The following is a 45,168-nucleotide window of genomic DNA, read 5'->3' as shown; positions in this document are numbered from 1 at the left end:
TCGAACAACCCCTCCTGATCACGCATACCAGGATCATCTCGTACGAATGATCACAAGCCACACGCGGGTTGCCGCTTACTGACCCACGCTCCTAGCTGGTCTGGCCCGGAGGTGACGGTTCGGTGACGGTGGCTGGCGTCAGCATGGTGGCGAGTCGGTCGACGCCGAATCCGCTGATCAGGAGGCGTTCCTTGCGGCTTCCGGTGAGGCGCTGGGTCCAGTCGACGAACCCGCCGTCCGCGATCTCCAGTTGCTGACCGTGGACGGTTGCGTAGATCTTGTAGCACAGGCCGGTGTAGTAGCCGCGTCCGGTCACCCGGTCGGGATCGTCGATGATGTCAACGCCCGGTGTTCCGGCCAGCTCCGTACGTGTGCGGGCCAGGATCGGAGCGGCGGACTCGTCGAGGCAGGTGATGCGGATCTCCGTCCGGCGCACTCCAGCACGTGCCATCGCCTGGACGGCGAAATGGAGGTGCTCGACCAGGTGCTGTTGCTCGAAGGTCCGGCTGCCGGTGTCCCGGCCGGCGGTCACCAGGGCGAACAGTTGGAAGTGGGCGAGCATGCCGGGAGCGTCGAAGTGCTGGGCACGTACGACTCGTTGGGTGGCGGCCAACCGGACCGGCACGGCCGAACGGGGATCGGCGGCCAGGGCCTGGGATCTCCGCTGGGCTGCCTCCAGGGCCAGGGCATTGGTCGGGTCGGCTGCGACCTCGCTGCCCCGAACGGTGGCGACGACCTTGCGCGGGTCGACGGTCGCGACCGCCGTATGTGCTGCCAGGGGGACGAGCGGAGCCAAGGTGAGCATCTGGAAGTCATCCGGCAGCGCCGAGAGCAGGAAGTCTTCGGCTCGTCGTATCTGCGCGAAGCCGGTCGGGGCCGGGGTCACGAACCGGTCGGTGCGATAGCGCCGCATCACCTCGGCCGGGGTGAGCCGATCGGCGCGGCGTCGGAAGACTTCCAGGAGCAGCGTGGTCAGATCCGTCCCGGTCAGCCCCTCGGCCAGCAGGTCCAGCAGTTCCGGTCCGCCTGCCTTGGCCAGAACCCGGCGCAACGCCGGATCGGCCGAGTATTCATCGCTCGTCATGGCGGGCCAGTATCGCCTGGCCGGCGGCGGAGAGACCACCGATTTCCGCGCATCGTGGCCATTGTGCCGCCGCTGGACCGGCGGTTGGGTCGCGCAGCTCGCGGCGCCCTCGGCCGAACGCCTGGGGGCGGGAGCGGAACAGGTCCTCTGGGACGTGTCCACCGGTTCACAGGCACGGACGGCGCCCAACCCCGATGGAGAGTGGACCGTCGTGCAGCGCGGTCCCGCCCGTCTGTGGGACCGGGACGAGCAGGCGGTGCAGCGCTGGCAGGCCGCCGGCGAACCCCACCAGGAGGAATTCGGTATCACGGTCTCGGCCGCCGGCCAGCGCGTCTGGCTGCGCAGCGAGGACGGGCCCGGCTGGGACCTGCCGATCTGACGCACGCCGTCGTCCCGCCCGAAGGGGGCGCGGGACCAGCCGGCCCCGCAGCTCCACCTGATCCGAAGTCACCGCGCGGCGAACGCGGCAGGCAGAATGACCAACGCGGCAAGTGCCGCCACGGCATCAGGGAGACCGCATGGCTGACTACTTTCCGTACCACATCGTGACCAGGAGAGGGGACTTGACGCTCATCTGGCGGCCCGGAGAAGGCGATGCCCCCGATGAGTTCGTCGTTGACGAACTCGGAAGACTCCTCGCGTTCCGTGAGCTCACACCGCTGCAGGAAGGCTGCGATCGCAACGGCTGGGAGCTCACCTGGGAGGGTGAAGGCACGCTCGATCTGGGTGTCGTACGGCGGTGGGTCGAGCACCCTGACCTCGGCCCGGTCCCGGCGGTATTGCTGCTGGATGCGTGGAACTTCTTCGAAGACCTCTCCCGCAGCGTGAAGACCGGCCCACCCCTTCCCTCCCAGGGACCGATCCACGACAACGCCTACGAAAAGATCTTCGGCGGCGAAGCTCTCGAACCGACCGCGGGCGACGGAGCCTGGACGGACGAGGAGACCGCGGCCGTGCGCGAACTCCTGCGCGTGGGGCTGGACCTCTGGGAACAGGCCGTACACGGGTCCGGCACCGGCTGATCGCGGCGGGCGAACTGGCGCTCCTCTCAGTGGCGGTGGTGGTTGTCGGGCTGGCCGGGGTCTCCGGGGTGTTCCAACCCCTCGACCAGGGTGAGGCGTTGGGCGCGTTCGTGGTCGAGCCAGCGGACGAAGGCAGCTCGACGGGCGGCTTCGCGGAAGACGGGGGTGGGGTCATGGTTCTGCGGGATGGTGAGGGTGGCGAGGAGGGCGGCCTTCCAGGGGCCCACGGTGACCCACTCCCCCGGTTGGGCGGCGCGGAGGGCCTCCGCGAGGGCCACAGGGAGGGTGTCCGGGTCGGCCTCGAAGGCGCCGTCGGGGAGAGCGAGGTGCCAGCGGGTGGCCGGCGGGCGACTGGTCAGGGTGCGGTAGTGGGCGATGTCATCGGGTGAGGGCTCGACCTCGGCGGTGACCGCCTCGTAGACAGCCCGCACGACTGCGCTGCCCTCGTAGGCGGCGGCTGTGATGGAGCCGAGTTCGACGGCGGCCTGTTGGTCGAGGCGGGCGGGGCCGGATTCGCTGCCGGGCAGCTCGCGTTCCGCGGCGACCACCTCGCAGAGGGCTTCGGTGAGGAGTACCTGCGCGACCCACCGGACGAGCTGACGGTCCTCCGAGCTGCCCGGCCGGGGCAGCGCGGTGGAGCGTGGGCCGCTCCGGAGGGCGGCGAGGCGCTCGGAGAGAGCGGTACGAGGGAGCGGGTGTCCGTCGAGCAGGCCGAGAGTCATGCCTCCACCACCAGGGCGACGGTCGGGGCGTACTGGCAGCGGCCGAACCACATGACCTTGGCCAGCGCCCAGTACGCGCCGGGGTCGGTGGACTCGGGGGCGGCGATGTCGAAGTCGACGGTCACGGAGGAGTCGGCCGGGACGGTGAAGCCGCGTACCGGGTCGGCGATGGCCTCCCAGGTGCCCCACGGGGAGACCAGTTGGAGTTCGCCTCGGATCTCGCCGCGCGTGCGGTTGGTGAGGGTGAGGCCGAGGGTGGTGCGGCCGCCGGGGGCCAGGTGCAGGGACTCGTGGGAGACGTCGACGGACAGGCCGGTGTCCCGACCGGTCGCGGCCTTGGTGCCCTGGGCCGCCGTCCAGTCCTCGGGGGTGTCCCCGGGGACGGGCAGCAGCTCGGGCAGGTCGCCGACGGCGATCGTGACCACGTCCTCGATCTGCTGGCCGTCGTGCTCGATCCGGACGGCGGCGAAGTGCAGCCCGGGTTCGGCGTCCGCCGGCGGGGTCAGGGTGACCGGGAAGCGCAGGTGCCCGCCCGCCTCCAGCCGGTACGGGCGGCTGCCGAGGCTCGACGCCCAGCCCTCCGGCGGCAGGACGACGGCCGCGCCCTCGACGGCGGCGTCCCGCAGCTGCGAGGAGAGCGCGGCCGAGAACGTCACCGCCTCCCCCGCCGTCCGCAGCAGCCCCGGCGAGGCGCCGACCGACACCGGCAGGTACCCGAGCGGTGCCGGGCCCCGGTTGTGCAGCCAGTAGCGGGCGTGGACGGGCTGGGCGGGCTCGGCGACCGGGCCGAGCACGGGGCCGCCGCCCTCCGCCGTCACCGCAGGAGCCGCGAGCAGGGTGGCGATCTGTGAACCGGCCAGGTCGAGGACGTCGGCCGGCTCCCCGAGCGGGCGTTCCAGCAGGTCGGCGGGCCGCACCTCGTCCAGGCCGAGCGCGCCGCCGAGCTGCGCCGTCCGCCCGAGGCCGGTGGACTCGACCAGCCGGACGGTGAGGTCCCGCCCGCCCTCCGCAGAAGCCGAACCGTGGGCGATCGGGTTGCCGGCGGGCTTGAGCGCGCCGAGCAGCACCTCGCGCTGCGGTTCGACCCGCAGCCAGGACAGCGTGGCCGGTAGCGGCCCCTCCTGCGCGTCCACGACCCGCGCGTACAGCGGGTGGTTGAACTCCTGCCCCCGGGCGGGCAGCGTCTGCGCCCGCCAGTCGCCGTCGCCGCCGACCAGCGCATAGGTGAACTCGTGCGTCCAGTGCTGGAGCTGGAAGGAGACGCCGTCCGGCAGGGTGCGCCGGGGCGGGTCGATCCACACTCCCGACGGCCAGCCGGTGCACGAGCGCATCAGCGACAGGTGCAGCGCGCCGGTGGCGTCCACCGCGAAGCCGGGCAGGCCGAAGCTGAGCAACGCCACGGTGCGGTCGGCGAGTTGGTCCAAAACCACAGAAGGGCAGACGGCGGTGATCCGCGCGTCCGCGAGGTCGTCCACCAGCGCCGCCACGTCCGATACGACCAAGGCGGGAAGGGAACGCAGGTCGCGCAGGTCGGCGTCCGGCCGCCACACCTCGGTGAGCGGCGTCAGCGCCGGTACCCACACCGCGCCGTGCGCCTTCAGTACCGCCGCGTACTCCTCCCCCGACCGCTCGATCAACTCCCGTGCAGCATCGTTGACTTCCGGGCCGCCGACGACGATCCGGAAGTCCGGCAGGTTGGAGTCCACGTCCAGCCACCCGTACCGCGCCCAGTCCGACCCCGCGGTGGTGGTGGTGACCCCGACCCGGGCGAGGGCGACCACCAGTGGCCGGGCGTCCGCCGCGTCGTCCAGCGTCGGCACGACCACCTCCGCCACGCCCAGCGCCCGCGAGCCGACCACCGTCCCTATCGGATCGGTGAGCTCCACCCGCGCCGTAGCGCCCAGCCCGAACCAGGTGTTGGCCGGGTTGTCCAGCGTCCACGGCGCCTCCGCCGAGTCCACGTCCGGCATCGCGAAGCCGCGCCCGATGACCGCTCCCGCGACCTCGCTGACCGGGAGCCCGCCGGGCACCTCCACCGGGAAGCGCAGCCGCAGCAGCCGGTCGGCGCCGGAGTAGTCCACGACCCTGGTCCGGCAGTCCACCCGATCGAGGTCCCGCCACAGCGTGACCGTTTGCTCGTAGCGGAGCCCGTCGACCGTCCCTGCGATCACCAGCCGCTCGCCGAGCGGGCCGGTCTCCCGCCGGACCGAGGCCCCGGCGGTCCCGGAGCCGACCACCGGCCCGCTCGGCACCAGGTGCCACGGGCCCTCGCCGAAGTCGGGGTGCTGCGGGTACTCCTCGTACACCCGCAGCTCGTTGCCGATCCGGCCGTCCTGGATCAACTCCCGTTCGTGCAGCAGGTCGTAGACCGAGGAGAGCCCGCCGCCGCGCGCCGGGTCGGCGGTCACCCGGTACCGCTCGTTGGTAATCACCGCGCCTTCGGCGGCCGTCCAGGCGGAGACGGCGGCGCCCTCCACCAGCCGCCAGGTCCGCCAGCCGAGCGCGGGAACGTCCTCGGCCAGGAAGCGCAGCCTCCCCCGGTCGACGACGCTCGGCACCGGCGAACCCGCCTCGTCCAGTACCCGCACCGACCGCACACCGTCGGGGAGTTCGACCACCACCAGGTCCGTCCGGTCGAAGGACAGCGTGTTGGTCACCACCACCGCCGCCCCGGCCCCGACTGCCGCCCCGACGCCCACCGTCGAGATCCGCGCCGTCAGCGCGTCCAGCGCCGCGTCCCGCACGGCCGACGCCAGGTCGTACGCCTCCCGCCAGCCGCCCAGCAGATCCAGGTACACCTGGTCCGACTCCGAGCCGGTGATCGCGTCGTGGTGTGCGCCGTAGGCGAGTTGGCGCCACACCTTGTCGAGCGCGGCGGCCGGGTAGCGTCCGAGCCCGTGGACGGCGGCCAGCGTAGCGAGCTTCTCCGCGTCCACCGCCGCGACCTCACCCGCCCGCTGGGCCTGCTTGGTGTCGATGTACGAGACGTCCTTGCCGGTGTACACGGGATTCATGTCGCGGGTCTGCGGGCTGAGTCGGCGGCCGCTCACAGACAATTCGGCCCGGACGGCGTCCAGGAAGTCGCGCGGGGTGGCGCAGACGAAGCGCGGCCACAGGTACTTGGCGGCCCAGGAGCGGTGGATCTCGGTGACCCACTTGTTCGGCGGGGTGTAGTCCGTCCCCACCGGCAGCAACAGGTTCTTCGTGGCGCCAACCGGCTTGAGCTTCCGGTAGAGCTCGTACACGGCCTGCTCGGCGGTGGCGAGGTCGGGCGAGGAGTCCATCCACCAGCCGGCCGAGTAGTGGTGGGGCATGTAGTGGGTGAGCACGCCCTCCCCGCCGGGCGCGATCCATTCGAACTCGCTCGGGAACTGCATCACCCGGGCGTCGTCCTTGCCCTCGCGGAAGTTCTTCTGGATCGGGCCCCACTGGTGGAACGGCCCGCGGGCCCAGGCGCTGCCGGTGAGGCCGGCCGCGGCGAGATGGCCGGGGAACTGCGGGTCGTGCCCGAACACGTCGAGTTGCCAGGCGGTTTGCGGGTCGCCGCCGAGGATGTCGCGCTGGTAGCCGATGCCGTAGACGATGTTGCGGATGGTCGTCTCGGCACCGGTCAGGTTGGTGTTCGGCTCGTTGTAGGTGCCGCCGACGAGTTCGACCTGCCCGCGCTCCAGCAGCAGGCGCAGGGTCTCGCGGCGCTCCGGGTGCTGGTCGAAGTACGGCTTCAGATAGTCGACTTCGGCGAGCACGAACTTGTACACCGGATCCCGCAGCGCGAGGTCCAGATGGGCGTCCACGAGGGCGAAGCCGTTGCGCTCCCACAGCGGCCGGGTGGTGGCGTCGGCCGAGAGCAGCTCCCAGGGGGAGGTGTAGGCGGCCTGGGTGTTCCACCAGACCGGGTCGAAGTGGAAGTGGGAGACCAGGAACATCGTCCACCCGGGCTCGGCGACCTCCACGAGCGCCTCGGTCGCCGCCGACCCCGCCCGTACGGTAACGGGCAGTTGGGCGCCGACCTCCGCGCCGGTGATCTCCAGCGGGACGTCGACCAGCCCCGTACCGGTCGCCTCGCCGTGGACGCCCGGCCCGCGGACGGTGATCCGGGTGGCCGGGCCGTCGATCGTCACCCACAGGATCTGGCGCGGGGCGTCCTCGTGGCCGACGAACAGGTCGGTGCTCTCGACGGCGGTGATGGTGGTGACCGGCACGGGGGTGGTTCCTTTCCGGAGATCCGAAGAAGCGGGCGGGTCTAGGCTCCCCAGGCCTCGAACTCGTAGATGCGGGCGGCCGGATCGGTGGTCTGGGTGGGCTTGGTGACGACCAGCCGTACGTAGCGGGCGGTGGTGTTCACCGGGTGGGTGGTGGTCCCGGCCGTGTTGCCGGTCACGGTGGCGACGGTCGTCCAGGGGTCGGTCGTGTTGGACCGGATCTGGACGGAGAAGTCCCGGGTGTTGTACGAGGCGCTCTCGCCGCCCGCCTGGGCGTGCTTGACCACGAACCTGTTCAGCTTCTTCGCCGAACCGAGGTCCACCTCAAGCCACTTGGACGAGGTCAGCGTGCACCACTTGTCGCTGTTCCCGCCGCTGACACTGCCGTTGACGGCCTTGGCCGGCCCCTCGTTGGCGTTGCACTGGCCGGAGGCGGTCGCCGGGCGGTTCAGCGCCAGGTTGGTGGAAGTGGGCGGCGTTCCGGTCCAACTCACCGTGGTGGAGGCAGCGGTGGAGCGCCCGTACGTGGTGGACACCGCCTCGACGTCCAGCGTGGTGGTGGCCTCGGTCCCGGCCCGGTCGAGCTTCCCGACGAAGTACGCGTCGTTGGGTGTGGCGCCCAGGAAGGTGCGGCTGCCGTCCGCGTTGCGCCGGTACACCTCGTAGTGGTGGACGTTGCCGCCGGGTGCGGCCGTCCAGGAGAGCCGCAGCGACTGGCTGACGCCCGCGGTCACGTCGCTCGCGCCGAGGACGGTCAGCCCGCTCGGGGCGGCCGGGGTCTCCATCGCCCCGTCGTGGACGGCGACTTGGCCGACTCGGAGGTCGTACGCCGGGTCGGCGCCGTCCACCTGGAGGGCGAGTTGGGAGATGGTCCGGCCCGCGTACGGGGAGAGGTCGAGGGTGTGGCGTTCCCAGCCGGTGCCGGAGTCGTCGCCGACGTCCACGGTGGTGAAGCCGCCCGGGGAGTCGGTGAAGGCGAGGGCGGCCTTGAGCTTGGTCGGGCCGGCGGCCGGGGTTTTGACCACCAGGTCGAGTTTGGTGTTCGCCGCGACCGGCAGGCTGGTCTCGTACAGTCGCACGGTGTTGGCGGCGTCCAGGGTGCCGGTCAGCCGCAGCGAGGAGCCGCCCTGATAGGCGTCGGTGAAGTCGACGGAGGGACTCAGCTTGCTGCCGGTGGAGTTGACCACCCAGCGGTAGGTCGGCGGGACGTCCTGGAGCGAGAGGTTGTTCCAGCCGCCGGTGGCGACCCGGGTGCCGGCCGCGTTGTAGAAGTCGCCCTGGCCGGTGTTGAAGTTGGTGACGAAGGGCTTGGCGGTGATCGGCGAGGACTCGGCGACGTAGCCGGCCAGGCCGGGCCAGCTGCTGGAGAGGTCGGTGTTCGAGGGGTCGTTGTTGGCGCCGACCCAGTAGCGGGCGTCCTTGGCGTAGAAGTCGGCGCGGTCGGTGGCGGACTTCCAGGTCCACTCGGGCCGGTAGAGGCCGAGCGAGGTGGTGTGCGGCTGTCCGGACGGGAAGAGGGTGTTCCAGTCGACGGAGGTGTTGTAGCCGTTGGCCTCGGTGTCGATGCCGGCGTACAGCTCGTACTCGCTGCGGCCGAGCTGCCGGGCCAGCGTCCGGGAGGAGTCCAGACCGTCGGGCGTCCAGCCGAAGTTGAGGAACATCGAGTCCGAGGTGCGCTTCGGACCGTCCTGCAGGAACGGCGAGTTGGCCGGGGTGAGGGCGTTCTGCCAGTCGACCGCGCCCGACGTCGTCATCGCGTCGTACCACATGAAGTCGGTGCCGCTCTGCGCCTTGGTGTACTGCATCAGCTCCTGCAGCTCGGTCGCGAGGCCCGAATCGCCGCCGCCGGTCTCCTGGTTGATGAACCAGCCGTCGAAGCCGTAGTACTGGGCGGCCTGGGCCAGCTTGTCGGCGACGGGGTAGCGGTCGCCGGACTTCTGGACGAAGTCGCGCACCCACTGGAGCTGGCCGCCGTACGCGGCGGGTGGGAAGAAGACGGTGCCGTAGACCTTGACGCCGTTGCGGTGGGCGGCGTCGATGACGGTCGGGTTGGGGGCGAGGATCAGGCCCTCGCCGGCCGAGCCGCCCCAGAACACCAGCTTGTCGACGTACTGCCAGTAGCCGAAGGCGTAGTAGTTGGGATCGGCCGAGCCCTGGGAGGGGTTGTTGGAGGTGGGGGCGAAGGAGACCAGCGAGGCGATCTTCCCCTCGCCCGCACGGGCGTTGGGGTTGGCGGCCAGGGCCGGGTCGCTGGTGCGCGGCTGGAGCGGGACGCGGGAACGGTTGAACCGGGCGTCCGGGTCGGTGGCCGGGTCCCAGTTCAGGATGGTGCTGGGGTACCAGTACGAGGCGTAGGGCTGGCTCCCGGGCGCGGCGACGACCGGCGAGGCCGGAACCGGAGCGGCCTGGGCGGCGGGTACGACGCCCAGCGCGGCCGTCGCGAGCGCGGCGCTGAGCAGCAGGGGGAGACGTCTTGACATGCGGTGGCTCCGATCGAGCGGAGTGGGTGGGGCCGGGCCCACCGGCAGCGGCAGGCCCGGGTGCATGCGGGCGCGGCGGTGCTCATCGCGAGGGGGAATTCAGCGAACATGACAGCGGACAGTGCGCAGGACCGGACCCCCTCGGCGCAGCGAGGCTAAACCGGTTCAGAACCCGTGTCAACGACTCCCGCAGCAACCACTCCGACCGGTGAGTGCGGCGCGGCACCCGGCGGCGAGGTGGACTCCCGTACGGTCAGCCGGGGCGTGGGCATCTGCAGGTCCCGTCCGGGCCCGGTCCCGTCCACCGCCTCCAGCAGGCTGCGCGCGACCTGCTCGCCGAGCGCGAAGGTGTCCCGGCTGAGCGCGGTCAGCGGCGGGTGGACGATCCGGGCGAGCACCGAGTCGTCGAAGGAGACGATGGACAGCTCGCCGGGCACCGCGACGCCCATCTCCCCCGCCACGCCGAGCCCGGCGACGGCCATCACGTCGCTGTCGTAGACGATCGCGGTGGGCCGCCTGGCCCGGGAGAGCAGGGTGCGGGTGGCCGCCGCGCCCTCGGCGTCGCTGAAGTCGGTGGGCACCGAGACCGCCTCCTCCAGTCCGAGCCGGCGCGAGGCGTCGCGCAGCGCGCGGATCCGCCGCTGGGTGTGCTGGAAGTGCGGCAGTCCGGCCAGGTGTGCGATCCGGCGGTGCCCGACGGCGGCCAGGTAGTCGACGATGGAGAGCATCGCCTCCCGGTCGTCGGCCCAGATCCGCAGCTGGTTGCCGCCCTTGCCGGGCCCGCCCAGGACGACGGCGGGCAGCCCGAGTTCGTCCAGCACCGGCAGCCTCGGGTCCTTGACCTGCAGGTCGACCACGATGAAGCCGTCCACCCGGTGCTCGGAGGCCCAGCGCCGGTAGACCTCGATCTCGGCGGCGGTGTCCTCGACGACCATCAGGTGCAGCGCGACCGAGCCGGCCGAGAGCACGGCCTGCAGACCGGAGAGCAGCTGGCTGAAGAACGGCTCGACACCGATGGTGCGGGCCGGGCGGGCGATCACCAGGCCGACGGCGTCCGCCTTGGCCCCGCCGAGGGCGCGCGCGGCGCTGTGCGGCCGCCAGTTCATCTCCTCGGCCACCCGCAGGATCCGGGCCCTGGTCGCCTCGCTGACCCCCGGGCGGCCGTTGAGCGCGAAGGACACCGCGCCCTTGGAGACGCCGGCCTGGCGCGCGATGTCGGCGATCGTCGGTCTGCCCACAGAACCCGACTCCTCTCTTGACAGCCAAGTTTAGGCGGGAGCATAGTCCCTGCCATAGCTAGACCGGTTTAGTTAGTCAGATTCTGATTTCCGCACCATCCCCCACCCACCCCCAGGACCGGGAGACCCTCATGCGAAGAATCTGGGCGGCACTGACGACAACGGCCTTCACCGCGGCGGCCCTCACCGGCTGCGGACTCGGCTCCGGCGACGGCAGGAGCAGCGACAGCGTGGCGAGTGCGGCCGCCACCGGTGAGGTCAAGGGCAAGGTCTCGCTCCAGACCTGGGCGCTCAAGCCCAAGTTCACCGACTACATGCAGGGCGTGATCGACGGCTTCAAGAAGAAGTACCCCGGCGTCGAGGTCGACTGGCTGGACCAGCCCGGCGAGGGCTACTCCGACAAGGTGCTCAGCCAGGCCGCCTCCGGCACCCTGCCCGACGTGGTCAACCTCCCGCCGGACTTCGCCTTCCCGCTCGCGAAGAAGGACGTCCTGCTGGACGTCGCCAAAGCCGACCCCAAGCTCGCCGACGAGTACGTCGCCGGTGGCGTGGAGGCCTACCGCTACCACGGCTACCAGGGCACCTTCGGCTACCCCTGGTACCTCAACACCGATGTGAACTACTGGAGTTCGGAACTCCTCACGAAGAACGGCCTGGACCCGAAGAAGCCCCCGACCACCCTGGACGAACTGATCGCCCAGGCCCGGGTGATGAAGGAGAAGTCCGGCGGCCAGACCTACCTGATGAGCCGCAAGCCGGGCCTCGGCGACCTCTACAACATCGGCGTGAAGATCATGGCCGACGACGGCAAGTCCTTCACCTTCAACACCCCCGAGGCCGCCGCCCTGCTGGACAAGTACCGCGACGCCTTCAAGGAAGGCCTGATGCCGAACGGCGTGCTGACCGACACCTACGCCGGCAACTCCAAGCTGTTCAGCTCCGGCACGGCGGCCTGGACCACCGGCGGCGGCAACTTCATCACCAGCCTCGCCACCGACAACCCGACGCTCGCCCCGAAGGTCGTCCCCTCCCCCGCGATGGCCACCCCGCCGCTGTACGTCCAGGGCCTGTCCATCCCCAAGAACACCAAGAACCCGGCCGCCGCGGTCGCCCTCGCCCGCTGGGTCACCAGCCCCGAGAACCAGGCCGCCTTCGCCCACCTGACCAGCGTCTTCCCGTCCACCAAGGCCTCCGCGAACGACCCGTTCTTCAGCAAGAGCGACGGCACCAACGCGGGCGACGCCAAGGTGATCGCCTTCACCTCGCTCGCCAAGGCCGAGCTGATCCAGCCGGTCGAGGTGGACGACGCGATGGGCACGATCATCAAGCAGCAGTTCGCGCTGGCCATCAGCGGCGAGACCAGTTCCAAGCAGGCGCTGGACACCGCCGTCGAGCAGTGCGACAAGCTGCTCAAGGGCTGACTGCCGCTCCGAGGACCGTACCGGCGAAGCGGCGGGTCTCCCCCACACCCGCCGCCCCGGGAACGACCTGTACCCCAGGCCCCCAGGCCCGCACCACCCCGGGCCGCGGCAGGGCCGAGGCCCCCGAAAGGCAACGGCATGACCCACCGGCGCTGGTTCACTCCCTGGCTGCTCGCCGGGCCCGCGATACTCTGGCTGGCCGTCTTCAACCTCTGGCCGGCCGTCAACACGGTGATCCTGTCCTTCACCAACGCCAAGCCCCTTGGCGGCGGGCAGTTCACCGGCCTGGAGAACTACGGCCGCCTGCTCGACGACGACCAGCTCGCCGCCGCCCTGCTCAACAGCATCGTCTTCATGCTGGCCTGCCTCCCCCTGCTGACCGTCCTGCCGTTGCTGCTCGCCCTGCTCGTCCAGCGCCGCATCCCCGGCATCACCTTCTTCCGCACCGCCTTCTACACCCCGGTGATCGCCTCCGCCGTCGTGGTGGCGCTGATCTGGGGCTGGGTGCTGGACGACCGCGGCCTGGTCAACGGCCTGCTCCAGCAGACCGGGCTGGCCCACTCCCCGGTCTCCTTCCTCACCGACCGCTGGCTGCTGCTGTTCAGCGCGATCGCCCTGACCGTCTGGAAGGGCCTCGGCTACTACATGGTCATCTACCTGTCCGCCCTCGCCAACGTCCCGCGCGAGCTGCACGAGGTGGCGGCCGTGGACGGCGCCGGCTCGCTGCGCCGGTTCTGGCACGTCACCCTGCCCGGGGTGCGCCCGACCATGGTGCTGATCTCGGCCCTCATCTCGGTCAGTTCGCTGCGCGTGTTCTCCGAGCTGTACGTGCTCTCCAACGGCCAGGGCGGGCCCGGCGGCCGGGACATGTCGGTGGTGATGCTGATCCAGATGTACAGCCGCGGCTTCAACGGCCACCTGGGCTACGCCTCCGCGCTCAGCCTGCTGCTGTTCGTCATCACCCTCGGCCCGATGCTGTTCCTGATGCGGCTGAACCGGAAGGCGGCCTGACCCCGTGACCACCGTCCGCGAACCCGAGACCGCCGTCCGTGCAGCGAAGCCCTCCGGGCGCCCGAAGGCCGCACGGGGCTTCAACACCCCCTCCCCCGCCCGGACCGCCGCCCGCTACCTGCTCCTGGTCCTCGTCCTGCTGCTGGTCATCGGCCCCTTCCTGTGGCAGCTCTCCACCTCCCTCAAGGGCCCCGCCGAGGACGTCTTCACCCGCACCCCGAGCTTCATCCCCGACCAGCCCACCCTCGGCAACTACGGCAAGGTCGCCGACACCGTCCCGGTGTGGACCTACGCCCTCAACTCGCTGATCGTGGCCGCCGTCTGCATCACCGGCAACGTGGTCGGCTGCACCCTCGCCGGCTACGCGCTGGCCCGGCTGCGCTTCCGCGGCGCCAAACTGGTCCTCGGCCTCTTCCTGGCCACCCTGGTCCTGCCCGGCGAGGTCACCATCACCTCCCAGTACGTGCTGGTGCGCAGCCTCGGCCTGGCCGACAGCCTGGCCGGCGTCGCCCTGCCCGGCGCGATCGCGATGCTCAACGTGCTGCTGATGCGCACCGCGTTCGCCGCCGTACCGGTCGAACTCGACCAGGCCGCGCTGGTCGACGGCGCCAACGTCTGGCAGCGGCTGTGGCACATCGGCCTGCCCAATGTGCGCGGCATGCTCAGTGTGATCGTCATCTTCACCTTCATCGGCGCCTGGGACGACTTCCTCTGGCCGCTGATCGTGCTCAACGACCCGCAGAAGTACACCCTCACCGTCGGGCTCCAGTACCTCAACGGCACCTTCTCCGCCAACCCCCGGCTGATCGCGGCCGGCACCATGATCGCCTTCCTGCCGATCGTCGTGGTGTTCGGCGTCTGCCAGCGCTTCTTCTTCAAGGGCGTCGAGGAGGGAGCCGTCAAGGGATGAGCCCGTCAAGGGATGAGCCCGCCTCCCATCACTCCCCAACCGAGTTGAGGAAGCCCAACGTGACCACCCCTCCGCGCTTCGGCGTCAACTACACCCCCAGCGCCGGCTGGTTCCACCACTGGCTCGACTTCGACCTCGACGCCGTGCGCGCCGACTTCGACTCCATCGCCGCCCTCGGCCTGGACCACGTCCGGGTCTTCCCGCTCTGGCCGCTGTTCCAGCCCAACCGCACCCTGATCCGCCCGCGCGCCGTCGAGCAGCTGACCGCCCTGGTGGACGCGGCCGGCGAGCGCGGCCTGGACGTCGCGGTGGACGGTCTGCAGGGCCACCTGTCGAGCTTCGACTTCCTGCCCTCCTGGACCCGGACCTGGCACCGGCGGAACATCTTCACCGACCCCGAGGTCCTCGACGGCCAGGCCGCCTACCTGCGAACCCTGGCCGAGGCGCTGCGCGAGCGGCCCAACTTCCTCGGGATGACGCTCGGCAACGAGATCAACCAGTTCTCCGGCGCCCCGCACCCCGACCCGGACCGGGTCACCCCCGCCGAGGCCGAGGCCTGGCTGCGCCGGATGCTCGCCGCCTGCGAGCAGGGCGCGCCCGGGCGGCTGCACCTGCACGCCTCCTACGACGCCGCCTGGTACCTGGACGGGCACCCGTTCACCCCCTGGCACTCGGCCCGACTGGGCGCCGCCACCGCCGTGCACTCCTGGGTGTTCAACGGCACCGCCCAGCGCTACGGCGCCCGCTCCACCGCCACCACCGAGCACGCCGCCTACCTGGTGGAGCTGTCCAAGGCCTGGGCGGACGACCCGGCCCGCCCGGTCTGGCTGCAGGAGGTCGGCGCGCCCGCCCCGCACATCGGCGCCGAGGACGCGGCCCGGTTCACCGGGGCGACCGTCGAGGCCGTGCTGGACTGCCCGGACCTGTGGGGCGTCACCTGGTGGTGCTCGCACGACGTGGACCGCTCGCTCGCCGACTTCCCCGAACTCGAGTACAGCCTCGGCCTGTTGACCACCGACCGGCGGGTCAAGCCGGCCGGCGCCCGGCTCGCCGAGGCCGCCGCCGAGGCCCGCCGCTCCTGGCAGCCGCCGGGGCCCCGCGGCACCGCCGTGGTGGTGGTCGCCGGCGACGAGGTCACCTCCCCCCGGCGCTCGGTCTGCGGCCCCGGCGAACCGGTGTACGAGGCGTTCATGCGCCTCGCCGAGGCGGGCGCCCGCCCGACCACCGTGCTCGCCGAGCGCGCCGGCGACCGGGCGCACCTGGCCGCGCGCGGCATCACCGAGGTGGTCCACCCCGACGACGTACGTTCCCTGTAGCCGTCCTCACCGTCCCCCAGCACGCAACGGAGCCTGCCGACATGCACGATGACCGCACCCTGGTCGAGTCCCGCCTCAAGCGCGTCCTGGAGGAGCGCATCCTCCCGGCGGTCCACCCCGAGTCCGTCCCGCTGGAGGTCGGCATCTGGACCGCCACCGGCGAGCCCGTCCCGGTCGCCGAGGGCCTGGCCGCGCCGCGCACCCCGATCGCGGTCGGCGACGCCTGGGGCGCGCCCTGGGGCACCAGTTGGCTGACCGTGACCGGCACCGTCCCCGAGGCCTGGGCCGGGCGGACGGTAGAGGCGCTGATCGACCTCGGCTTCGACGCCAACATGCCCGGCTTCCAGTGCGAGGGCCTGGTCTACCGCCCGGACGGCAGTCCGGTGAAGGGCCTCAACCCGCGCAACCAGTGGGTGCGGATCGCCGCCCCGGCGGCCGGCGGCGAGCAGGTGCTGCTGCACGTCGAGGCTGCCGCCAACCCGGTGATCCTGGACTACCACCCCTTCCTGCCCACCGAGTTGGGCGACAAGGAGACGGCCGGCGACCAGCCGCAGTACAAGCTGGCCCGGATGGACCTGGCGGTCTTCGACGACACGGTCTGGCAGCTGTCGCTGGACCTGGAGGTGCTCGGCGAGCTGATGGCCGAGCTGCCGGTGGACAACGCCCGCCGCTGGGAGGTCCTGCGTGCGGTCGAGCGCTGCCTCGACACGGTCGACCTGCAGGACGTCAACGGGACCGCTGCCGCCGCCCGTTCGGAGCTGGCGGCCGTGCTCTCCGCGCCCGCCGCGCCGTCCGCGCACCGGATCAGCGCGATCGGCCACGCCCACATCGACTCCGCCTGGCTCTGGCCGCTGCGCGAGACCGTCCGCAAGGTGGCCCGCACCACCGCCAACATGACCGCCCTGCTGGAGGACGAGCCGGACTTCCTCTACACCATGTCCCAGGCGCAGCAGTACGCCTGGATCAAGGAGCACCGCCCCGAGGTGTACGCGCGGGTCCGCAAGGCGGTGGCCGAGGGGCGGTTCGTCCCGGCCGGCGGCATGTGGGTGGAGTCCGACACCAACATGCCGAGCTCCGAGGCGATGGCCCGCCAGTTCGTGCACGGCAAGCGGTTCTTCCTGGAGGAGTTCGGGGTCGAGAACCACGAGGCGTGGCTGCCGGACACCTTCGGCTTCACCGGCGGTCTGCCGCAGATCATCCGCAACGCGGGCTCCAAGTGGCTGCTGACCCAGAAGATCTCGTGGAGCCAGGTCAACAGGTTCCCGCACCACACCTTCCTCTGGGAGGGCATCGACGGGACCCGGATCTTCACCCACTTCCCGCCCGTGGACACCTACAACTGCTCCATGAAGGGCAGTGAAATCGCCCACGCGGCACGGAACTTCAAGGACAAGGGGGTGGCCCGGCACTCGCTCGCCCCGACCGGCTGGGGCGACGGCGGCGGCGGGACGACCCGCGAGATGGTCGCCAAGGCGGCCAGGATGAAGAGCCTTGAGGGATCGGCCACCGTCCGCTGGGAGAAGCCCGCCGAGTTCTTCGCCAAGGCGGAGGCCGAGTACCCGAACCCGCCGGTCTGGGTCGGCGAACTCTACCTGGAGCTGCACCGGGCCACCCTGACCAGCCAGGCGAGGACCAAGCAGGGCAACCGGCGCAGCGAGAACCTGCTGCGCGAGGCCGAACTCTGGTGCGCCACCGCCGCGTTGCGCACCGGCGCCGAGTACCCGTACGAGCAGCTGGACCGGATCTGGAAGACCGTCCTGCTGCACCAGTTCCACGACATCCTGCCCGGCTCCTCGATCGCCTGGGTGCACCGCGAGGCCGAGGCGACGTACGCGGCGCTGGCGGGGGAGCTGGAGGCGCTGGTCGAAGCCGCCCAGCAGGCCCTGGCCGGGGCCGCCTCGGGCGGGCGCGAGCTGGTGTTCAACGCGGCGCCGCACGCGCGCTCGGCCGTTCCGGCGGGCGGGGCGGCGGTCGCCGTCCAGGACGGTACGGCCTGCTCGGTTGCGCCGGTGGACGGGGGCGGCTTCACGCTGTGCAACGGCCTGCTGGAGGTCGTGGTCGACGCCGACGGCCTGATCGGTTCGGTGGTCGAGACGGCGAGCGGCCGGGAGAGCGTCGCCCCCGGCGGCCGCGCCAACCTGCTCCAGCTGCACCCCGACTTCCCCAACATGTGGGACGCCTGGGACGTCGACCAGTTCTATCGCAACACCGTCACCGACCTGACCGGCGTGGACTCGCTCACCGCCTCGGCCACCAGCAGCCAGGCCTCGGTCCGGATCGCGCGCTCCTTCGGCTCCTCCACCGTCGTCCAGACCCTCACCCTGCGGGCCGGCGAGCAGCGGCTCGACATCGACACCGAGGTCGACTGGCACGAGACCGAGAAGTTCCTCAAGGCCGCGTTCCCGCTGGACATCCACACCGAGCGCTACGCCGCCGAGACCCAGTTCGGTCACCTCTACCGGCCCACCCACACCAACACCAGCTGGGACGCCGCCAAGTTCGAGGCCTGCAACCACCGCTTCGTCCACCTGGACGAGCCCGGCTGGGGCATCGCCCTGGTGACCGCCTCCACCTACGGCCACGACGTCACCCGCACCGTGCGCGACGGCGACGGCGGCACCACCACCACGGTCCGCTTCTCGCTGCTGCGCGCCCCGCGCTTCCCCGACCCGAGGACCGACCAGGGCCTGCACCGCTTCCGGCACGCCCTGGTCCCGGGCGCGGCGATCGCCGACGCCGTCCGCGAGGGCTACCGGATCGGCCTGCCCGAGCGGCGGGTCACCGGCAGCGTCGAGCAGGTCGCGCCGCTGGTCGAGCTGGACAACGACGCCCTGGTGGTCAGCGCGGTCAAGCTCGCCGACGACCGCAGCGGGGATCTGATCGTCCGGGTCTACGAGGCGGGCGGCGGCCGCTCCCGGGGCCGGCTCACCACCTCCTTCCCGCTGGCCGGCGCCGTCCCCTGCGACCTGCTGGAGCGGCCCTGGGACGGCACCCGCGGCGAGGTCGCGCTGGAGGACGGCGGAGTGCGGCTGGCACTGCGGCCGTTCGAACTCGTCACGCTGCGGCTCAGCGCCGCGGGCTGAACCGGTCGTGCCGCGGCTCGGCACGACCGGCTGGACGCCTGACCGGCTGACCGGCTGACCGCCCGAGCCGCGTACGCTGTGCGGCGCCCCGACCCCCGCGGCCGGGGCGCCGCCCCTCCCACCCCATGGAGCCCACCGTGCCGCTCACCCCCCTCTTCGCCGCCATGGACATCGGCGGCACCAAGATCGCCGGCGCGCTGGTCGACGGCGACGGACGGCTGCGCCACCGGCTCCAGCTGCCCACCCCGGCGCGGGAGCCGGGCCCGGCCGTGCTCGCCGTCGTGCACAAGGTGCTGGACCAGCTGGCCGGTACGGCCGACTGGTCCGCCGTGACGGCCGTCGGGATCGGCAGCGCCGGCCCGGTCGACCTCGTCGGCGGCACCGTCAGCCCGGTGAACATTCCCGGCTGGCGCGCCTTCCCCCTGGTCGCCGAGGTCGCCGCGCACCCGGCGGTGGCCGCCCGGGCGCTGCCCGTCCGCCTGGCCGGGGACGGCGTCGCGATGGCCGCCGCCGAGCACTGGCAAGGCGCGGCCCGGGGCGCCGCCAACGCGCTCTGCCTGGTGGTCTCGACGGGCGTCGGCGCGGGGCTGGTGCTCGACGGCGCCGTCCGGCCCGGCCCCAGCGGCAACGCCGGGCACCTCGGCCACATCAGCGTCGACCTGGACGGCGAGCCCTGCCCGTGCGGCTCGCGCGGCTGCCTGGAGGGCCTCGCCAGCGGCACCGCGATCGCCCGCCGGGCCCTCGCCGACGGCTGGCGGGGCCTTCCGGGCACCGACGACCGGACGGCCCGGGCCGTCGCCGCCTCGGCCGTGGCCGGGGACCCGATCGCGCTCGCCTCCTTCGACCGCGCCGCCCAAGCACTGGCCGCCGGGATCGCCGCCACGGCCGCCCTGGTCGACCTCGACCGTGTGGTGGTCGGCGGCGGCGTCGCCACCGCGGGGGAGGTGCTGTTCACCCCGCTCGCCCGCCACCTGGACCGCTACGCCGCCCTCTCGTACATCCGCGGCCTGGACGTGCGGCGCGCCGAACTCGGCACCGACGCCGGGCTGATCGGCGCGGCCGCGCTCTGCCGCTGACCGCCCGCTGCCCGCCGCCCGCCGGCACCACGCCCCGTTCGGAGGCCCGCACCATGCCGCCCTACGCCCTGCTCGACAACCCGGTCCGCCGCTACGCCTGGGGCTCCACCACGGCCATCCCCGCGCTCACCGGCACCGGGCCCGACGGCACCCCGCAGGCCGAACTGTGGATGGGCGCGCACCCTTCGGCGCCGTCCCGGCTGAACGGCCGGCCACTCGACGAGCTGATCGCCGCCGATCCGGACGGACTGCTGGGGCCGGACACCGTACGGCAGTTCGGTCCGACGCTGCCCTTCCTGTTCAAGGTGCTGGCCGCCGAGCGGGCGCTCTCCCTCCAGGTCCACCCGACCCGCGCCCAGGCCGAGGCCGGATACGCGGACGAGGAGGCCCGGGGCATCCCGCTGGACTCCCCCCGGCGGGTGTACAAGGACCGCGCACACAAGCCCGAACTGCTCGGCGCGCTGGGAGACTTCGAGGCCCTCTGCGGCTTCCGCCCGGCCGCCGACACCGCCCGGCTGCTGGACACCCTCGGCGTGCTCGCCCCCTGGGCCGCCGCCCTGCGCACCCGGCCCGCCGCCGAGGTGCTGCCCGCGCTGCTGCGCGAGGCCCTGGCCGCCGGCCCCGCCGAACCCGCATTCGGCGCCGCCGAACTCGCCACCGTCACCGAGGCCTTGGCCCGTACGGCGGCCTCCGGCGGGCCGTACCGCAAGGCCTGCGCCGGCTACGCCCGGGTCGCCGAGCAGTACCCCGGCGACCCCGGGCTGCTCGCCGCGCTGCTGCTCAACCACGTCCGGCTCACCGCCGGGCAGGCGCTGTACCTGGACGCCGGGGTACCGCACGCCTACCTCCGGGGCACCGGCGTGGAGTTGATGGCCAACTCGGACAACGTGCTGCGCTGCGGGCTCACCGCCAAGCACGTCGACGTCGACGGCCTGCTGGCGGTCACAGACTTCCGCACCGGCCCGCCCGAGGTGCTCACCGCCGACGCCCGGAGCGCCGAATTCCCCTCCCCCGCCGAGGAGTTCCGCCTCTCCCGGCTGCGCCCGGGCGACACCCCCGTCCGCGTCGAACTACCCACCCCGCAGATCCTGCTCTGCGTCGCGGGCCGCGCCCGGCTGCGCGCCCCCGGGCATCCGGACCTCGACCTGCCGGCGGGCGCATCCGCGTACCTGCGGCCGGGCGCCGGGCCGGTCGAGCTGACCGGCCCGGGCTCGGAGCTGTTCCGGGCCACCACGGGCCGTCAGGGCGGCGCTCGGACCGGCGAAGGAGTCGCTCAGGCCCGCAAGGGGTGGCCGAAGAGCAGGTCGTAGCCCACCGGGAGCTGCTCGATCACCCGGTCGACCTGTTCCCCCGGCACCAGGTCCGCCACGGTGCTGAGCACCGCCCCGATGTCCCACTGCGCGGTGGCCGGCGTCGCTCCGTCGATCCAGCCGACCACGGCGTCCACGAAACGCTCGGCGGTCAGCGGCTCGGCGGCCGGCTGCGCGTCGCGCAGCAGCGGGGCGTACGTCACGGGCAGCGCGTCGGCCAGTGCGAGGCGTTCGGCGCCCACCAGGTGCTCGCCGAGAAGACCGAGCACGACCCGGGCCGCATGGTCGGCCTCCGCTTCGCCCCGGTACTCGCCGCGCTCCACGATGCGGGCGAGGAAGTCCTCCCAGGAGATGGTCATCGCGTCCTCCATCCGGTCGGCGGGATCCGGCCGGACCGGCGGCGGCGATGGTCCCGACGGGCCTGCCTCATCGCAGCCCGTGACCGCCGAGGGACGTACCGGTTCCCGTGTTGATCAGCGTACTGCGGTCGGGCCGGGCCGATACCCGCGGATTCGGGCGGGAGCTCCGTTCCCGAACGGAACCTTGACGCGGACGCCGGCGCCGGATGGACGGACGGACGGACGCCGACGTCGTGCCGGACGGACGGATCGACGCCGCTGTCGATCACGCCGCCGGCCCGCGCCATCACCGGCACGGGAACCCCCGGGAAGCCCCGGGAAGCCCCAGGAACCCACGAGAAGTCCCGGGGACGCTCGGATTCGAGCGGCGGCGGTCAGCCCGCCGAGGCCCGACACCGTCTGCGCGCGCCGCGCGGGGAGCCGACCGCGCCGCCACCGGACCGGGCCGCCAGTCGCGGGCCCGGCACCGTCGCCTGGCCGGGCACGGCCAGGGCGTCGCCGCGCGCCGTGTCCGTCATATACGCCGACAGAAAACGGCGCTCGTTCTCGCTGAGTTTGCGCGAACGGCCGGATTCCCGGTCCCGCGCGACCACCACGGTCCGCGCCCGCATAAAGGTGAGCGGCTCGCGGCAGACATTCACCTCGACCTGGGCGGAACTCCGCCCGAGCCGTTCCACGGTCAGCCGCACCGACAATGGGTCGGGCCCGTGGTGGAGCTGTTCCAGGTAATCGATCTCGTGCCGCGCGATAATGAATCCGGACGGGAAAAGCGATTCCCGGACGGCCGTCGCGTGGTGGCAGAACAGGTCGTAAATCCCCTCCTGGATGTAGCCGACCAGCCGGGCGTTGTTGATGTGCCCGTTCTCGTCGACGTCGCTCCACCGGGTGGGGCAGGACAGCACGTGCGCGCGGGCGTACACCGCGCTCACTGCTGCGTCAGCCCGGCCGCGGCCCCGGCGGGGAGCAGCGCGCGCCGCAACCTGGCGAAGTAGCCGGAGTGTTCGGCCGCCATCCGGGCCGCGGTCCACCCCTCCTCGGCGGCCTCGGCGGCCGCCTGGACGACCAGGCTGTCGAGCACCGCGTCGACCGAACGGCAGAGTTCGGCGACGGCCGCGAGCCGCTCGGTGACATCGGCCGCGCCGGCCGCGTTCCCGGCCGGGAATTCGGCCAGCGAGTCGACCGCGAGCAGCAGATCGTCGATAACATCCGACCGGCTTTCCCTGGGGGAATTCTGCATGCTTTTCTCCATGACAAATTCGAGCCGTTACGGCCCGGTAGCTAGCGTTCGAATACACCGGATCGGTGTCGACCCCCCGACGCCTTCGACGCTATCCCAGTCGGCGCGGCTCCGCAGATGGTTTTCGGACCGCGACGGGAAACTGACTCCTATTGGAGTAGTTTGCGGGAGTACACAATATGCCCCATCAGCCGATCGCGGTAAGCAGAACGGGTGGTATCGCCGACCCGCCGGGCAAGATCAACTGCAGTCCGCCGCTGATCTGCTACTGCGACTCCCACCAGCGCGCCTTGTACAGCTGCGTACCGCCCAGCGTCCACGTCCCCTTCGGACGGTCCAGCCGGATCACCGAGGTGCACCAGTGGCACGGGCCGCTGTGGTCGGGCGCCACCGTGAGCAGTCGGCCGGTGCGGGGGTCGTCGCCGATGCTCTTGACCGCCCGCTCCGCGGCGGGATCGGCCAGATGGACGGGAGTGAACCGATCGGCGGCGGGGTCGTACTGCCAGAGGCCGTTCAGCGTGCTCACCCAGAACCGGCCGGGCGCGCCCACCACGGGCGCCAGGTCGTGGCCGCCCCGATCGGGCAGCGGGGCGCTCCGGACGGCGGTCAGGGTGGGCTCAGCCGGGTCGTCGCCGACCCGCAGCGCGGTCAGCTCGCCGTCGCCGAGCGCCCAGAGCAGGCCGGTCCGCCCGTCCCGGAGGACCCCGTGCGCGCCGGGGAGGCGGAAGGTCGCGTGGGTGGTGGCCCGGCGCCCCTGCGAGGCCGCGTACAGCCGCACCCACCCGCCGCCGCTCGCGACGACCGCGACGTTGCCGTCCGGAAGCAGTTCGATGCTGTGCGGATTGGCGGCCCCGCCCAGGTCCGCCGCCCAGCGGCTGCCGCCGGTGGCGGTGTCCACCACCGCGGCGAGCCCGCCGGAGGCGGTGGTCAGCAGGTAGCGGCGGCCGTCCAGGGTCCGGCTCTTCGCCTCGTCCGGGTTGGTCCAGCTGTCCGCGGGATCGAGGTCACCGAGGTCCTCCGCCCGGTCGGCGCCCCAGGACCACACCACGGGCGGCCGGTCGGGCCCCTGGTAGTCCGCCAGCTCCTCGACTCCCCGCAGGACGAGGACGCGGCGGGACGCCTGGTCCACGGCGACCACCTCCCCCTGCGACGACCCTGCGAACACGCGGCTCGCGGGCGCGCAGAGCAGCAGGGCAAGGCCCAGGACCGGCAGGGTTCTCCTCAGCACGCCCCAACGGTGGGCGGTGCACGGCGGAGCGCCCGGCAGCCCGGCCGCACGCGTCATCCGAACGGACCGTCAGATTCGCCCGGAGACCAGGTCCGCCACCCGGGCGATCGGCGAGGTGGTGGTCCGCCCGGCCGCCTCCTGCCGGTCGGCGGCGTGGTACGCGGCGTACATCGCGTGCACCCCGAGCCAGCGCAGCGGCTCCGGCTCCCAGCGGCGCACGGTGTGGCCCACCCAGGGCAGCCCGGTCAGCTCGGTGTCCCGGTCCAGCACGAGGTCGCGCAGGGTACGGCCCGCCAAGTTGGTCGCGGTCACCCCGCTCCCGACGTACCCGCCCGCCCAGCCGAGCCCGCTCACCCGGTCCAGCTCCACGGTGGCGCACCAGTCCCGCGGCACCCCGAGCACGCCCGCCCAGGCGTGGTCGATCCGCGCCCGCGCGGCGGCCGGGAAGAACCGGTCCAGGATCCGGCGGAGCTGGCGCACGGTCTCCACCTGGGTGCTGCCGTCCGAATCCGTCCGGGAGCCGAAGCGGTACGGGACGCCGCGGCCGCCGAGCGCGATCCGGTCATCGGCGGTCCGCTGGGCGTACATGTAGGCGTGTGCGAAGTCGCCGAGCACCTCGCGGCCCTGCCAGCCGGCGTCCGCCCAGAACTCGGCGGGGAGCGGCTCGGTGGCGACCATCGCCGAGTTCATCGGCAGCCAGGTGCGCCGCTCACCGAGCCGACACCTCGCCGTTGACCGCCGCCACCGGAACCTCCCACACCGTCGCTGACCTGCCCGGACGCTACCCCGGGCCGATCACGGCGGGCCACCCCTCAGCCTGCCAGGATCCCGACGCCGGACCAGCCACCCTGTCAGCTGTCGAGCAGGTCCAGCACCCGCGTCCAGCTGTACGCCCCGGGCACGTACTCCGCGATCCGCACCCCCATCCGCCGCAGCTTCGCCAGGCTCTCCTCATACGCCGGATGCGCCGCCTGCGCCGTACTGAGACAAGGCTGAACCGCCACCGGAATCCCCCACCCGTACGACTCACACAGAATCCCGAGCGCAAGCGTGTCCGAGATCCCGGCGACCCACTTGTTGATCGTGTTGAACGTCGCCGGCGCCACCACGATCGCATCCGGATCCGGCAACGGCCGCGGATCCCCCGGCTTCCGCCAGGCGGAGCGAATCGGATACCCCGTCCGAGCTTCGATCGCGCCGACATCCATGAACCCCAAGGCAAGAGGCGTCGCCACCACCCCCACGTCCCACCCCCGATCCTGCGCAGCCGAGATCAGCTCCCCCACCCCACCCGCAACCCCCGCCGCGCACACGACGACGTAGAGGATCGGCGTCCTCGCCTCGGACATCTCTCGAACTCCCCTCTCACCACCGGCAGATCACCGTCCCCCACCACGCGACCACCACCATCGCGCCGGACACGGAGACCCCACACGCTAACCACACCCGCGCCGGCCTCAGCCCACGGCGGTCGCCGCCAGCTCCGCGGCCTCGTCCGCGCACCCCCAGCTGAGCGTCACCCCCGCGCCGCCGTGGCCGTAGTTGTGCACGACCGGCGTCCCCGCCGCGCCGGCCGCCTCGGCCTCCAGCCGGACTCCGCCCCGCCGGTCGGGCCGCAGACCCACCGGGTGGCCGATGACCTCGGCCTCGCGCAGTTCGGGCACGTGCACCGCGCACCGGGCGAGGATCGCCGCAGCCGTCTCCGGGTCGGACCCGAGGCCCCAGTCCTCTTCCTCGAAGGTGCCGCCGAGCACGACGTCCCCGCTGCGCGGATGGACGTAGGTGTACCCGGCCGGGTCGTCCTGGATCCGCAGGGAGGCCCGCAGGCCCGGGTTGCGCACCAGGACGAGCTGTCCGCGCACCGGCCGCATCGCCGGGTCCCCGCACAGCTGTCGTGCGCCGAGCCCGCTGGCGTTGACCACGACGGGCGCCCAGGCGCCGGCCTGGTGCAGGGTGTCGAGCCGTCGGTGGACGAGGTCGCCCCCGTTGTCCAGGAAGCGGCCGAGCAGCCAGGGCAGATAGAGCGGCATCTCCACGGTCGGGGCCGTGAAGCGCCAGCCGTCCGCGTACGCCGGCGCGAGCTCGGCCGGTTCCAGACGGCGCAGGTCCGGGACGGCGGCGCCCCACCAGGGCACCCCCGCCGGCTGCCGCCCGAGCGCCAGCATCCAGGTGTCGCGCATGACGACGCCGGGCACGCCGTCCTCGGCCTGGCGGGCGAGTACGGCGAAGGTGGCCGCGGACCAGCCCGCCACCCGGTCGCCCGCCGCCATGCCGACCGGGTACCAGACGGCCGCCGCCACGGCCGAGGCCGTTGACAGCAGTCCGTCCGCCGTCACCACCACGACCCGCAGGCCCTTCTCCTGCAGCCGCAGCGCTGTGGTGAGCCCGATGACCCCACTGCCGATCACGACGACGTCCACGCCGATCCCCTCCTCCCGACCGGCCGCCGGCTCGGAGCGCGGCGGCTGGATCCAGGAAAGCGGTCCGGACCGGAGGGCGTCCAAGACGAGTTCCGTCCGCCGGCGATAAGCCGGCCTTATCGCGGACGGGCGGCCTCAGCACCGCCCGGCGTCCATATCGCCGACCGACAGGCCGTACCGCCGACCGACAGGCCGTACCGCCGCCCGACGGCCCTATCATCGACCGGTGGACCTCCACCGCATGCGCTACTTCTCGGTGCTGGCCGAGGAGTTGAACTTCACCCGGGCCGCCCGCCGGCTGCGGGTGGCACAGCCGGCCCTGAGCCAGCAGATCAAGGCACTGGAGCGGCAGCTGGGTGTGCAGCTGGTCGAGCGCACCAGCAGGGGCTGCACGCTCACCCCGATCGGCGGCGCGGTCGCCGAGGAGGCCCGGCGGATACTGGGCGAGGTGGCCGAGGCCGACCGGCGGATCAAGGCGGTGGCCGAGGGGCGGCAGGGAAGCCTCCGGGTGGCGTACACCCGATCGGCCCGTGGCGGTGTCTCCGACACCCTGATGACCGAGTTCCGCGAGCGGTACCCCCGGGTGGACGTCGCCCTGCAGACCGGCTGGACGGCCCACAACGTCGGCGAGCTGCTCTCGGGGCGGCTGGACGCGGCCTTCGTCCGTCCGCCGCTGGACGTCCCCGAACTGGCCTGCCGGGTCGTCGCCGAGGAGGAGCTGCTGTTGGCGGTTCCCACCGGCCACCCGCTCGCCGCCGGCCGCGCCAGGGTCAGCCGGCACCGCATCAGCGACGAACCGGTCGTGCTGTGGCCGCGCGAGAACGGCCCGGGGATGCACGCGCTGATCACCGGCCAGCTGTGGCCCGACGGGCCGCCCCGGATCGTTCGCGAGGAGCCGGACGGCGAGCAGCTGCTGCTGGCGGTGGCGGCCGGGTACGGGATCGCGCCCATCCCCGAGGGGCGGGCCCGGGTCTTCCGGATACCGGGCGTCTGCCTGCGCAGGCTGACCCGACCGGTTCCCACCGTCACCCTGGGTCTGGCCCACAACCCGCGGACGGCCTCCCCGGCGGTCCAACTGCTGCTCGCCATGGCCCCGTAGCTCCCCGTGGCGGAGGCCGCCGCCGGGCCGTGAGGTCTGTCATGAACGCAACTCAAGGAGCTTCACCCATGGGGCCGAAGGGGCGAAGACACGTGACCGCGCCGCCGCTGGAGGTGTTGACAATCCGTCACTCCAGCCCACCCGGAGGCCCGTCACATGCGCACCGCACTCGCCGCCCTGCTCCTCGGCGTCGTCCTGACCCCGGCGATCGCCGCGCCCTCGGCCGCCGCGGCTTCGACCGTCGCTCCCCGCGAGGTGAACCAGGGCTACAGCATCCCGGTCGGCGGCGTGACCGACCTCGGCGCGCTGCCCGTACTCGGCAGCCTCGGGCTGGACTTCGCCAAGCTGCTCGGGCAGTAGCCCTGACGGCAGGCCACCGGACGGTCGCCCGGGCGCCGCGCGAGGCGGACGGCCCCCGGCCAGTGAAGATCGACGGGATCACCCGACCGGAGCCGCCCGCCCGGGTTACGCTCGTCCCGCGCGGCACCCGTCCGTGCGGCCGACCGAGGGGGGAATACGTGATCGGGGACCTGCTGCCGGACGTCGTGGTGACCGAGGTGGCCTACGACGACCCGCCGGAGGCCCGGCTGGAGCCGGCCGAGGAGGCGGTGGTCGCCAAGGCCGTCGACAAGCGCCGACGCGAGTTCACCACCGTCCGCCACTGCGCCCGCGCCGCCCTGGCCCGCCTGGGCGTCCCGTACCGCCCGCTCGTCCCGGGCCTGCGCGGAGCCCCGAGCTGGCCGGACGACGTGATCGGCAGCCTCACCCACTGCGACGGCTTCCGCGCGGCCGCCGTGGCCCGGGCCGGCGCCCTCGCCTCCGTCGGCATCGACGCCGAGCCCGCGCTGCCGCTCCCGGAGGGCGTGCTCGACGCCGTCGCCCTGCCCGTCGAACAGCAGCGACTGGCGAAGCTCGCCGCCGAGCACCCGGACACCCCGTGGGACCGGATCCTGTTCAGCGCCAAGGAATCGGTCTACAAGGCCTGGTTCCCGTTGACCGGGCTCTGGTTGGACTTCCACGAGGCCGAGCTCGACCTCTTCCCCGACGGCACCTTCTCCGCCCGGCTGCTGGTCCCCGGCCCGGTGGTCGGCGACCGCCGGATCGAGGGCTTCGACGGCCGCTGGGCGGTGCGCGACGGGCTGCTCGCCACCGCGATCGCCGTCGAGCCGTAACCGCCCGTCGCCGGTCCGTTCGCCTCCCGGGCATATCCTCGACCGCGTGACGGTGACCTACGTGATCGACGGCAGCAGGATCCGCAACCTGGACGACTTCTGGGACGTGGTCGGGCAGGAGATGGGCGCGGACGGCTACTTCGGCCGCAACCTCGACGCCTTCGCCGACTGCCTGCGCGGCGGCTACGGCACGCCCGAGGACGGCGACTACGCCATCGAGTGGCGCGACCACGAGGTGTCCCGCCGCAATCTCGGCTACCCGGAGACGGTCCGCCAGCTGGAGCTGCGGCTCACCCGCTGCCACCCCACCAATCGCGAGCACGTCTCCGCCGAACTGGACGCCGCCCGGGCGGGCAAGGGGCCGACGGTCTTCGACTGGCTGGTCCGGATCATCGAGGAGGAGCACCCGGACGGCCTCCGCCTGGCGTAGTCCCCGCCCCCGACCACCGCGCGTCCGGCCGGCTCGCCCCGTCCGGCAGGCTCACATCACGTCGGACAGCCGGACGAACCGCCGCCCCGCCGCCAGCAGCCCCGGCACCGCCGCCGCGACCCCGGGGGCGGTGCCGCCGCCCGGGTGGTTCATGTGGCCGATGACGATCGCCCTGGGCGAGGCCGACGCCACCTCCCGCCGCACCTCGGCGGCGCTGAGCGTGGCCCCGCCGTCCCCGTTGACGGTGAAACCCGCGACGCGTTCGCCCAGGTCGGCGACCACCCGGGTGGCGACGTCGTCGTAGTGCGCGGTGCCGGAGCGGAAGAACCGGGGCGGGTGCCCGAGCAACTCGGTCAGCTTGTGGGCGTTGCTCGTCACCTCGTCGTACACCTCGCCGACGTCACCCGTCCCGGCGATGTCGTAGGCGGACCGGCCGGTCACCGACAGCGGACGGTGGATGGTGCCGTGGTTGCCGATCTCGAACAGCGGATCGGCGGCGAGCTGCTCGAACACATCCGGGTTGGCGTCGATCCAGCGGGCGTTCAGGAAGAGCGTGGCCGGGACGCCGCGCCCGCGCAGGAAGCCGATCAGCTCGGCGTCGTAGCCGTTCCCGCCGGGGCCACCACAGGCGTCGAAGGTCAGCGCCATCGCCGACTCGCCCTCGGGCAGCTCGGTGATCACCCCGGCGACCTCCAGGCCCCACTCGCGCGGGGCCGTGCCGCCGTACCGCTGAACCAGCTCCGCCCGGGTCCGCTCCCGGGACGCCGCCGGGGGCACGGCGGACGGGGTCGCGGGCGGCGTGCCCGCGGCGGAGACTGTCGGCGAGGCCGAGGCCGACGGCGACGGCGACGGCGACGGCGACGGCGAGGCCGGCCCCTCAGCCGCCCGCCCGGTCCGGCACCCCGTCAGCGCGCCACCGGCCACCGCCGCCGCCAGCAGCGCCCGCCGACTCAGTGCCACACCGGCCTCCCGACCCATCGCCACCTGCCGTACCAACCGATCTCACGACCATGAACCGACCCATCGTCACTCCCCCCAACTCTCCCCCGCCTCCGCCCGGAACCCCTTCACCGACCCGCCCCACCCCGGTGGGCCCCACCTCATCCCCGGTTCACCCCCCGGGGTAGGCGAACGAACGGACCCGCCCACCTCAGCCCGGAGGCCCCGATGCCCGCCGACCCCACCGCCCCGCGCCACGACGAAGACGACCAACACGAGGAACCCGCACAACCCGCCCGCCGCGACCTGCTCCGCAGCGGCCTCGCCACCGGCGCCGCCACCGCCCTCGGCCTCGCCGCCGCCACCGGCCCGGCGGCCGCAGCCCCGAACCAGGCCGACCAGGCCGACCGGACCCTCACCCTCACCGGCCACCTCCCCACCGGCTGCCCCGACTTCGTCTACCTCCCGGTCGAAGTCCCCGACGGCGTCCGCGAGATCGCCGTCTCCTACAGCTACGACAAGCCGCAGGTCCCGGCCGGCACCCCCGGCAACTCCTGCGACATCGGCATCTTCGACGAGCGCGGCACCGACCTCGGCGGGGACGGCTTCCGCGGCTGGTCCGGCGGCTTCCGCACCGAGTTCGCGATCGCCCGCGACACCGCCACCCCCGGCTACCTCCCCGGCCCGGTCAACCCGGGCACCTGGCACATCGCCCTGGGCCCGTACCAGGTGGCCCCCCAGGGCCTGGACTACCGCGTCCAGGTCACCCTCCGATTCGGCGCACCCGGAGCGGAGTTCACCCCGCACTACCCGCCGGAGCGGGCCCGCGGCCGCGGCCGCGCCTGGTACCGGGGCGACTGCCACCTGCACACCGTCCACTCCGACGGGCGGCGCCTACCCGAGGAGGTGGCGGCCGGGGCCCGCGCGGCCGGCCTGGACTTCATCATCTCCACCGACCACAACACCAGCTCCTCGCACGCCGTTTGGGGCCCGCTGGCCGGCCCGGACCTGCTGATCCTGCCGGGCGAGGAGATCACCACCCGCAACGGCCACTGGCTGGCCCTCGGCCTGGAGGCCGGCCGGTTCGTCGACTGGCGCTACCGCTCCCGCGACGAGGAGTACCCGCGCTTCGTCCGCCAGGTCCACCGCTCCGGCGGCCTGGTGGTGCCCGCGCACCCGTACTGCCCCTACGTCGCCTGCCAGTGGAAGTTCGGCTACGAGCAGGCCGACGCCGTCGAAGTGTGGAACGGGCCCTGGACGTACGACGACGAGTCGGCCGTGGACACCTGGGACTCCCGGCTCGCCGTCGCCCTGCGCGGCGGCCGCTCCTGGCTGCCCGCGATGGGCAACAGCGACGCGCACAGTGCCCCCCAGGTGATCGGCCTCCCGCACAACGTCGTCCTCGCCGAGGACCTCACCCGGGACGCCGTCCTCGACGGCCTGCGCGCCGGGCGCAGCTGGCTCGCCGAGTCCGCCACCGTCCGGCTGGACTTCACCGTCACCGGGAACGGCCGCCAGGCCGGCATCGGCGAGGAGCTGACCGTCCCGGCCGACGCCCCGCTGGACGTCCGGCTCACCGTCTCCGGGGTGCCCGGTGGGACGGTCCGCTTCCTCACCGACGAAGGGCAGATGCACCAGGAGTCGCTGCCCGCCGACGGCTCCGGCACGGTGGTCTGGCGCACCACCGCCTCGCTGGCCGCCTACGTCCGCGCCGAGGTGCGCCACCCGAAGGCGGACGGCACCCCGGGCAAGGGCAATTCGATGGGCGAGGACCTGCCCTGGGGCCCGATGGCGGCCCTCACCAACCCGATCGTGCTGCGGGTCGACGAGCACTGACCACCTCGGGCCCCCGCCCGCGGACCGGGAGGGGGGACGACTCGGGGCACCCGTGTGGACTAGGTTGATCCCCGAAACGCATCAGTCGTAGGGACGAGGCGATCGGCTGTCCGCATCCGGGCCGACCGGCGTCTTCGCACTCCGACCGCCTCGCCCCGGCTACCCGTCCGTCCCCGGCCCGCGAAGGGATCAGCAGCTGTGAACCGTACGACCGTAGGTGGGCCGGAGCTCGGGGGCGGCCGGGGTGCCGGGGGCGTCCTGGTCCTCGTCGACCCGACCGGGGCCGGGGACAGCCCGGTCGCGGGGCTGCTCGCACAGGAGCTGCACCCGAGCGTCCACCTGCGCACGGACGACTTCCTGCGGGTCATCCGCAACGGCCGGATCCCGCCCCACCTCCCCGAGGCCGAGCGCCAGAACGCCACCGCCCTCGCCGCCACCGCCCAGGCCGCCTTCGCCTACGCCACCCGCGGTTACCAGGTCGTCGTCGAGTGCCCGGCCACCCCGCCCACCCTCGCCACCTTCCGGCGCGAGAGCCGCGCCACCGGCGCCGCCCTCCACTACGTCATCCTCACCACCACCCCGCCCGCCCCCGACGCCCCCACCACCCGCCACACCTTCGACACCTCCGACCTCACCCCCGAAACCACCGCCAAATCCCTCCTCACCGTCCTCACCACCCGCACCCACCTGCTCGGCTGGTAGGACGGGCCGGCGGCTACGCGCCGACCACGCCGTCGATGGCCTCGCGCAGGAAGTCGGCGTGCCCGTTGTGGCGGGCGTACTCGTGGATGAGGTGGAGCATGACCAGGCGCAGCGACACCTCGGCCTCCCAGCGGGGCTGGTAGCCGGTGACGTCGAGGGAGGGTGCGGCGAGTTCGATGCGGCGGGAGTGCTCGACCTCGGCCTGCCAGGCGGCGAAGGCCTCGGCGCCGGTGGCATCGGTGGCGTCGTAGGCCGCCTGGTAGTCGCCGTCCTCGGACCAGACCAGCGTGATGTCCTCGCCGTTGATCACCTTGCGGAACCAGGTCCGCTCGACCTCGGCCAGGTGGCGGACCAGCCCGAGCAGGCTCAGCGTGGACGGCGGGCTGGAGCGCTGCCGCAGCTGTTCGTCGGTGAGGCCCTCGCACTTCATGGCGAGGGTCGCCCGGTGGAAGTCCAGGAAGCCGCGCAGCATCTCGCGCTCGCCCCCGGTCAGCGCCGGTACGGGTCGGCTGTCGGTGTTCATCGTTCGCCCCTCCTGTTCGTCGGTGATCACCGGTGATCACCGTGGAATCCCGGCGGACTGTAACGAATCGACCACCCGGCCGACCACCGACTAACCGGCCGACCACCGAATTCCGAACTCCGAACTCCGAACCGCAAACTCCGGCCGTCACGTACCGTGTTCACGCCACCACAGGTTTGGGTACGTACCTCGGCGCGCCCGACGGCCGGGCGCCCATCGAGCAGGAGAGCCAGCGGCCCATGGACCACAACCGCATCCCACCGACGGTACGCCGGACGTACGGCACCGACGATCTGTCCCAAGCCGCCACCTTCGCCGGCGGCTTCCTCAACTTCGGCGACTGGCAGGGGATCGACCTCACCGCCCCCGCCCCCGATGACCGGGTGCGCAGCCAGGAGCAGCTCTACCGGCGGGTGCTGCGCGCCTTCCCCGATCCACGCGGGCAGCTGCGGCTGGCGGAGGTCGGCTGCGGGCGCGGGCTCGGCGCGGCGCTGGCGCTACGGGAGTTCCGCTTCGCGACGGTGACGGGCGTGGACATCCATCCGGACCAGATCGAGCGCGCCCGCGCCGTCAACGCCAAGGCCCTGGCCACCTACCCCGACCGGCTCGCCTACACCCTCGGTCCGGCCGACGAACTCCCGTTCCCCGACGCCTCCTTGGACGGCGTCTACTCCGTCGAGGCCGCTCAGCACTTCCGCGAACTCCCGAGCTTCACCGCCGAGGCCGCCCGCGTCCTGCGCCCCGGCGGCCGACTGGTGGTCACCACCTACTTCACCGCCCCGGGAGCCGACGTCGCCGAGCGCCTCAAGATCCTGCTCGCCAGCTTCGCCGACGGCCTCGACCTCGCCCACCCCCTCGACGACTTCATCACCGACCTGACGGAGGCCGGCTTCACCACTGTCACCACCGAGTCCATCGGCCCGGACGTCTGGCCGGGCCTCGACCGCCACCTCGCCGAGACCGTCCCACCCGGTCACTGGACCCGCCACTTCCTCACCGCCTGGCGCGACGGCCTGCTCGACTACCACCTCGTCACCGCCGACCGCGCCTGACCACGCACGGACGGGCCCGACCCGGGCTTCGAGGCCTTCGACTCCCCACGGCACAGGGCAGGGCCTCCCGGTGCCCGGGCGGGCTTCGAAGCCCGCCGGGCCACCGAGAGGCCCTGCCGTGATGCCCCGGCCGCCCCGCGACCACCGGGTCGCGACCCGACCAGGACCCGACCCGACCGGGACCCGGCCCGGTCGGCGCGCCTCAGGAGCGGCACGGCGGCGGCTTCCCGCAGCGGGGCGACACCCGTCAGACGTCCGCGGTCTGGACCTCCCGCGGCGCGGCCGCGGCCTCGGCGGTCTTCGCCGGCCGGTCGGCGAGCTTGAGCCAGATGACTCCGACGATGATGACGGCCAGCCACACGGCCTGGACCGCGGTGAGGGTCTCGTCGAAGACGACGGGGCCCAGCAGTGCCGCGCCGACGGACCCGATTCCCGCCCAGACGGCGTAGCCGATGCTGACCTCGATGGTGCGCAGCGCGGCGCTCAGCGCCCAGAGCGTCAGCAGGAAGAAGACGACGGCGACCAGTGACCACGTCAGGCGGGTGAAGCCGTGGCTGCCACCGACGGAGAGCGCGTAGCCGACTTCGAAGCCGCCGGCGAGAAGGAGCATGATCCAGGAATTGGCCGAGGTGCGCTCGGTGTTGGACATGTGCACGAGTCCTTTCGAGGAGATGGGTCGGGTGGGGGCGGGATTCTCAGGCGGCGCCGCTGAGCTGGAGGCCGACGACGCCGGCGATGATGACGGCGATGCCGACGGCCTTGCGCCAGTTCAGGCGCTGGCCGAAGAGCAGCGCGCCGAGGAGGGTGATGCCGATACCGGCGACGGAGGTCCAGATGGCGTAGCCGACACCCACGTTGAAGGTGAGGAGCGCCTTGCTGAGGAAGTAGGTGCCGAGGGCGCCGGTGATCAGGGTCGCGGCGGTCCACGGGCGGTTCTTGAAGCCTTCGGCCTTACCGGCCGAGATGGCGACGGCGATCTCGAAGATGTCCGCGATCGCGAGGTAGAACCACTGCATGGGAGGTCCTTTCGTTCGTTGAAGGTCGGCGTTGCACGGGGGACGGTCCGCCGTCCCGCGATCCGCTGTACCGGCGGAACGGGGGTGGGAGCGACGAAGCGCTGCTCCGCCTGGACGTCGTCCGGCGGTGAAGGGGGGTGGGGGCCGTGCGACTCGTGGTCAGTCGGCACGGCCGGGCGGGCACGCTCCGGCGTCGCCCGCGGCTGTGCACGGCCGGGGTCGAACGGCGTCAGTGCCGTTCCGTCGGCCGGTCGGTGTGGAAGCCCGACCCTCGGGTCAGGTCAGCACCCGTCGATTCCGCAGGCGGGAGCATCTCCGGCGGCCGTCTGTTCGGCCTGGGCGTCGAGCACGGCCTTGCGGATCTGGGCCACGGTGGGCACGCCTTCGATGCGGTGGCGCCCGTCGATGATGATCGTGGGAGCGACGGAGATGCGGAAGGCCTCGGCGGTCCGCAGCGCGTCCTGGTGGGCCGCGTTGTAGCTGCCGGCGGTCAGCGCCGCGGTGAAGTCGGCGCCGTCGAGCCCGAGTTCGGACGCGATGTCGGCGAGGACCTCCGTGCGGCCGATGTCCCGGTTCTCCTGGAAGAAGGCCCGCAGGACGCGCGGGGTGTACTCCGCGGCCCTGCCGTGCTCGGCCGCGTACTGGTAGCCCTCGAAGGCCAGCCGGGTGTAGGGCTGGGGGGAGACCGTGGGCAGGGTGATGTCCACGCCCATCCGTCGGGCCATCGGGTAGACCGCGCGCTCCCAGATGGCCGGCAGGTACGGGTCCTCCGGGCGCAGCGTCGGGGTGGGGTGGGGCCGCAGTTCGAACGGCATCCACTCGATCTCGACATCGAGGTCGCGGGTGGCCTCGTGCAGCGGACCCTCGGCGAGCATGCAGAACGGACAGACGTAGTCCGACCAGACCCTGACGCCGATTGTGCCGGTTGTCGTCTCGGTCATGACCGCCCCTGCTCCATCGCGAGGAACTCCTCGAACGGCTTCGTCCCCTCCGGGATCTGCAGCCAGGTCACCTTGACCGGCCAGGTCTCCGGATCCTCGGCGAAGATCGAGTACGAGTTGGTGTAGTCGAAGCCGTACCGCGCGGCCGTCTTGCGGTCGACCACGTTGACGATGTGGGTGACGTTGAAGTACAGCGAGGCCATGTAGCACAGGGCGCACGGCTCGCCGGAGGCGATCAGGGTGGCCCCGGCGGTGGCGTGCAGTCCGTACTTGGCGGCGGCCTCGCGCAGCGCGGTCACCTCGGCGTGCGCGGTGGGGTCGTTGTCCTCGCGCACCCGGTTGACGCCGGTGCCGAGGATCCGGCCGCGGTTGACCACCACGCCGGAGAACGGGATGCCGCCCTTGGCGACGTGCTCGCGGCTGATCCGTACCGCCTCACGGGCGTACTCGGTCAGCTCGCTCTCTGAAAGCTCGGAATAACGCAACGCTGCTCCCCCGCTCAGACCGCGGCCGGGGCGTGGGCAGTGGGCGCCGTGACATCAGGCATGGAGTCCCCAGTAGTTGCTTGTATGTACATGTTCTTTGAGCCCGCAAGAGACTTGAGCGAGCAGATAGAGCTTGCATGAACATACATCTTGCTGTCAATCGCTACCGCTCAGGACATTGCCCGATTCCTGGTCATCGGGGTGCGGGGTGACGGTCCGGCACGCGAGCGCCGGACCGCGACCGACCAGCGAAGCCCACCACCGCGAAGCCCGCCACCGCGGGGCCGGACGACAGCCTCAGACCGCGACGGGATAGCTCAGGGCGTTGTCCTGCGTCCACATCGCGCGGGGCCCGAGCGGCGGCCTGGCCCGGCCGTCGCCTCCCGCGCCGAGGCCGGGACGGGCGGTCTGCCGGTCGGGGTCGGCCGCCAGGCGGCTGTAGGTGAAGGCGGCCGAGACCAGTGCCATGTGGTGGTGCCAGCCCGGGAACGAGCGGCCCTCGAAGTCCCTTAGACCGAAGCCCCGTTGGAGCAGATCCACGGTCTCACCGGTCGCCGGGTGCCGCTCCGCGTACTCCAGGAGTTCGTCGACCGGCCGGTGCGCCATATTGGTGATCCACAGCTGTCCCGACCCTGCGGGATGCCCGTCGGGCTGGGTGAACAGGCGGAACGGCTGGGGCCGTTGGTCGGCCGCGACAGCGCCGGGAATCTGGACCAGAGCGTCACGAACGGGCCCACGCCCCCGTCTCACGCCGCCGGGACGGACCTCCGTGCTCCGGTCGCTCAGCACTCGGGCGGCCGCCGTCACCGGCCGACGGGAACCCGAGGCGTGGGGTTCGAGCGGGGCGAGCGGGAAGCCGTCGGGGATCGCCACGACGAAGTCCAGCCGGCGCTTGATCAGTCCGTCCAGGAGCCGGCGCGAGTCCATGTAGCCGTCGAGGTCGACGACGACCGGGACGGGGTCGTACTGCGAACGCTGTACCATCGCGTCGAGCACGTAGAGGAGTTGGCTCTCGGTCGAGGCCGTGGCCGTCTGCGGGACACGGGCCCGCTCGCGCAGGGGGCCCTGGGCCCACGGCTCGGGCAGGAACAGGCACCAGCCGACGGGAAACTCGCCCGCGTCGGTCGACATGAAGACCGCCGCTCCCACTTGGCAGTTGACGGTCCGTCCGGTGTGTGGGATGAATCGGCGGTGCACTCCGCACGATTTCTCACCGCGCTTGGGCAGGACGACAGGGGCGGCCGTCCACGCCCGGGGCCGGACACGGCCCTCGGCCCACTGGCGCAACTGGTCGCACACCGGCTCCCACTCCCAGGGACTCTCGTTGATGAACTGGTGCAGAGCCTGCGATGCCGTCGGGGAGTCGCTCGCCACGGCCGCGAGCCGGCGGATGGACTTCTTGCCGGGCGTGCTGAGAAGGCCTTGTACATATGCGTGGGCCCACCTGCGCTGGTCGGCCCGACGCAAGTGTCCGAAGAGCTGGTCAGTGAACAGGGCGACGGAGTCCCATCCCCTCATAGTTTCCCCTCCCGTGTTGCGGCTGCGGGCTTTCACACAGACGCGTCCACAGTAAAGAATGAGCACTATTTTTTTCTGGGGGAAAGGGATTCCTGCCGCCACTTCGCCAACTCCGCACGAACCATGGCGTGAACCCGCCGGGTCGGATCCGAGGGCGGGAGCGGCCGGGCCTCACAACGGGTGATGTCACGGAGTTGCGCCTCCGACTCGGCTTCCGCGGAACGCCGGAACGTCGAAACGCCGGAACGCCCACGAGCGGTGGTCGTCGAACTCGATTTCGCGCACGGGCCGGGCGCACGGGAGCGCGCGGGTCGACGTCGAAGGTCACACGACGGGACGCGGCCCGGCCGGACGACCGGAGCGCCGTTCGATCACCCGTCGTTCCGCTCGGTCCCCTCCCGGGACTCGCCGTGCGCGAGGGGCGGCGCGGGCATCCGGTCGTGCTCGCGGGGATCGGGCTCGCGGGGGTCGGGCTCGCAATCCGGTCGGCCACTGAAGCCCGCAGCGGCCCGCTGCCACAGCTGGCCGAGCTCGTGCTCCACGGCCCGCACCGGGTGGCCGGAGCGCAGCCGTGCCTCGGCCCCGGCCAGCAGGTAGCCGACCAGCAGCTCGATGTCGGCGAGCTCCGCGTCGGTGGTGCCGCCGGCCCGGGCCAGGTCGAGGGCGTGCAACAGGGTTGGACGCCAGGCCTCCTCCCAGGTGGGCTGGGAACCGGGACACTCGTACGCGAGTCGCATGGCCGCATGGGCCCGGACGTCCTGGTTCAGGAAGGCGGCCAGTGACTGGGTGAGCCGACTGACCGCGGTCAGCCCCGGCGTCGTGAGCTGCTGCACCTCGTGCAGCGCCGAACGGACCGCTGACGCACCCGCCTCGACGACCGCGAGCGCCAGGTCCTCCTTGGTCAGGAAATGGAAGGTCAAGGCCCCCGAGGTGACGCCGGCGGACTGGCTGATGCGCGCCAGAGTGGCGCCGGTGTAACCGTGCCGGGCGAACTGTTCGGCCGCGGCGTCGATCAGGGCCGCCCGGGTCTGCTCCGCGCGCGCCTGCCTCAGCACAGCGGCGCGCTCCGGTACCGCGTGACGGGTGCGGCCGCGGACCGCTGGGCGTCCTGGGGACTTCGTGTGAGTTGCATAGCCCCTCCGACTGGTTCGTGTACCTGCCCCGCGACGACGCGGCAAGCATACCCCGGTCCACCGGCGAACCTGACGCGTAGTCGGATCCCCGTTCGCCCGGCCGACACCGGGTGCGTCCGCTCCGCTCGCGCTGAAGTCCGACCGTGCGCTCGGGCGCCGGAGGACCGGGACACGTGGGCCCAGGGGGCGTGGGGCCGGGTCATGCCGAACCGCACCGACCGGGGCGAGGAACGTCGTTCGCGTCCGGACCGATCGCGCGCGACGTCGCCTCGCCTCGCCCCGGGGTGCGGTGGATCCGGCCCACCCGCCGAAGCGCCGGGTGCGCGGCTCCCCGGCACATGGCAGGGTCTTCCATTCGGACCGGCGGCGAATACCCGTCGAACGGATTCCGAATAGGGGTGAGCGGGTTGAATACCGGCAGCCGGGAGAAAGGGGGGAGCCGCCGGATCCCCTTATGAGCGTGGGGACTTCACAAGGGGGCTCGACAACCCGCACTTGCCTGTGCCTTTACGAGCGCGCGGACGTCACCTCAGGGCCGACAGGTGCGTGCCGTCCGGCCGGCTGTCCACGGCCGGAGCCTCGAAGGCGGGCGGGGCCTCGTGTCGACAGGCACTGCGCCGGCAGTCGTACTGGAGGAAGTTCCGCAGCTGGTCCGTCCGCCGCAGATGGCCCTTGACCAGGACCGTGCCGTACATGTGGTCCTCGTCCTCCCGCCAGCAGATCAGCGGGATGCGGTAGGTGTCGCCCTCCGGGGTCCCGAAGACGGCCTCGTAGCCGTGTGCGTCCAGCAGGGTCACGAATGGTCGTCCTTCGGGGTCGTGGCGAACAGGTGCCCGTACTCGGTGATGCCGCGGGCGGTGGCCGCGGCACCGGCGAGGTGGAGCGCGTGCCAGAGGATCACCTGGTTCGCGGTGACGACGTTGAAGCCGAGCTCGTCCTCCAGGGCCTTGATGGTGCCGACCGCCCGGATGCCGTTGCCGGCGACGAGGACGGCCTCCGGCCGGTGGGCGGCCACCGTGGTGCGGATCCACGCCGACAGGTTCTCGGGCGTGATGGCCTTCTGGTTGGAGGGCAGGCCGCAGGGGCCGTGGTGGACGACGTCGTAGCCGAACTCGCCGAAGTAGTCGGCTCCCTGGCCCGAGAGGGTGTCGTCGAACCACGGCGGGTTGACCACCGCGATCCGGCGGGCGCCCAGCGCGTCGAACGCGGCGCGCGCGGCTCTGGTCGTGCCGGTGATCGGCAGCCCCCGGGTGACGGGCAGCAGCCGCTCGTACAACTCCCGCTCGCCCCGCGCCTTCAAGGCGTAGCTGGAGGAGGTGAAGCCGAGGGTCAGCGCGTGCAGCGGGGAGGCCGCGAGCAGCTCCACGGCGTTGTCCAGGTACGGGGCCTGGACGAAGGCCAGGATCGGGTCGTGCGGGATCTTCTCGTCCATCTCACCGCCCGGGCGCATGGCGGCGAAGTGGATGCGCGAACCGTGGATGGACACGGAGGCGGGGGCGACGGCCTGCAGTTCGGCCTCCGGGCCCACATCGGCGTGCGGCACGACGACGCCGATGCGGGTCGAGGCGTCCCATCCGTCGACGGGCGAGGGCGTACTGGTCATGGGTTCTCCTACCGGGTGAGCGTGGATTCGTCGGCCAGGCGGCCGCCTCGGACGGTGCCGGTGCCGCCGTCCTCGAGGAACCTGGGGTGCTTGCGGCGCATCGCCTCGAGGACGAAGTCGTAGGGGACGTCGTCGAAGGACCCGTGGTCGGTGAGGAACTCCATGGCGCCGCCCCCCTCGTGGGGGTGGTGGAGGCTGTCGTTGAGCCCGTCGAACTCCAGCGCCTGCATGCCGTACAGCTTGCAGAGCAGCTTGTTGAACACCGGCGTGGCCTTGACCCACTTGCCGTCCAGGTGGACCTGGGTGAGCCCGTGGAAGAACACGTCGCCGCCGATGTGCTCCAGGAGGCGGGGCGAGGCGAGGTGGTTGCGCACGTCGCCGTACACCAGGCGGGAGGGGACGCCCAGGGCGCGCACGGCGGCCGCGTACAGCGCGGACTTGTGCAGGCAGAAGCCGGACTTGGTGGTGGCGGTGTGCGAGGCCTTGAGGCCCTCCCGGGACAGCGGGGCGCCGTAGACCTCGTAGTCGACGCCGTCGCGCACCGCGTAGTACAGCTCGATCGCGTTGGTCCGCCGGTCCGCGGAGCGGTCCTTGACGGCGTGGTCGATGAAGGCCTGCACCTCGTCGGTCTCGTAGTCGAGGAATTCGGTGGGGCGCGTGAGGTGGTCCAACTGGTCGGTCATGTCGGGATTCCTGTCGCTCAGAGTCCGAGGAGCATGGCGATGCGGTTGCGCTGGATCTCGGAGGTTCCGGAGTAGATCGTTCCGGCGATCGAATTGCGCAGGTCGCGCTCGATGCCGTGCTCGGTGAGCACGCCGCGGCCGCCGTGGATCTGCACCGCGTCCAGCGCGGTCTGCACGTTGGCCTCCGACACGACGGTCTTGGTGGCCGCGAGGTCGAGCGAGGCGTCCTCGTTGCGTTCGACCTTGGCGCCGGTGTCGGTGAGCCACTTGCGGGCCGTCTCCACCCGGATCTTCATGTCCGCGATCTTGTGGGAGACGCCCTGGTAGGAGCTGATGGGCCGGCCGAACTGGCGGCGCTCCTTGGCGAAGGCGATGGTCTCCTCCAGGCGCCGGGTCATCTCGCCCAGGGTGATGGAGAAGCCGAGAAGGACCTCGCGCTTCATCACGTAGTCCAGGACCCGGAAGCCGGCGCCCTCCTGCCCGACCCGCTGGCCGACCGGGACGCGCAGCTCGTCGAAGGCGAGCGTGCCGATCGGGCTGGTGCGCAGGCCGATCTTGTCCATCGCGGGGCCCACGGTCAGGCCGGGGCTGCCGGCCTCGACGAGCAGGGTGGTGAGGCCGAAGGGGCCCGGCTTGCCGGTGCGGACGTACAGCAGGAACAGGTCGGCGACCGGGGCGTTGGTGATGAACATCTTGTCGCCGCTGACCACGTAGTGGTCGCCGTCGCGGCGGGCGACGGTCGCCAGGTTCATCGCGTCCGACCCGCCGGACTGCTCGGTGATCGCGTGCGCGGTGATGGCCTCACCGGACATGATCTTCGGCAGGTACTTCTCCTTCAGTTCCTGGCTGCCGAACCGCTGCAGGGGCGTGCCCACGGACACGATCTGCGTCGAGGCGGAGAAGGAGAGGCCGGCGTCGTTGGAGGTGTGGCCCAGACCCTCCAGGGCGCGCATGGTTTCGGTGAGGCTGTGGCCGGCGCCGCCGAACTCCGGCGCGAACGGGACGCGCAGCAGGCCGGTCTCCTGGAGCGTCTTCCACTTCTCGTGGGGGAAGACGCCCGCCGCGTCCAGCTCGCGGGTACCGGCGTTGAGCTGCTCGGCCCACGGGGCGGTGAGGTGAAAGAGGTCATCGGTCACGGGAGATCCTGGGGTCCCTTTCAACGGTGTAGCGGGGCGGGTGCGGATCGGGGCAACAGTGGACCGAGGTGACGCCATGACGACGTTCCATGGCCCGGACGGACGGCCACGGGCTCGCACGCTCACGCGGCGCGACACGGCCCGGCCCCGGCCCGAAGTCCGCCGGGGAGCGGGCTTCGGACCGGGACTGGTGGACTGGCGGCCGGTGGGGCGGCGGCTCAGTACTGGGAGAACCCGTCCGCGGACAGGGTGTGCTTCTCGTCGCCGTTGATCGGCGGGTTGAAGATCGACACCAGGTGGAGGTCCTCGTCGGCGGAGGCCACCAGGTAGTGCGGGTCGTGCTGGTCGAGGACGTAGATGGTGCCGGGGACGATCTTGTGGCGGGTGCCGTCCTTCTCCACGACCTCGCCGGAGCCACCGATGCAGTAGCAGGCCTCCAGGTGGTGGCGGTACTGCAGGGCGCTCGAAGTGCCCTTGCGCACGAGGGTGTCCGCGACGGCGAAGCCCATGCCGTCGCTCTTGGTGAGGAGTCGGTAGCTCAGGCCGTTGCCCCACTCGACAGGGGCGACGTCATCGAGGCTGCGGGTGAACATCTCTCTGGTTCTCCTTCGGGATCGGGTTGTGCGGCGGTGAGGTGCGGTCGGTCGGGCGGGACGGCGCAGTCGTCGGACGGGACGCCGCGCCGTCCGCCGGACCGGGCGGAGCGGTCGGTCAGGCGGCCGCGGCCGGCCGGTGCTCCGCGATCATGGCGACGATGGCGTCGAGGGTTCGGAAGTCGTCCGGGCCGAAGTCGATGTCGTCGACCGGGATCTGATAGGCCGAGGTGAGGTGCCCGAGCATCTTCACCAGGCCGAGACTGTCGATGACTCCGGAGTCGAGCAGGTCGTAGTCGCCGGTGAGGTCCGAGGCGTCCTCCCCGGCCAGGAACTGGGCCACGACGTAGGCGCGGACCTCAGTGGCGATGGCTGTGGTGCTCATGCGTCGCTCTCCTTCAGGCGGTTCTGCTTGATCAGGTTTCGGTCGGGCTTGCCCGTCGAGGTGCGGGGCAGCGGAGCGGCGGTGAGGTGCACCGACGCCGGGATGGCGTGGCGCGGCAGCTGCCGGCCCAGGTGGGTGCGCAGTCGGAGACTGGTGAGGCCGCTGCCCGGGCGGTGGGTGACGTGGGCGTGCAGGCGGACGCCGGCCTGCGGGTCCGGCAGCGGCACGACCACGGCCTCCGCGACGTCCGGGTGGGCCGTGATCACGTTCTCCACCTCCTGCAGGTTCGTGCGGACGCCCCGGACCTTCACGTGCCAGTCCGCGCGCCCTTCGAGGAAGTACAGGCCCTCGGTGGTGCGGGTGACGATGTCGCCGGTGCGGTAGAAGACCCGGCCCTCCAGGTGCGTGAACACCGCGTCGTTCAGGTCCCGGCGCAGGTAGCCGCCGGTCTGGAACGGCGTGGACACCAGGAGTTCGCCGGTGCCGGCCGAGGCGAGGGCTTCGCCCTCGGCGTTGACGACCAGGGCGTCGGTGCCGCGGATGGGAAGGCCGATGGGCATCGGTCCGTCCACGGCGGTGGGATCGACGCGGTGGATGAAGGAGTCGTTGGTCTCCGTGCAGCCGAACACGTTGTGGAACGCGGCCCGGGGGAAGGCCGGCGCGACACGTCGCAGCAGGTCGGCCGGCATCCGGTCGCCGGTGAAGATCGCGTGACGTACGGCGGCGAAGGTGCCGCCGTTCTCCAGGAGCAGGCGGTACATCATCGGCACGCCCTGGACGAAGGTGACGTCGTGCCGGGCGGCCAGCGCGGCCAGGTGCGCGGCGTCGGTCGCCCGCTGCTGCTCCACCAGGACGACGCACGCTCCGAGCTGGAGGAAGGTCCAGACGTCGAGCAGGGCGAGGTCGAAGTTGAGGGGTGCGTACGACAGCGCGGTCTCGTCGGGCGTCAGGGCGAACTCGCCGACGGCCCAGTCGGTGAAGGCGTCGAACCCGGCGGTCTCGATCGGAACGATCTTGGGGGTCCCGGTCGAACCCGAGGTGGTCAGCAGCAACCGGGTCCGGGCCGGATCCGGCACCGCGAATCCCTCCGCCTCGACCTCGTCCGCCGGCACCGGCGCCGCGGTGAGTTCGCCGTCGGCGGTGGCGGTGAGCAGGTGGGAGACCCGCGCCTGGCGTGCCAGACGCTCCAGCGCGTCGCCGCCCAGGTCCGGGGAGGGGGCGAGCGCGATGTGGCCCTCGTGGAAGACGGCCAGCAGCAGCGCGACGGTCTGCGGGTTCTTGTGCGCCGGCACGCAGACGGTGCTGCCCGCCGGGAGGTTCAGCTGCGACAGGTGACCGCGCAGACTCCGGGTCAGGTCGTTCAGCCGGCCGTAGCTGACGGCCTGGTCGTTGAAGTGGAGCGCGATGCGGTGGGGCCGGTCCTCGCCGTGGGCGGCGACGGTCTCGGCCAGGAGGGACGATGGCACGGCGGGATTCCTCGCGGTCGGCTCAGCCGCCGGCAACAGGTACCGATCGACTGTTCGAATCGTGCGGTGTCGAGGTTGACGGTACCTGGGCAAGTGCATGCTTGGTCAAGCATGCACTTGGCGAAGTGGTTGTGACGCAGGACACCGCAGTTGCATGTCCAAGCAAGTCCAAATAAAAAACCCCGAACGCGGAGTGCGTTCGGGGTCGGGGTCGGGTCGCGCCGACTCGGCCTGGGGGGGGCCCGACTGGATCCGGGCCCCCGCCGCCGGGCGCGGCCACGACCCGCGGGCGGGGGGTTCGCGCGCGGCTGGTGCCCGCCGGCGGGGGGGCGCTTTC

General features: G+C 72.3%; 42 protein-coding genes and 1 pseudogene. 16 read left to right on the top strand and 27 right to left on the bottom strand.

Features of this window, described 5'->3' with window-relative positions; translation table 11 throughout:
* Positions 1-91 precede the first annotated feature (91 nt).
* Positions 92-1,084, bottom strand: coding sequence for a hypothetical protein (locus tag ACGF12_RS14685; protein ID WP_393028741.1), 993 nt, complete (start codon positions 1,082-1,084; stop codon positions 92-94).
* Here ACGF12_RS14685 and ACGF12_RS14680 point away from each other — a divergent pair.
* Both ACGF12_RS14680 and ACGF12_RS14675 read left to right on the top strand, forming a co-directional pair.
* Complete coding sequence (locus tag ACGF12_RS14680; protein ID WP_393028739.1) at positions 1,083-1,463, top strand: hypothetical protein; 381 nt, start codon at positions 1,083-1,085, stop codon at positions 1,461-1,463. The genes ACGF12_RS14685 and ACGF12_RS14680 overlap by 2 nt on opposite strands.
* 139 nt (positions 1,464-1,602) lie before the next feature.
* Entirely contained in the window at positions 1,603-2,106 is a 504-nt protein-coding gene (locus ACGF12_RS14675) for a hypothetical protein (RefSeq protein ID WP_393028737.1), read from the top strand.
* A 26-nt stretch (positions 2,107-2,132) separates the two neighbouring features.
* On the opposite strand, the gene ACGF12_RS14670 is transcribed toward ACGF12_RS14675, so the two are convergent.
* The 4 genes from ACGF12_RS14670 to ACGF12_RS14655 form a co-directional block, all read right to left on the bottom strand.
* A complete protein-coding gene (locus ACGF12_RS14670) occupies positions 2,133-2,828 on the bottom strand; it encodes a hypothetical protein (protein WP_393028735.1) in 696 nt (231 codons plus the stop codon).
* Positions 2,825-7,030 (bottom strand): NEW3 domain-containing protein, encoded by a 4,206-nt coding sequence (locus ACGF12_RS14665; protein WP_393028733.1) that lies wholly within the window; start codon positions 7,028-7,030, stop codon positions 2,825-2,827. Before ACGF12_RS14665 ends, ACGF12_RS14670 begins: the two co-directional genes overlap by 4 nt.
* Positions 7,031-7,071: 41 nt before the next feature.
* Complete coding sequence (locus tag ACGF12_RS14660) at positions 7,072-9,510, bottom strand: discoidin domain-containing protein (RefSeq protein ID WP_393028731.1); 2,439 nt, start codon at positions 9,508-9,510, stop codon at positions 7,072-7,074.
* A gap of 155 nt (positions 9,511-9,665) precedes the next feature.
* Entirely contained in the window at positions 9,666-10,748 is a 1,083-nt protein-coding gene (locus tag ACGF12_RS14655; protein WP_393028729.1) for a LacI family DNA-binding transcriptional regulator, read from the bottom strand.
* Between the two features lie 131 nt (positions 10,749-10,879).
* Here ACGF12_RS14655 and ACGF12_RS14650 point away from each other — a divergent pair, with 131 nt between their 5' ends.
* From ACGF12_RS14650 to manA, 7 genes are all read left to right on the top strand, one after another.
* The gene (locus ACGF12_RS14650) at positions 10,880-12,169 is read left to right on the top strand and encodes an ABC transporter substrate-binding protein (protein WP_393028727.1); all 1,290 of its coding nucleotides are present in this window, start codon (positions 10,880-10,882) and stop codon (positions 12,167-12,169) included.
* 138 nt (positions 12,170-12,307) lie between these two features.
* On the top strand, positions 12,308-13,180 hold the full coding sequence (locus ACGF12_RS14645) for a carbohydrate ABC transporter permease (protein ID WP_393028725.1): 873 nt from the start codon (positions 12,308-12,310) through the stop codon (positions 13,178-13,180).
* Between the two features lie 4 nt (positions 13,181-13,184).
* Positions 13,185-14,090 carry a carbohydrate ABC transporter permease gene (locus ACGF12_RS14640; RefSeq protein ID WP_393028723.1) on the top strand — a complete coding sequence of 302 codons (906 nt, stop codon included), beginning with the start codon at positions 13,185-13,187 and terminating at the stop codon, positions 14,088-14,090.
* A 59-nt stretch (positions 14,091-14,149) separates the two neighbouring features.
* Positions 14,150-15,406 (top strand): glycosyl hydrolase, encoded by a 1,257-nt coding sequence (locus ACGF12_RS14635; RefSeq protein ID WP_393028721.1) that lies wholly within the window; start codon positions 14,150-14,152, stop codon positions 15,404-15,406.
* A 41-nt stretch (positions 15,407-15,447) separates the two neighbouring features.
* On the top strand, positions 15,448-18,489 hold the full coding sequence (locus ACGF12_RS14630; RefSeq protein WP_393028719.1) for an alpha-mannosidase: 3,042 nt from the start codon (positions 15,448-15,450) through the stop codon (positions 18,487-18,489).
* Between the two features lie 164 nt (positions 18,490-18,653).
* On the top strand, positions 18,654-19,565 hold the full coding sequence (locus tag ACGF12_RS14625; RefSeq protein ID WP_393028751.1) for an ROK family protein: 912 nt from the start codon (positions 18,654-18,656) through the stop codon (positions 19,563-19,565).
* 53 nt (positions 19,566-19,618) lie between these two features.
* Positions 19,619-20,875 (top strand): mannose-6-phosphate isomerase, class I, encoded by a 1,257-nt coding sequence (manA, locus tag ACGF12_RS14620; protein WP_393028717.1) that lies wholly within the window; start codon positions 19,619-19,621, stop codon positions 20,873-20,875.
* Here the strand turns inward: manA and ACGF12_RS14615 are convergent.
* The 7 genes and pseudogenes from ACGF12_RS14615 to ACGF12_RS14585 all read right to left on the bottom strand — a co-directional run bounded on the left by ACGF12_RS14615 (position 20,839) and on the right by ACGF12_RS14585 (position 26,119).
* On the bottom strand, positions 20,839-21,234 hold the full coding sequence (locus tag ACGF12_RS14615) for a DUF2267 domain-containing protein (RefSeq protein ID WP_387629183.1): 396 nt from the start codon (positions 21,232-21,234) through the stop codon (positions 20,839-20,841). The genes manA and ACGF12_RS14615 overlap by 37 nt on opposite strands.
* 374 nt (positions 21,235-21,608) lie before the next feature.
* Positions 21,609-22,163, bottom strand: coding sequence for an acyl-CoA thioesterase (locus ACGF12_RS14610; RefSeq protein ID WP_393028715.1), 555 nt, complete (start codon positions 22,161-22,163; stop codon positions 21,609-21,611).
* Complete coding sequence (locus ACGF12_RS14605; RefSeq protein ID WP_393028713.1) at positions 22,160-22,471, bottom strand: hypothetical protein; 312 nt, start codon at positions 22,469-22,471, stop codon at positions 22,160-22,162. The genes ACGF12_RS14610 and ACGF12_RS14605 overlap by 4 nt, the downstream gene beginning before the upstream one ends.
* A gap of 265 nt (positions 22,472-22,736) precedes the next feature.
* Positions 22,737-23,699, bottom strand: coding sequence for a DUF6528 family protein (locus tag ACGF12_RS14600; RefSeq protein WP_393028711.1), 963 nt, complete (start codon positions 23,697-23,699; stop codon positions 22,737-22,739).
* Positions 23,700-23,768: 69 nt separating this feature from the next.
* Positions 23,769-24,413 (bottom strand): annotated as a pseudogene (locus ACGF12_RS14595) (NAD(P)/FAD-dependent oxidoreductase); the annotation flags it as partial.
* A gap of 137 nt (positions 24,414-24,550) precedes the next feature.
* Positions 24,551-25,048: a flavoprotein gene (locus tag ACGF12_RS14590; protein ID WP_393028709.1), complete on the bottom strand. Its 498-nt coding sequence runs from the start codon at positions 25,046-25,048 to the stop codon at positions 24,551-24,553.
* Positions 25,049-25,156: 108 nt separating this feature from the next.
* Positions 25,157-26,119, bottom strand: coding sequence for an FAD-dependent oxidoreductase (locus ACGF12_RS14585; RefSeq protein WP_393028707.1), 963 nt, complete (start codon positions 26,117-26,119; stop codon positions 25,157-25,159).
* Between the two features lie 226 nt (positions 26,120-26,345).
* Between ACGF12_RS14585 and ACGF12_RS14580 the strand changes: the two genes are divergently transcribed.
* The 4 genes from ACGF12_RS14580 to ACGF12_RS14565 all read left to right on the top strand — a co-directional run bounded on the left by ACGF12_RS14580 (position 26,346) and on the right by ACGF12_RS14565 (position 28,820).
* Positions 26,346-27,218: a LysR family transcriptional regulator gene (locus tag ACGF12_RS14580; RefSeq protein ID WP_393028705.1), complete on the top strand. Its 873-nt coding sequence runs from the start codon at positions 26,346-26,348 to the stop codon at positions 27,216-27,218.
* Between the two features lie 156 nt (positions 27,219-27,374).
* Complete coding sequence (locus ACGF12_RS14575; RefSeq protein WP_393028703.1) at positions 27,375-27,578, top strand: hypothetical protein; 204 nt, start codon at positions 27,375-27,377, stop codon at positions 27,576-27,578.
* Positions 27,579-27,736: 158 nt separating this feature from the next.
* Positions 27,737-28,390, top strand: coding sequence for a 4'-phosphopantetheinyl transferase (locus ACGF12_RS14570; RefSeq protein WP_393028701.1), 654 nt, complete (start codon positions 27,737-27,739; stop codon positions 28,388-28,390).
* A 46-nt stretch (positions 28,391-28,436) separates the two neighbouring features.
* Entirely contained in the window at positions 28,437-28,820 is a 384-nt protein-coding gene (locus ACGF12_RS14565) for a barstar family protein (RefSeq protein WP_393028699.1), read from the top strand.
* Between the two features lie 51 nt (positions 28,821-28,871).
* Here the strand turns inward: ACGF12_RS14565 and ACGF12_RS14560 are convergent, their stop codons facing one another.
* Entirely contained in the window at positions 28,872-29,780 is a 909-nt protein-coding gene (locus ACGF12_RS14560; protein ID WP_393028697.1) for a polysaccharide deacetylase family protein, read from the bottom strand.
* Positions 29,781-29,987: 207 nt separating this feature from the next.
* Between ACGF12_RS14560 and ACGF12_RS14555 the strand changes: the two genes are divergently transcribed.
* Together ACGF12_RS14555 and ACGF12_RS14550 are read left to right on the top strand one after the other, a co-directional pair.
* On the top strand, positions 29,988-31,595 hold the full coding sequence (locus tag ACGF12_RS14555) for a CehA/McbA family metallohydrolase (RefSeq protein ID WP_393028695.1): 1,608 nt from the start codon (positions 29,988-29,990) through the stop codon (positions 31,593-31,595).
* 198 nt (positions 31,596-31,793) lie between these two features.
* On the top strand, positions 31,794-32,297 hold the full coding sequence (locus tag ACGF12_RS14550; protein WP_393028693.1) for a hypothetical protein: 504 nt from the start codon (positions 31,794-31,796) through the stop codon (positions 32,295-32,297).
* Positions 32,298-32,310: 13 nt separating this feature from the next.
* Here the strand turns inward: ACGF12_RS14550 and ACGF12_RS14545 are convergent, their stop codons facing one another.
* Complete coding sequence (locus tag ACGF12_RS14545) at positions 32,311-32,820, bottom strand: DinB family protein (RefSeq protein ID WP_393028691.1); 510 nt, start codon at positions 32,818-32,820, stop codon at positions 32,311-32,313.
* Between the two features lie 239 nt (positions 32,821-33,059).
* Here ACGF12_RS14545 and ACGF12_RS14540 point away from each other — a divergent pair, with 239 nt between their 5' ends.
* Entirely contained in the window at positions 33,060-33,872 is an 813-nt protein-coding gene (locus tag ACGF12_RS14540) for a class I SAM-dependent methyltransferase (protein ID WP_393028689.1), read from the top strand.
* A gap of 247 nt (positions 33,873-34,119) precedes the next feature.
* Here ACGF12_RS14540 and ACGF12_RS14535 read toward each other — a convergent pair whose 3' ends face one another.
* The 13 genes from ACGF12_RS14535 to ACGF12_RS14475 all read right to left on the bottom strand — a co-directional run bounded on the left by ACGF12_RS14535 (position 34,120) and on the right by ACGF12_RS14475 (position 44,831).
* Entirely contained in the window at positions 34,120-34,521 is a 402-nt protein-coding gene (locus ACGF12_RS14535) for a DMT family transporter (RefSeq protein WP_393028687.1), read from the bottom strand.
* A 46-nt stretch (positions 34,522-34,567) separates the two neighbouring features.
* A complete protein-coding gene (locus ACGF12_RS14530; protein WP_393028685.1) occupies positions 34,568-34,888 on the bottom strand; it encodes a DMT family transporter in 321 nt (106 codons plus the stop codon).
* Positions 34,889-35,169: 281 nt separating this feature from the next.
* On the bottom strand, positions 35,170-35,829 hold the full coding sequence (locus ACGF12_RS14525; RefSeq protein WP_393028683.1) for a DsbA family protein: 660 nt from the start codon (positions 35,827-35,829) through the stop codon (positions 35,170-35,172).
* Positions 35,826-36,314 carry a nucleoside deaminase gene (locus tag ACGF12_RS14520; protein WP_393028681.1) on the bottom strand — a complete coding sequence of 163 codons (489 nt, stop codon included), beginning with the start codon at positions 36,312-36,314 and terminating at the stop codon, positions 35,826-35,828. The genes ACGF12_RS14525 and ACGF12_RS14520 overlap by 4 nt, the downstream gene beginning before the upstream one ends.
* A 297-nt stretch (positions 36,315-36,611) precedes the next feature.
* Positions 36,612-37,832 carry an IS701 family transposase gene (locus tag ACGF12_RS14515; RefSeq protein ID WP_393028679.1) on the bottom strand — a complete coding sequence of 407 codons (1,221 nt, stop codon included), beginning with the start codon at positions 37,830-37,832 and terminating at the stop codon, positions 36,612-36,614.
* Positions 37,833-38,203: 371 nt separating this feature from the next.
* Complete coding sequence (locus tag ACGF12_RS14510; protein WP_393028677.1) at positions 38,204-38,887, bottom strand: TetR family transcriptional regulator; 684 nt, start codon at positions 38,885-38,887, stop codon at positions 38,204-38,206.
* Between the two features lie 602 nt (positions 38,888-39,489).
* Positions 39,490-39,762, bottom strand: coding sequence for a DUF6253 family protein (locus ACGF12_RS14505; RefSeq protein ID WP_393028676.1), 273 nt, complete (start codon positions 39,760-39,762; stop codon positions 39,490-39,492).
* On the bottom strand, positions 39,759-40,568 hold the full coding sequence (locus ACGF12_RS14500) for a maleate cis-trans isomerase (RefSeq protein ID WP_393028675.1): 810 nt from the start codon (positions 40,566-40,568) through the stop codon (positions 39,759-39,761). The genes ACGF12_RS14505 and ACGF12_RS14500 overlap by 4 nt, the downstream gene beginning before the upstream one ends.
* A gap of 8 nt (positions 40,569-40,576) precedes the next feature.
* A complete protein-coding gene (locus ACGF12_RS14495; protein WP_393028673.1) occupies positions 40,577-41,251 on the bottom strand; it encodes a transglutaminase family protein in 675 nt (224 codons plus the stop codon).
* A gap of 17 nt (positions 41,252-41,268) precedes the next feature.
* On the bottom strand, positions 41,269-42,387 hold the full coding sequence (locus ACGF12_RS14490; protein WP_393028671.1) for an acyl-CoA dehydrogenase family protein: 1,119 nt from the start codon (positions 42,385-42,387) through the stop codon (positions 41,269-41,271).
* 218 nt (positions 42,388-42,605) lie between these two features.
* Positions 42,606-42,980, bottom strand: coding sequence for an ectoine synthase (locus ACGF12_RS14485; RefSeq protein ID WP_393028669.1), 375 nt, complete (start codon positions 42,978-42,980; stop codon positions 42,606-42,608).
* A gap of 118 nt (positions 42,981-43,098) precedes the next feature.
* On the bottom strand, positions 43,099-43,365 hold the full coding sequence (locus tag ACGF12_RS14480; protein ID WP_393028667.1) for a phosphopantetheine-binding protein: 267 nt from the start codon (positions 43,363-43,365) through the stop codon (positions 43,099-43,101).
* Complete coding sequence (locus ACGF12_RS14475; RefSeq protein ID WP_393028665.1) at positions 43,362-44,831, bottom strand: AMP-binding protein; 1,470 nt, start codon at positions 44,829-44,831, stop codon at positions 43,362-43,364. Before ACGF12_RS14475 ends, ACGF12_RS14480 begins: the two co-directional genes overlap by 4 nt.
* Positions 44,832-45,168 lie beyond the last annotated feature (337 nt).

Source organism: Kitasatospora sp. NPDC048296, from assembly GCF_043201815.1.
Taxonomy (GTDB): Bacteria; Actinomycetota; Actinomycetes; order Streptomycetales; family Streptomycetaceae; genus Kitasatospora.
This window is presented reverse-complemented; position numbering and strand designations above follow the sequence as displayed.

What these genes read in the sequence shown, in the direction of transcription:
- ACGF12_RS14680 (WP_393028739.1), top strand. Translation starts at nt 1,083, where the DNA reads ATGGCGGGCCAGTATCGCCTGGCCGGCGGCGGAGAGACCACCGATTTC.
- ACGF12_RS14685 (WP_393028741.1), bottom strand. Translation starts at nt 1,084, where the DNA reads ATGACGAGCGATGAATACTCGGCCGATCCGGCGTTGCGCCGGGTTCTG.
- ACGF12_RS14675 (WP_393028737.1), top strand. Translation starts at nt 1,603, where the DNA reads ATGGCTGACTACTTTCCGTACCACATCGTGACCAGGAGAGGGGACTTG.
- ACGF12_RS14670 (WP_393028735.1), bottom strand. Translation starts at nt 2,828, where the DNA reads ATGACTCTCGGCCTGCTCGACGGACACCCGCTCCCTCGTACCGCTCTC.
- ACGF12_RS14660 (WP_393028731.1), bottom strand. Translation starts at nt 9,510, where the DNA reads ATGTCAAGACGTCTCCCCCTGCTGCTCAGCGCCGCGCTCGCGACGGCC.
- ACGF12_RS14650 (WP_393028727.1), top strand. Translation starts at nt 10,880, where the DNA reads ATGCGAAGAATCTGGGCGGCACTGACGACAACGGCCTTCACCGCGGCG.
- ACGF12_RS14645 (WP_393028725.1), top strand. Translation starts at nt 12,308, where the DNA reads ATGACCCACCGGCGCTGGTTCACTCCCTGGCTGCTCGCCGGGCCCGCG.
- ACGF12_RS14630 (WP_393028719.1), top strand. Translation starts at nt 15,448, where the DNA reads ATGCACGATGACCGCACCCTGGTCGAGTCCCGCCTCAAGCGCGTCCTG.
- ACGF12_RS14625 (WP_393028751.1), top strand. Translation starts at nt 18,654, where the DNA reads ATGGACATCGGCGGCACCAAGATCGCCGGCGCGCTGGTCGACGGCGAC.
- manA (WP_393028717.1), top strand. Translation starts at nt 19,619, where the DNA reads ATGCCGCCCTACGCCCTGCTCGACAACCCGGTCCGCCGCTACGCCTGG.
- ACGF12_RS14615 (WP_387629183.1), bottom strand. Translation starts at nt 21,234, where the DNA reads ATGACCATCTCCTGGGAGGACTTCCTCGCCCGCATCGTGGAGCGCGGC.
- ACGF12_RS14605 (WP_393028713.1), bottom strand. Translation starts at nt 22,471, where the DNA reads ATGCAGAATTCCCCCAGGGAAAGCCGGTCGGATGTTATCGACGATCTG.
- ACGF12_RS14590 (WP_393028709.1), bottom strand. Translation starts at nt 25,048, where the DNA reads ATGTCCGAGGCGAGGACGCCGATCCTCTACGTCGTCGTGTGCGCGGCG.
- ACGF12_RS14575 (WP_393028703.1), top strand. Translation starts at nt 27,375, where the DNA reads ATGCGCACCGCACTCGCCGCCCTGCTCCTCGGCGTCGTCCTGACCCCG.
- ACGF12_RS14555 (WP_393028695.1), top strand. Translation starts at nt 29,988, where the DNA reads ATGCCCGCCGACCCCACCGCCCCGCGCCACGACGAAGACGACCAACAC.
- ACGF12_RS14545 (WP_393028691.1), bottom strand. Translation starts at nt 32,820, where the DNA reads ATGAACACCGACAGCCGACCCGTACCGGCGCTGACCGGGGGCGAGCGC.
- ACGF12_RS14540 (WP_393028689.1), top strand. Translation starts at nt 33,060, where the DNA reads ATGGACCACAACCGCATCCCACCGACGGTACGCCGGACGTACGGCACC.
- ACGF12_RS14535 (WP_393028687.1), bottom strand. Translation starts at nt 34,521, where the DNA reads ATGTCCAACACCGAGCGCACCTCGGCCAATTCCTGGATCATGCTCCTT.
- ACGF12_RS14530 (WP_393028685.1), bottom strand. Translation starts at nt 34,888, where the DNA reads ATGCAGTGGTTCTACCTCGCGATCGCGGACATCTTCGAGATCGCCGTC.
- ACGF12_RS14525 (WP_393028683.1), bottom strand. Translation starts at nt 35,829, where the DNA reads ATGACCGAGACGACAACCGGCACAATCGGCGTCAGGGTCTGGTCGGAC.
- ACGF12_RS14515 (WP_393028679.1), bottom strand. Translation starts at nt 37,832, where the DNA reads ATGAGGGGATGGGACTCCGTCGCCCTGTTCACTGACCAGCTCTTCGGA.
- ACGF12_RS14500 (WP_393028675.1), bottom strand. Translation starts at nt 40,568, where the DNA reads ATGACCAGTACGCCCTCGCCCGTCGACGGATGGGACGCCTCGACCCGC.
- ACGF12_RS14495 (WP_393028673.1), bottom strand. Translation starts at nt 41,251, where the DNA reads ATGACCGACCAGTTGGACCACCTCACGCGCCCCACCGAATTCCTCGAC.
- ACGF12_RS14485 (WP_393028669.1), bottom strand. Translation starts at nt 42,980, where the DNA reads ATGTTCACCCGCAGCCTCGATGACGTCGCCCCTGTCGAGTGGGGCAAC.
- ACGF12_RS14480 (WP_393028667.1), bottom strand. Translation starts at nt 43,365, where the DNA reads ATGAGCACCACAGCCATCGCCACTGAGGTCCGCGCCTACGTCGTGGCC.